This is a genomic window from Paraburkholderia dinghuensis (assembly GCF_003837865.1).
Taxonomy (GTDB): Bacteria; Pseudomonadota; Gammaproteobacteria; order Burkholderiales; family Burkholderiaceae; genus Paraburkholderia; species Paraburkholderia dinghuensis.
The window spans coordinates 488,206-545,876 of sequence record NZ_RQIS01000001.1 but is presented as its reverse complement, the minus strand read 5'-3'; the positions used below and the strand labels follow the sequence as shown (position 1 = coordinate 545,876).

General features: G+C 64.5%; 48 protein-coding genes (1 of these 48 running past the window's edge). 30 read left to right on the top strand and 18 right to left on the bottom strand.

Annotated elements, in window-relative coordinates; all coding sequences use genetic code 11:
- Positions 1-220, bottom strand: partial view of a response regulator transcription factor gene (locus tag D1Y85_RS02520; RefSeq protein WP_124149548.1) — the start only. Its footprint begins 566 nt before the window's first position; the window shows 220 of its 786 coding nt (coding positions 1-220); it begins with the start codon at positions 218-220; the stop codon falls past the left edge of the window.
- A 267-nt stretch (positions 221-487) separates the two neighbouring features.
- Between D1Y85_RS02520 and recA the strand changes: the two genes are divergently transcribed.
- From recA to D1Y85_RS02480, 8 genes are all read left to right on the top strand, one after another.
- Positions 488-1,567: a recombinase RecA gene (recA, locus tag D1Y85_RS02515; RefSeq protein ID WP_124149424.1), complete on the top strand. Its 1,080-nt coding sequence runs from the start codon at positions 488-490 to the stop codon at positions 1,565-1,567.
- A gap of 7 nt (positions 1,568-1,574) precedes the next feature.
- Entirely contained in the window at positions 1,575-2,597 is a 1,023-nt protein-coding gene (recX, locus tag D1Y85_RS27410; protein WP_246024739.1) for a recombination regulator RecX, read from the top strand.
- Positions 2,598-2,704: 107 nt separating this feature from the next.
- On the top strand, positions 2,705-3,400 hold the full coding sequence (locus D1Y85_RS02505; RefSeq protein WP_124149423.1) for a DUF2889 domain-containing protein: 696 nt from the start codon (positions 2,705-2,707) through the stop codon (positions 3,398-3,400).
- Between the two features lie 67 nt (positions 3,401-3,467).
- Positions 3,468-4,634: an ADP-forming succinate--CoA ligase subunit beta gene (sucC, locus tag D1Y85_RS02500; RefSeq protein ID WP_124149422.1), complete on the top strand. Its 1,167-nt coding sequence runs from the start codon at positions 3,468-3,470 to the stop codon at positions 4,632-4,634.
- 120 nt (positions 4,635-4,754) lie between these two features.
- Complete coding sequence (gene sucD / locus D1Y85_RS02495) at positions 4,755-5,636, top strand: succinate--CoA ligase subunit alpha (RefSeq protein WP_124149421.1); 882 nt, start codon at positions 4,755-4,757, stop codon at positions 5,634-5,636.
- A 209-nt stretch (positions 5,637-5,845) separates the two neighbouring features.
- A complete protein-coding gene (locus D1Y85_RS02490) occupies positions 5,846-6,553 on the top strand; it encodes a TerC family protein (protein ID WP_124149420.1) in 708 nt (235 codons plus the stop codon).
- Between the two features lie 163 nt (positions 6,554-6,716).
- Positions 6,717-7,358: a pilin gene (locus D1Y85_RS02485; protein WP_124149546.1), complete on the top strand. Its 642-nt coding sequence runs from the start codon at positions 6,717-6,719 to the stop codon at positions 7,356-7,358.
- A gap of 213 nt (positions 7,359-7,571) precedes the next feature.
- On the top strand, positions 7,572-9,365 hold the full coding sequence (locus tag D1Y85_RS02480) for a PglL family O-oligosaccharyltransferase (RefSeq protein ID WP_124149419.1): 1,794 nt from the start codon (positions 7,572-7,574) through the stop codon (positions 9,363-9,365).
- 163 nt (positions 9,366-9,528) lie between these two features.
- Here D1Y85_RS02480 and moaC read toward each other — a convergent pair whose 3' ends face one another.
- Positions 9,529-10,017, bottom strand: coding sequence for a cyclic pyranopterin monophosphate synthase MoaC (gene moaC, locus D1Y85_RS02475; protein WP_124149418.1), 489 nt, complete (start codon positions 10,015-10,017; stop codon positions 9,529-9,531).
- Positions 10,018-10,177: 160 nt separating this feature from the next.
- Here moaC and D1Y85_RS02470 point away from each other — a divergent pair, with 160 nt between their 5' ends.
- Positions 10,178-11,944 carry a M48 family metalloprotease gene (locus D1Y85_RS02470; RefSeq protein WP_124149417.1) on the top strand — a complete coding sequence of 589 codons (1,767 nt, stop codon included), beginning with the start codon at positions 10,178-10,180 and terminating at the stop codon, positions 11,942-11,944.
- A gap of 9 nt (positions 11,945-11,953) precedes the next feature.
- On the opposite strand, the gene D1Y85_RS02465 is transcribed toward D1Y85_RS02470, so the two are convergent.
- The 5 genes from D1Y85_RS02465 to D1Y85_RS02445 form a co-directional block, all read right to left on the bottom strand.
- A complete protein-coding gene (locus D1Y85_RS02465; protein WP_124149416.1) occupies positions 11,954-12,574 on the bottom strand; it encodes a DUF2946 family protein in 621 nt (206 codons plus the stop codon).
- Positions 12,567-13,625 carry a YheT family hydrolase gene (locus tag D1Y85_RS02460; protein WP_124149415.1) on the bottom strand — a complete coding sequence of 353 codons (1,059 nt, stop codon included), beginning with the start codon at positions 13,623-13,625 and terminating at the stop codon, positions 12,567-12,569. The genes D1Y85_RS02465 and D1Y85_RS02460 overlap by 8 nt, the downstream gene beginning before the upstream one ends.
- A gap of 154 nt (positions 13,626-13,779) precedes the next feature.
- On the bottom strand, positions 13,780-14,226 hold the full coding sequence (locus tag D1Y85_RS02455) for a nuclear transport factor 2 family protein (protein WP_124149414.1): 447 nt from the start codon (positions 14,224-14,226) through the stop codon (positions 13,780-13,782).
- 281 nt (positions 14,227-14,507) lie between these two features.
- Positions 14,508-15,533 carry a lipopolysaccharide heptosyltransferase II gene (gene waaF, locus D1Y85_RS02450; RefSeq protein ID WP_124149413.1) on the bottom strand — a complete coding sequence of 342 codons (1,026 nt, stop codon included), beginning with the start codon at positions 15,531-15,533 and terminating at the stop codon, positions 14,508-14,510.
- 198 nt (positions 15,534-15,731) lie between these two features.
- Positions 15,732-15,926: a zinc-finger domain-containing protein gene (locus D1Y85_RS02445; RefSeq protein ID WP_124149412.1), complete on the bottom strand. Its 195-nt coding sequence runs from the start codon at positions 15,924-15,926 to the stop codon at positions 15,732-15,734.
- A 545-nt stretch (positions 15,927-16,471) separates the two neighbouring features.
- Between D1Y85_RS02445 and D1Y85_RS02440 the strand changes: the two genes are divergently transcribed.
- The 7 genes from D1Y85_RS02440 (at position 16,472) to D1Y85_RS02410 (ending at position 25,075) form a co-directional block, all read left to right on the top strand.
- Positions 16,472-17,671, top strand: a complete 1,200-nt coding sequence (locus tag D1Y85_RS02440) for a phosphoglycerate kinase (protein ID WP_124149411.1) — start codon at positions 16,472-16,474, stop codon at positions 17,669-17,671.
- 477 nt (positions 17,672-18,148) lie between these two features.
- A complete protein-coding gene (gene pyk, locus D1Y85_RS02435; protein WP_124149410.1) occupies positions 18,149-19,585 on the top strand; it encodes a pyruvate kinase in 1,437 nt (478 codons plus the stop codon).
- A gap of 340 nt (positions 19,586-19,925) precedes the next feature.
- Positions 19,926-20,990, top strand: a complete 1,065-nt coding sequence (fba, locus tag D1Y85_RS02430) for a class II fructose-bisphosphate aldolase (protein ID WP_124149409.1) — start codon at positions 19,926-19,928, stop codon at positions 20,988-20,990.
- Positions 20,991-21,202: 212 nt separating this feature from the next.
- Positions 21,203-22,093 (top strand): phosphoribosylaminoimidazolesuccinocarboxamide synthase, encoded by an 891-nt coding sequence (locus D1Y85_RS02425; protein WP_124149408.1) that lies wholly within the window; start codon positions 21,203-21,205, stop codon positions 22,091-22,093.
- Positions 22,094-22,186: 93 nt separating this feature from the next.
- Positions 22,187-22,705 (top strand): 5-(carboxyamino)imidazole ribonucleotide mutase, encoded by a 519-nt coding sequence (gene purE, locus D1Y85_RS02420; protein WP_124149407.1) that lies wholly within the window; start codon positions 22,187-22,189, stop codon positions 22,703-22,705.
- Positions 22,706-22,808: 103 nt separating this feature from the next.
- A complete protein-coding gene (locus D1Y85_RS02415; protein WP_124149406.1) occupies positions 22,809-24,026 on the top strand; it encodes a 5-(carboxyamino)imidazole ribonucleotide synthase in 1,218 nt (405 codons plus the stop codon).
- A 14-nt stretch (positions 24,027-24,040) separates the two neighbouring features.
- Entirely contained in the window at positions 24,041-25,075 is a 1,035-nt protein-coding gene (locus tag D1Y85_RS02410; RefSeq protein ID WP_124149545.1) for an L-threonylcarbamoyladenylate synthase, read from the top strand.
- A 183-nt stretch (positions 25,076-25,258) separates the two neighbouring features.
- Here the strand turns inward: D1Y85_RS02410 and D1Y85_RS02405 are convergent, their stop codons facing one another.
- Both D1Y85_RS02405 and dacB read right to left on the bottom strand, forming a co-directional pair.
- Positions 25,259-26,173 (bottom strand): sterol desaturase family protein, encoded by a 915-nt coding sequence (locus tag D1Y85_RS02405; protein ID WP_124149405.1) that lies wholly within the window; start codon positions 26,171-26,173, stop codon positions 25,259-25,261.
- Positions 26,174-26,401: 228 nt separating this feature from the next.
- A complete protein-coding gene (gene dacB, locus D1Y85_RS02400; protein ID WP_185218874.1) occupies positions 26,402-27,898 on the bottom strand; it encodes a D-alanyl-D-alanine carboxypeptidase/D-alanyl-D-alanine endopeptidase in 1,497 nt (498 codons plus the stop codon).
- Here dacB and D1Y85_RS26920 point away from each other — a divergent pair.
- From D1Y85_RS26920 to D1Y85_RS02370, 7 genes are all read left to right on the top strand, one after another.
- Positions 27,849-28,118: a hypothetical protein gene (locus tag D1Y85_RS26920; RefSeq protein ID WP_185218884.1), complete on the top strand. Its 270-nt coding sequence runs from the start codon at positions 27,849-27,851 to the stop codon at positions 28,116-28,118. The genes dacB and D1Y85_RS26920 overlap by 50 nt on opposite strands.
- A 350-nt stretch (positions 28,119-28,468) precedes the next feature.
- Entirely contained in the window at positions 28,469-29,131 is a 663-nt protein-coding gene (locus D1Y85_RS02395) for a response regulator (RefSeq protein ID WP_124149403.1), read from the top strand.
- Between the two features lie 171 nt (positions 29,132-29,302).
- Positions 29,303-30,604, top strand: coding sequence for an ATP-binding protein (locus D1Y85_RS02390; protein WP_124149402.1), 1,302 nt, complete (start codon positions 29,303-29,305; stop codon positions 30,602-30,604).
- 123 nt (positions 30,605-30,727) lie between these two features.
- Positions 30,728-32,260 carry a DegQ family serine endoprotease gene (locus D1Y85_RS02385; protein WP_124149401.1) on the top strand — a complete coding sequence of 511 codons (1,533 nt, stop codon included), beginning with the start codon at positions 30,728-30,730 and terminating at the stop codon, positions 32,258-32,260.
- Between the two features lie 285 nt (positions 32,261-32,545).
- Positions 32,546-33,040 (top strand): carboxypeptidase-like regulatory domain-containing protein, encoded by a 495-nt coding sequence (locus D1Y85_RS02380; RefSeq protein ID WP_124149400.1) that lies wholly within the window; start codon positions 32,546-32,548, stop codon positions 33,038-33,040.
- 268 nt (positions 33,041-33,308) lie between these two features.
- Entirely contained in the window at positions 33,309-33,674 is a 366-nt protein-coding gene (locus D1Y85_RS02375) for a DUF427 domain-containing protein (RefSeq protein ID WP_124149399.1), read from the top strand.
- 36 nt (positions 33,675-33,710) lie between these two features.
- Positions 33,711-34,454, top strand: a complete 744-nt coding sequence (locus tag D1Y85_RS02370) for an SRPBCC family protein (RefSeq protein WP_124149398.1) — start codon at positions 33,711-33,713, stop codon at positions 34,452-34,454.
- A 200-nt stretch (positions 34,455-34,654) separates the two neighbouring features.
- On the opposite strand, the gene D1Y85_RS02365 is transcribed toward D1Y85_RS02370, so the two are convergent.
- Complete coding sequence (locus tag D1Y85_RS02365; RefSeq protein ID WP_124149397.1) at positions 34,655-35,653, bottom strand: helix-turn-helix domain-containing protein; 999 nt, start codon at positions 35,651-35,653, stop codon at positions 34,655-34,657.
- 208 nt (positions 35,654-35,861) lie between these two features.
- On the opposite strand from D1Y85_RS02365, the gene D1Y85_RS02360 reads away from it, so the two are divergent.
- Positions 35,862-36,494 (top strand): cysteine hydrolase family protein, encoded by a 633-nt coding sequence (locus tag D1Y85_RS02360; RefSeq protein WP_124149396.1) that lies wholly within the window; start codon positions 35,862-35,864, stop codon positions 36,492-36,494.
- A 168-nt stretch (positions 36,495-36,662) separates the two neighbouring features.
- On the opposite strand, the gene D1Y85_RS02355 is transcribed toward D1Y85_RS02360, so the two are convergent.
- Positions 36,663-37,313, bottom strand: coding sequence for a TetR family transcriptional regulator (locus D1Y85_RS02355; protein WP_124149395.1), 651 nt, complete (start codon positions 37,311-37,313; stop codon positions 36,663-36,665).
- 431 nt (positions 37,314-37,744) lie between these two features.
- On the opposite strand from D1Y85_RS02355, the gene D1Y85_RS02350 reads away from it, so the two are divergent.
- From D1Y85_RS02350 to D1Y85_RS02340, 3 genes are read left to right on the top strand one after another with little or no spacing between them, the layout of a single operon-like run.
- A complete protein-coding gene (locus tag D1Y85_RS02350; RefSeq protein WP_124149394.1) occupies positions 37,745-38,992 on the top strand; it encodes an efflux RND transporter periplasmic adaptor subunit in 1,248 nt (415 codons plus the stop codon).
- Between the two features lie 15 nt (positions 38,993-39,007).
- Complete coding sequence (locus tag D1Y85_RS02345; RefSeq protein ID WP_124149393.1) at positions 39,008-42,280, top strand: efflux RND transporter permease subunit; 3,273 nt, start codon at positions 39,008-39,010, stop codon at positions 42,278-42,280.
- 1 nt (position 42,281) lies between these two features.
- Positions 42,282-43,805 carry an efflux transporter outer membrane subunit gene (locus D1Y85_RS02340; RefSeq protein WP_124149392.1) on the top strand — a complete coding sequence of 508 codons (1,524 nt, stop codon included), beginning with the start codon at positions 42,282-42,284 and terminating at the stop codon, positions 43,803-43,805.
- Positions 43,806-43,924: 119 nt separating this feature from the next.
- On the opposite strand, the gene metE is transcribed toward D1Y85_RS02340, so the two are convergent.
- Positions 43,925-46,219, bottom strand: coding sequence for a 5-methyltetrahydropteroyltriglutamate--homocysteine S-methyltransferase (metE, locus tag D1Y85_RS02335; RefSeq protein WP_124149391.1), 2,295 nt, complete (start codon positions 46,217-46,219; stop codon positions 43,925-43,927).
- Positions 46,220-46,348: 129 nt separating this feature from the next.
- Here metE and D1Y85_RS02330 point away from each other — a divergent pair, with 129 nt between their 5' ends.
- Positions 46,349-47,257 (top strand): LysR family transcriptional regulator, encoded by a 909-nt coding sequence (locus tag D1Y85_RS02330; protein WP_124149390.1) that lies wholly within the window; start codon positions 46,349-46,351, stop codon positions 47,255-47,257.
- Between the two features lie 133 nt (positions 47,258-47,390).
- On the opposite strand, the gene D1Y85_RS02325 is transcribed toward D1Y85_RS02330, so the two are convergent.
- The 6 genes from D1Y85_RS02325 to D1Y85_RS02300 all read right to left on the bottom strand — a co-directional run bounded on the left by D1Y85_RS02325 (position 47,391) and on the right by D1Y85_RS02300 (position 55,571).
- Positions 47,391-48,221 carry a hypothetical protein gene (locus D1Y85_RS02325; protein ID WP_124149389.1) on the bottom strand — a complete coding sequence of 277 codons (831 nt, stop codon included), beginning with the start codon at positions 48,219-48,221 and terminating at the stop codon, positions 47,391-47,393.
- 510 nt (positions 48,222-48,731) lie between these two features.
- Positions 48,732-50,540 (bottom strand): SLC13 family permease, encoded by a 1,809-nt coding sequence (locus D1Y85_RS02320; RefSeq protein WP_124149388.1) that lies wholly within the window; start codon positions 50,538-50,540, stop codon positions 48,732-48,734.
- 127 nt (positions 50,541-50,667) lie between these two features.
- Complete coding sequence (gene ggt / locus D1Y85_RS02315; RefSeq protein ID WP_124149387.1) at positions 50,668-52,329, bottom strand: gamma-glutamyltransferase; 1,662 nt, start codon at positions 52,327-52,329, stop codon at positions 50,668-50,670.
- A 110-nt stretch (positions 52,330-52,439) separates the two neighbouring features.
- Positions 52,440-52,658, bottom strand: coding sequence for an EmrB/QacA subfamily drug resistance transporter (locus D1Y85_RS02310; protein ID WP_124149386.1), 219 nt, complete (start codon positions 52,656-52,658; stop codon positions 52,440-52,442).
- A gap of 10 nt (positions 52,659-52,668) precedes the next feature.
- Positions 52,669-54,303: an L-lactate permease gene (locus D1Y85_RS02305; protein WP_124149385.1), complete on the bottom strand. Its 1,635-nt coding sequence runs from the start codon at positions 54,301-54,303 to the stop codon at positions 52,669-52,671.
- A 296-nt stretch (positions 54,304-54,599) separates the two neighbouring features.
- The gene (locus D1Y85_RS02300; protein WP_124149384.1) at positions 54,600-55,571 is read right to left on the bottom strand and encodes a LysR family transcriptional regulator; all 972 of its coding nucleotides are present in this window, start codon (positions 55,569-55,571) and stop codon (positions 54,600-54,602) included.
- An 82-nt stretch (positions 55,572-55,653) separates the two neighbouring features.
- Between D1Y85_RS02300 and D1Y85_RS02295 the strand changes: the two genes are divergently transcribed.
- The gene (locus tag D1Y85_RS02295; RefSeq protein ID WP_246024738.1) at positions 55,654-56,580 is read left to right on the top strand and encodes an MFS transporter; all 927 of its coding nucleotides are present in this window, start codon (positions 55,654-55,656) and stop codon (positions 56,578-56,580) included.
- A 69-nt stretch (positions 56,581-56,649) separates the two neighbouring features.
- The gene (locus D1Y85_RS02290) at positions 56,650-57,153 is read left to right on the top strand and encodes a hypothetical protein (RefSeq protein ID WP_124149383.1); all 504 of its coding nucleotides are present in this window, start codon (positions 56,650-56,652) and stop codon (positions 57,151-57,153) included.
- The last annotated feature ends 518 nt before the right edge of the window (positions 57,154-57,671 follow it).

Genomic DNA, 57,671 nt, shown 5'->3' with positions numbered 1-57,671 from the left:
GCAGATTGGAGTTGCGCGCGCGCAGGCGGCGCAGCACTTCGAGGCCCGTCATTTTCGGCAGGCCCAGGTCGAGGATCAGCAGGTCGAAAGTCTGCATCGACAGCGCCGTATCGGCGTCGATGCCGCTCTTCACGTGATCAACGGCATAGCCCGATTGGCGGAGTGATCGGATGAGACCGTCCGCGAGTATGCTGTCATCTTCGGCAATGAGAATTCGCATGGTGCGTGCGGTGCGTGCGTGCATCGGGCGTTTCCAGGCTCCAGGCCCGAAGCCCCAAGCGCCAATCCCACCCTCTGGGCTCGTGCGGCGCAGGGTGGCCTCCCGAAAATTCGCGGTTTTGGTGAGCCAGGGGGCTTGCTAAAACCACTGTTTTTTTATACAGTGTCTGCGTTCGCGCGCATGAACTCCGGTATCAGGCTGAACAAGCAGACCGAACAAGCTCGCGCGCCGTCACGAGACGCCGTTCATCATAGCAAAGGACGATTCATGGAAGATAGCAAGAAAGGCTCGGCTGGGCTGACTGCGGAAAAGAGCAAGGCGCTTGCCGCCGCGCTCGCGCAGATCGAAAAGCAGTTCGGCAAGGGGTCGATCATGCGGCTCGGCGACGGTGACGTGGTCGAGGACATCCAGGTGGTCTCCACCGGTTCGCTCGGTCTCGACGTCGCACTGGGCGTGGGCGGTCTGCCGCGCGGCCGCGTGGTCGAGATCTACGGTCCGGAATCGTCGGGCAAGACCACGCTCACGCTGCAGGTGATCGCCGAAATGCAGAAGATCGGCGGCACGGCGGCGTTCATCGACGCAGAACATGCGCTCGACGTTCAATACGCGTCGAAGCTCGGCGTGAACGTGCCGGAACTGCTGATCTCGCAGCCGGACACGGGCGAACAGGCGCTCGAAATCGCTGACGCGCTGGTGCGCTCGGGCTCGATCGACATGATCGTGATCGACTCGGTCGCGGCGCTCGTGCCGAAGGCCGAAATCGAAGGTGAAATGGGCGACTCGCTGCCGGGTCTGCAGGCGCGTCTGATGTCGCAGGCGCTGCGCAAGCTCACCGGCACGATCAAGAAAACGAACTGCATGGTTATCTTCATCAACCAGATCCGCATGAAGATCGGCGTGATGTTCGGTAACCCGGAAACCACCACGGGTGGTAACGCACTGAAGTTCTACGCGTCGGTGCGTCTCGATATCCGCCGTATTGGCTCGATCAAGAAGAACGACGAAGTGATTGGCAGCGAAACGCGCGTGAAGGTCGTGAAGAACAAGGTTTCGCCCCCGTTCCGTGAAGCCGTGTTCGACATCCTGTACGGCGAGGGCATTTCGCGTCAGGGCGAAATCATCGACCTCGGCGTGCAGGCCAAGATCGTCGACAAGGCCGGCGCCTGGTACAGCTATAACGGCGAGCGCATCGGTCAGGGCAAGGACAACGCGCGCGAATTCCTGCGCGAGAATCCGGAAATCGCACGCGAGATCGAGAACCGCATTCGTGAATCGCTCGGCGTGAACGCGATGCCGGCGAACGCCAATAACTCCGGCGAAGTGGAAATCGCGGACGAAGAGGAGTAATCCACTCGTGATTCGCAAGGGCAGGTCCGCATCGGCGCAGACGGCACCGCACGATACGGGCCGCCCGCGCGACGGCAGGCGCAGTGACCAGGTCGGCCGCGACGTCCGTGAGGGCGATCGCGGCCTTGATCATTCGGGGCGCGATGCTTTCGATGCTCGCAATGATCGCGAACATGATTCGGGTGTCAGGGATCCCGGTCCACCTCAAGGGGCGCTCGAACCTTTCGAGCAGTTCGACGAATTCGAGTCTTCGTTCGGGGAGTTTGAGTCTGCCTCCGATGCGCCAGGCGTCGCTACGCCGAACGCCGATGCCCAGCGCGCAGACCGCTTCGAGCGCACTTCCACGCCTGGCGCCAATCGTTCGGCGGGTAAGCGCACCGAGCGCGGCACCCATGATCATTTCGAGCGCAGTTCCGAAATCCGGGCCGGTCGTGCCAATCGCGCCGGTCGTTCGGATCGTTCCAATAGCGGCGTTCTCGCGACAAGCGAATCCGCCGACCGTTTCCAGCGCAGTTCAGAGCTTCGCGATGAAGGCGCTCCTTCCGCGCGTTCCGCTACCACTGCCGAATCGCAGCGTCCCGCTCGTTCGCTCAAGGGCCGCGCGCTCGCCTACCTTTCGCGCCGCGAGTACAGCCGCGCGGAGCTTTCGCGCAAGCTGATACCGTTTACCGACGACGCCGACGCACTCGAAGCCCTCCTCGACTCGCTGGTCCGCGACGGCTGGCTCTCCGACGCGCGCTTCGCCGAAAGCGTGATCCACCGCCGTGCCGCGCGCCTCGGCACAACGCGCATCGTCAGTGAACTGAGGCGCCACGCGGTAGGCGATACCCTCATCGAGGAGGTCAACGCGCAGTTGCGTGAAACCGAACTTGCTCGCGCGCGCGCCGTCTGGCGGAAGAAATACGGCGAGTTGCCCACGTCGTCGGCCGAACGCGCGCGTCAGGCCCGCTTTCTTGCTGCGCGCGGGTTTTCGATGGCCATCATCGGCAAGATTCTCAAGGGCGTCGACGACGACTGGGCGGAAAACTAAGTTCGCCGACGTCCGCAAATTCCGCGCGGTGCCTGCGTGTTCGGAAGAGTCCGAAATATCCGCTATGCTAAAATTGCTAGGTTTTCCAATCCGGTCTTAGCCTTAGCATGTCGCTTTCCCCGCCCGTGTCACGCCACTTGCGCCATCAGCGTGCAATCCGGGCGGAAGCCTATGAGCGCGAAGACGGCCTGTGGGACATCGACGCGTGTCTGACGGACCACAAGCCGCGCGACGTGTCGCTCGCCACGGGCGTGCGGCCCAACGGTCTGCCGATCCATGAACTCTGGCTCCGCATCACATTCGATCGCAGGTTCAACGTCGTCGACGCCGAAGCGTCGTCCGACTGGGTGCCCTACGTCGGTCCGTGCCAGAGCGCCAATCCCGCCTATCGGGCCCTCATCGGGCTCAATCTCCTCCAGAATTTCCGCCGCGAAGCGGGCCGCCGTCTCGGCGGCACGGCAGGCTGCACGCATCTCACCGAGATGCTGGGCATACTGCCGACCGTCGCGGTGCAGGCGTTCGCCGGAGCGGTCTGGGATATCGAAGGCGGGCCGCCAGGCGATGTGTTCGGACCGGAAACAGGCAAGACCGCCGGCGGCCCTGCGGCCGATGGCGAAAAACCGCCCTTCCAGCTCGGCCGCTGCCATGCGCTGCGGTTCGATGGTGAGGCGGTCAAGCAGTTCTATCCACGCTGGTACGGTCGCGAGCCGCGTTCAATGGAGCGCGGTGCGCAAACGGCCGGCGTGCGCGATGGCGTTGACCCGGGCCAAGAGGGCAGAGTCGACGTCGTCACGCATGAATGACAATAGCTAACAAAAACAACAGCTAACAAGAAGTCCAATCCAACTCTCAGACTGAAGGGAATCACGCATGAAGATTCACGAGTACCAGGGTAAGGAAATCCTGCGGAAATTCGGCGTCGCGGTACCGCGCGGCGTGCCGGCATTTTCGGTGGATGACGCGGTCAAGGCCGCTCAAGAGCTGGGTGGCCCGGTTTGGGTCGTCAAGGCTCAGATCCACGCAGGTGGCCGCGGCAAGGGCGGTGGCGTGAAGGTTGCGAAGTCGCTGGATCAAGTTCGCGAATACGCGAGCCAGATCCTCGGTATGCAGCTCGTCACGCACCAGACCGGTCCGGAAGGCCAGAAGGTCAAGCGCCTGCTGATCGAAGAAGGCGCTGACATCAACAAGGAACTGTACGTCAGCCTCGTTGTTGACCGCGTTTCGCAGAAGATCGTCCTCATGGGCTCGAGCGAAGGCGGCATGGACATCGAAGAAGTCGCCGCGAAGACGCCGGAAGCGATCCACAAGGTCATCGTCGAGCCGTCGACGGGCCTGACGGACGCCCAGGCCGACGACCTCGCCGCGAAGATCGGCGTGCCGGCTGCTTCGATTCCGCAAGCGCGCGCGATCCTGCAAGGCCTGTACAAGGCATTCTGGGAAACCGACGCATCGCTGGCCGAAATCAATCCGCTGAACGTGTCGAGCAATGGCACGGTCACGGCGCTCGACGCGAAGTTCAACTTCGACTCGAACGCGCTGGCCCGTCATCCGGAAATCGTCGCTTACCGCGACCTGGACGAAGAAGATCCGGCTGAAATCGAAGCGTCGAAGTTCGACCTCGCGTACATCTCGCTCGACGGCAACATCGGCTGTCTCGTGAACGGCGCAGGCCTCGCGATGGCGACGATGGACACCATCAAGCTGTTCGGCGGCGAGCCGGCGAACTTCCTCGACGTCGGCGGCGGCGCCACGACCGAGAAGGTCACCGAAGCGTTCAAGCTGATGCTGACGAACCCGGACCTGAAGGCGATCCTCGTGAACATCTTCGGCGGCATCATGCGCTGCGACGTGATCGCAGAAGGCGTGATCGCTGGTTCGAAGGCCGTGAACCTGAATGTGCCGCTCGTCGTGCGCATGAAGGGCACGAACGAGGACCTCGGCAAGAAGATGCTGGCCGACTCGGGCCTGCCGATCATCTCGGCGGACAGCATGGAAGAGGCTGCGCAGAAGGTCGTCGCAGCTGCCGAAGGCAAGTAATTCTCACCGGATACGAATGGTGCGGCGAGGGCGCGAAGGCCTGCGTGAAGTCAGCAACGAGGTTTGCAGAACTCACGCGGCCGACGCGACGCGCAGCATCAGGCAAACAGAGGTCAATACATGTCGATTCTGATTAACAAAGACACCAAGGTCATCACGCAGGGCATCACCGGCAAGACCGGTCAGTTCCACACGCGTGCTTGCCGTGAATACGCCAACGGCCGCGAAGCATTCGTCGCGGGCGTGAACCCGAAGAAGGCCGGCGAGGACTTCGAGGGCATTCCCATCTACGCGAACGTGCGCGAAGCGAAGGATGCAACCGGCGCGACCGTGTCGGTGATCTACGTGCCGCCCGCAGGCGCTGCTGCTGCGATCTGGGAAGCCGTCGAGGCCGACCTCGATCTCGCGATCTGTATCACGGAAGGCATTCCGGTTCGCGACATGATCGAAGTGAAGGACCGCATGCGCCGTGAAGGCCGCAAGACGCTGCTCCTCGGCCCGAACTGCCCCGGCACGATCACGCCGGACGAGCTGAAGATCGGCATCATGCCGGGTCACATCCACCGCAAGGGCCGCATCGGCGTCGTGTCGCGTTCGGGCACGCTGACGTATGAAGCTGTTGCGCAGCTGACCGCGCTCGGCCTCGGCCAGTCGTCGGCAGTCGGTATCGGCGGCGACCCGATCAACGGTCTGAAGCACATCGATGTCATGAAGATGTTCAACGACGATCCGGATACGGACGCCGTGATCATGATCGGTGAGATCGGCGGTCCGGACGAAGCGAACGCCGCTTACTGGATCAAGGACAACATGAAGAAGCCGGTCGTCGGCTTCATCGCGGGCGTCACGGCGCCTCCGGGCAAGCGCATGGGCCACGCCGGCGCGCTGATCTCGGGCGGTGCGGATACGGCCGACGCGAAGCTGGAAATCATGGACGGCTGCGGCATCAAGGTGACGCGTAACCCGTCGGAAATGGGCCGTCTGTTGAAGGGCGTGCTGTAATACTGCCGATCGTCAGTTCCCGTTAGCGCGGGATGCTGGCGGTTTTGGTATGCTTGCGGAAGCCTTACACGAGGTTCCCGCACAAGAAGCGAGGACGCCAGTCATGGCCTCCTCGCTTTTTTATTGGCCGTGCGGGTTGTCGCGCCCTGGTGTGCCTTGCCGCGCTTTCGCGCTGACCGTCATCGTCCACTGCTCTTACCGCCGCGTTCATGCTCGAGTTTTTCACGTCGCTCCATTGGGGCGCAGTCTTTCAGATCATCGTCATCGACATCCTGCTCGGCGGCGACAATGCTGTCGTGATTGCGCTAGCGTGTCGCGATTTGCCGGCACAGCAGCGTTTGCGCGGGATCCTGTGGGGAACGGCTGGGGCGATCGCACTGCGTGTCGTGCTGATCGCGTTCGCTGTCGTGTTGCTGAACGTGCCCCTCGTGAAGTTCGCGGGCGGCCTGCTGCTTCTGTGGATCGGCGTGCGGCTGCTCGCGCCGGTGCATCTCGAGCACGCCGACGTGAAACCTGCTGACAAATTGCTCGGCGCGATCAAGACGATCATCGTCGCGGATGCGGTGATGAGCCTCGACAACGTCGTGGCGATCGCAGGCGCCGCCGAAGCCGCCGACCCGTCGCACCGCATCGCGCTCGTAATCTTCGGCCTGATGGTGAGCATTCCGCTGATCGTGTGGGGTAGCCAGATCGTGCTGCGGCTGCTTGACCGTTACCCGATCATCGTCACGCTGGGCGCCGGGCTGCTTGGCTGGATTGCGGGCGGCCTCATCGTCAACGATCCGGCGGGCGACCGCTGGCCGCTGCTCGATACCCCGGTCGCGGAGTACGGCATGTGCGTGGCGGGCATGGTGTTCGTTGTGGCGCTCGGCCACGCGCTGAAGCGCCGCAACACACGGCGCGCCGCGGCCGGCTGATTCGAGGTGAATTCGCGTTGAATCGGCGCTGAGCGCGCTGCTTTCCGGACTTCGCGGCTCCTATGCCGTTCGGTCGACTGCCCCGCCGTGGGCCCGACCGATACGATCAAGACGCCTTCTCACTTTCCGTGAGCAGGCGTTTCTTGTTTCAGGAGCCCTGATGATGATCGTCTCTGTATTTTCTGCGAGTCCGCCCGACGTTGTGCCGCGCCGGGGTTGGCTGCACCCGTCGCTTTTATCGGCTGCGTTCGCACGGCTGACCCGGCTCGCGCGATCTGCGCACCGCCTCGCAGCAAGCGGCTTCACGCTGATCGAGCTGATGATCGTGCTCGCCATCGTCGGCGTGATCGCCGCCTATGCCATACCTGCCTATCAGGACTATCTTGCGCGCAGCCGCGTCGGCGAGGGGCTGTCGCTTGCGTCGTCGGCACGGCTCGCGGTCGCGGAAAACGCCGCGAGCGGCAACGCGTTTTCAGGCGGCTACTCCACGCCACCGGCCACGCGCAACGTCGATTCGGTGCATATCGACGACGCGACGGGACAGATTACCGTTGCGTTCACCACGCGGGTCGCGCCTGCGGGAAGCAATACGCTCGTGCTCGTCCCGTCGGTACCGGACAACGCCGATCAGCCTACGGCCCGCGTCGCGCTCGCGAAGGACAGTGTGCAGGGCGGCACCATTACGTGGGAGTGTTTCTCGGTCGGCAAGACGGCGTCGTCGCTGGGCGTGCCAGGCGCGGGACCGACGCCGGTGGACGCCGCGACGTTGCCGTCGAATCTCGCGCCGGCCGAGTGCCGCAGCTGATGAGGACTAACGCGTCGATAGAGGTGACGTGGCAGTCAGGGGCGCGTGGGTAGGCGCGGCCGCAACGAATCGTGCGCAGCCGGCTACGGCCGCGCACGATCTGATCGGAGAAGGCTGCAAGAACGCGCTTCTACGTTTGCGAGATGGCCTCGGTCCGCACAGAGCGGGAAAAGTTTTGTATAGTGCGCCGGTTGCCGACGCCCCCGCTTACCCATGCCCTCCAATTTTTCGCGCTTTCTTACGTTCTTCTTGCTGGCTGTCGCGTTGACCTTGCCGTATGCCACCGTCTTCCATACCTACCCGATACCGACCTTCTATTCAGAATTCGTATCGCTGACGCTCTGGTTGCTGGTTGGCGCCGCGGTTGTCCTGCTCGCGTACGAGGCGCGGCCGATGGTCGAGTTTGCCTCGCCGTCGGTCGCGCTCGTGCCGCTAGCGTTCGGCCTTCTGCTGATCGTCCAGATCATCGTGCTGCCCGTTGCGCAGCCATCGATGAACTGGCTCGGCGCCGGCTATCTGCTCGCCGGGTTCATGGCGACTCACGCGGGTTACGGCATCGCGCGCGTGCGACAGGTACAGACCGCGATGGTCTGGGCCGCCACTGCATTGCTGATCGGTGGGCTGTTCGCGGTGTTCACACAGGTCGTGCAACTGTTCCACCTCGAAGCGAAGTTCACGCCGTTCGTCGTCGCGTACAACATCACGGTGGATCGTCGTCCGTTCGGCAACATGGCGCAGGCCAACCACCTCGCAACGTATATCGCGTTCGCGATGGCTGCGGCGCTCTTTCTCGTGCAGACCCGCAGACTGTACGTCGTGCTCTGGGCCGTGCTTTCGGTGATCTATGCGGGCGGTCTGGCGCTGACCGTGTCGCGCGGGCCGTGGCTGCAGATGGCGGTGATCGTCGTCGCGGGTTTCTGGATCGCGCTTGCGGGTGCGCCCCGTGACGGCGTGCGGGCGGTCCGGAAGGGGGGGCTGCGCAACTGGTTGCTGCCGGTCGTGCTGCTGCTGATCTTTATCGGCGTGAATGCGTTCGTGCGCTGGGCCAATGTGCGCTATCAGCTGCAACTCGATGTGTCCGCGGCCGACCGCTTCAAGGACGCGGGACAAATTGCACCGCGCCTCGCACTCTGGCGCTATGGCTGGACGATGTTCAAGTCGAGTCCGCTCCTCGGCGTTGGCTGGGGCGACTTCCCGATTCACCAGTACGCGCTCGTGCGCTCGCTCGGCGGCGTCGAGATCGCAAACAACGCGCACAACATTTTCATCGACCTGCTCGCCAAGACCGGGCTGGCAGGTCTCGCTATCGCGCTGCTCGGCCTCGTCGCGTGGTTCGTGCGTGCACTGCGCGTGCCGCATACGCCCGAGCGCGTGTTCGGCTTCATGCTGATCGGTGTGCTCGTCATGCACGCGCTCGTCGAATATCCGCAGCAGTACATGTTCTTCCTGCTGCCTGCGATGTTCGTATTCGGACTGCTTGAAACGAGGCCGCTGCGCTTCGTGCCGTCGCGCGTGTCGCTCAGCGTGTTCACGCTCATCGTGGCGGGCGGGATTGCCTGGCTTTATCCAATGGTGCGCGACTACAACCGCGCCGAGGTGCTCTACTACGGTGAACATCCCGCACAGGAGTACCCCGCGGCGCCGACGTTCCTGTTCAAGGCGTGGGGCGATTACGGCATGGCTACGCTGATGCCGATCGATGCCGCGAATCTCTCGACAAAGCTCGCGGCGCATGAGCGCGCGATCGCGCTGCTGCCTGGCGAGACGGTGTTGCGGCGTTATGCGGTCCTGCAGGCGCTGAGTGGGGACATGGCGGGCGCGCTCGATACCGTTGCGCGGCTCAAGATCTTCGCGACGGAACTGCACGACTGGCCGACGGAACTCGCGGCGATTTACGGTTTGACCGAAGGCCAGCCGACGCTCAAGGAGTTCAGGGCGGCGCTGGTGAAGAAGTACGGTGTGCCGCCGAAGCAGATCGACGAGGATGACGACGATTCCGGCAGTTGATCGATAGAGCCGGGCGATACAACCGCGGCATGCGGCGCGAGCGAGGCGCCGCGCCGCGGGACGATGATGGCGGGCCTGCGCGCGCGACCCATTGAACAGTTAGCCCGCACGAACGGCCGCACCGCTGCGCGAGCGCGCAGCGAACGTGTCACCGTCCGGCGTCTCAGCGGACGGTCTCGTCCGCGACCCAATCCCCCGACTTCCCGCCATGCTTCTCCATCACCTTCACATCGGTGATGGTCATCCCGCGATCGACGGCCTTGCACATGTCGTAGACCGTCAGCAATCCGACCTGCACGGCCGTTAGCGCTTCCATCTCGACGCCCGTGCGCCCGAAGGTTTCCACCTGCGCCGTGCAATGCACGCAAGGCACGGTTTCATCGAGCGCGAAATCCACCTTGACGCGCGTGATGGCGAGCGGGTGGCAGAGCGGAATCAGATCCGATGTGCGTTTCGCGCCCTGAATCGCGGCGATGCGCGCGACGCCGATCACGTCGCCTTTTTTCGCTTCGCCGTCGCGGATCAGCGCGTAAGTCGAGGGCAGCATGCGGATCGTCCCGCGCGCCACGGCGATGCGTTTCGTTTCGGCCTTGTCGCCGACGTCGACCATATGGGCATCACCGGCTGCATCGAAATGTGTGAGTTCAGGCATGACTGGCTCTCCATCGAGGGCGCCTATCATAGCAGCGTCGTGCGCAGGCGTTGACGGCACGGCGTCGCTGGGGGGCGCGGGCCGGGCTACAATTTGTGGGCATCGGCGCGTTTTGAGTCGCCGCGCCGGAATTCCGCCTTCTCCCCCGAACCCGTCGACAATGCATCTGAAAAAGCTGCTTGCTGCATGGTTATGCGTATCGCTCGCGGTTCCCCCGCAGGTGTATGCGCAGGCGAACACCGCTTCGGGCGCGACGGCCACGGGCGCCTCCGCGCTCGTGAATACGCATGTCGGCGCGGCGCTGTCCCTCGCACCGGACGCGCCCGCGCTCGTGAACGGCCCGCTCGACGACGATGCCGATCCGGCGATTCCCGCGTCCGTCGCCCAGGGCGTGTTCGGGACCTACGGCGGCGCGCAAAGCCTCTTTTCCCGGAATTCCGGCGCGCGCAGCAACACGAGTGTGCTCTCGAGCACCTGGATGCCGCAACTACCCGACCTCGGCGACGGCTCGGGTGGTGCCCTCACACCGCAGGCCGAGCGCAAGGTCGGCGAACGCGTGATGCGCGAGATCCGCCGCGATCCCGACTACATCGGCGACTGGCTCGTGCGCGATTACCTCAATTCCGTCGCGGCGCGGCTCGCGGCGGCGGCGAGCGCGCAGTTCATCGGCGGCTATCGGCCTGAATTCGAACTCTTTGCGATACGCGACGGCCAGATCAATGCGTTCTCGTTGCCGGGCGGTTTCATCGCCGTGAACAGCGGGCTGATCGTCGCCACGCAGACCGAATCGGAGCTCGCGTCCGTGCTCGGTCACGAAATGGGCCACGTGCTCCAGCGGCATATCGCGCGCATGCTTGCGCAGAATGAACGCACCAGCCTCGCGACGCTCGCGGGCGTGCTGTTCGGGATCCTCGCGGGCGTGCTTGCGAGGAGCGGGGACCTTGGCAGCGCGATCGCGATGGGCAGCGGAGCCTGGTCCGTCGACACCCAGTTGCGCTTCTCGCGCGCGGCCGAACACGAGGCGGACCGCGTCGGCTTCCGTTTGCTCACTGGCGCAGGCTACGACCCCTACGGCATGGTGGCGTTCTTCGAGCGGCTCGAACGTGCATCGATGGGCGACGCGGGCGTGCCGGCCTACGCGCGCACGCACCCGCTCAACACGGAGCGCATCGCCGACATGCAGGACCGTGCGCGGAACACTGACTATCGGCAGCCGCGCCAGGCGTCCGAGTACGGCTTCGTGCGCGCGCGCGTGCGTGTGCTGCAGGACCACACGCACGGCGACTGGATGGACGAGGTTTCGCGGATGCGCTCGGAGATCGAAGACCGCACAGCCTTGAACGTGGCGGCGAACTGGTACGGCATTGCATTCGCGCAGACGCTGCTTGAACGTTACGACGAAGCGTCGGCGTCGCTCGAAAAGTCGCGTGCGGCGTTCGACGCGTTCGAAGCGGCCGATGGCAGCAAGACGCGCAGCTCGCCGAGCCTCGACGTGCTCGCGGCCGAAATAGCGTTGCGCGCAGGGCGCGGCGACGAAGCCGTGCAGTTGGCGATGGCCGCGCACAAGGCGTGGCCCGTGTCGCATGCCGCGACGGACGGCTTGCTGCGCGCGCTCATTGCCGCCCGGCGCTTCAAGGAAGCGCAGACGCTTGCGCGTGCGCAGACGGTGTCCGAGCCACTTCAGGCCGCATGGTGGCAATACCTTGCGCAGGCGAGCATGGGCATTGGCGATGGGCTGGAGCAGCGGCGCGCGCTCGCGGAAAAGTTCGCGCTGGACGGCGCGTGGCCGTCGGCGATCCGTCAGTTGAAGGAGGCGCGCGACATGAAATCGGTGGGCTACTACGATCTCTCGACGATCAACGCGCGTTTGCACGACTTCGAGGCGCGCTACAAGGAAGAACTCAAAGAGGAAAAAGATAACAGCTGAGCGGGGCGCTCAGCCGGCGCTGACTGCTTTACCGTCAGCCAATGCCCGCACTTCGTCGCGCGCCGGGCTCGCGACGAAGCCAAAACGTGTGGGAACCTGTGCGCGCAGCACAGGTTTAAGCGGTAGCGAGACACCGGCGCGCCACACGAATGTGCCGTCCACTCCGTTTTCTGCAAGCGAAGCGTGGTCGGTAAAAAGATCGAGATCGTGATCGTGGAGCAGGGCGATGCGCACAGGCGCGCGACCCTCGGCGGTACTCGCGAACAGCACGCTGCCTGCGTCATCCACATAAACCGCCGACGGCACGAGCGCTTGACCGGTCTGGTCCGTGAGCGTCAGCGTGCCGGTCGCATCGCACGTGAGCCGTACGATCAACGGCGTGTATTCGAGTTCGACATAGACTCGCTGCGGGCCGTTCTGGAAATACCACTGTCCGTGCTCGTCGCAACCGTAATTCCGGTTGATGAAGCCGATCAGCGCCTCGTGCCGGACCGGCGTGCCGGCTGTGCCGGCGGCCTGGTCGGCCTCGTCGCGCAGACGCCACTGGCCGCGTGCGTCGAGCAGCAGCCAGCCGGTGCAATGCGGCACGTCGGGCCAGCGCGCGAGCGCCTGTCTGACGATCTCATCCATGCGAAACGAAACGCGAGAGGTAGCCGGTCACGTGTTGTGCGAGCCAGTCGGAGCGGCCGGGGAACGGACCTGTCATGAACCCGACGTGGCCTCCGTGCGCGGGCTGCTCCAGTTCGACGGCCGTGCTCACCTCATGGCGCGCGGGTAGCGCGCGGTCCGGCAGGAACGGATCGTTGCGGGCATTCAGGACGAGCGTCGGCACGAGGATCTCGCTGAGCTTCGGGCGAACCGTCGCCTGGGTCCAGTAATCATGGGCGTTGCGAAAGCCGTGCAGTGGCGCGGTGACCACATTGTCGAACTCGTACATCGTGCGGCTCGCGAGTACGGCCTGCGCTTCGAAAAGGCCAGGAAACTGTTCGAGCTTCTGGAGCGCCTTCGTCTTGAGCGACCTCAGAAAATTGCGCGTATAGACCATACCGAATCCGCGCGAAAGCATCTCACCACCCGCATGGACGTCGAGCGGCGCCGAGATTGCGGCGGCTGCCGTCACGATCGACGCTTCTTCGCGCCGCTCCGCGAGCCAGTGAAGCAGCACGTTCGCGCCGAGCGAGACACCCGCCGCGACGAGCGGCCCGCGATGACGCGTCGCGAAGCGGCGCAGCATCCAGTCGACTTCGTTGGCGTCGGCGAGATGATAAAAGCGCGGCAGCAGGTTGATCGGACCGCTGCAGCTGCGAAAGTGCGGGATCACGGCATGCCAGCCGAGCGTGGCCGCGGCTGTCGCCATCGTGCGTGCGTAGTGCGAGCCGGACCCCCCTTCGAGCCCGTGAAAGAGCACGAAGAGCGGGGCGTCGGGCGCGGGGCGCGGCTGACCTGGCGCCGGTTCGACCCAGTCGAGTTCGATGAAATCGCCGTCCGGCGTGTCCCAGCGTTCGCGGCGGTAGGCGGGGGTCGGCAGGCACGCGAAGAAGGCCGGCACGATGGTCTGCGCATGCGCGCCCGGCAGCCAGAACGGCGCGCGGTATGCGCCGCGGTGCGCGGCGCCCGGCAAAGTTCCGGTCGCCGCGACTGCGGAGCGCGTGGTGGCTGGCCTGTTCCCGGTGGTGCTCATGACTGCGCGTGAAGCTGGATCAAAAACGGTGTAAAGGTCCGTACGAATAACGGTAGGACAAATCGCGCGAAAAACGGAGCGAAAAACAGTCCGAAAAGCGGTACGGCAAACGCTACGTGAACGTCAGCGAGAACCCGCGCGGAAAGCGACGCGTTCAGTGCAACGCGCCTTGGCCGTGGCGCAGTTTCGCGGAAAACTGGGCAGCCGCGTCATCGGGCATGCGGCTCGCATGGATATGGGCGATGCGCCATTCGCCGCGCTCATGGACCATCACGTAGGTCGTAAAGACCAGATCGGGCACGGCGGCCGGATCCACCGGGCGATGCGCTTCCACGATCGCGTAGACCACGGTGCCGAGGCTGTCGTAGACGCGGATGTCGAGCGGCTCGATCGATACCGGGTTCGCCTCGATCTGGGTCGTGAGGCCCGCGCGGATGTTCGACAGACCGTGCAGATGGGCGCCGTTCGCACAGATGAAGCTCACGAATTCCTCGTCGATCCACAGGCCCATCAAACTGTCGATATTGACCTCCGCGACGGCCTGGTAATACGCATTGAGGGTGTCCGCGGCGGCTTCGAAGATGTGGGCAAAACGTGGCATGGCTCGTTGGTCTTGTGCGCCGGGGCGCGGGTTGGCGAATCGACACCTGATGCGGCTATTGCGAGCATGCCGCTGTCGCGAGGCATGCCTGTGAAGCTCGGCGTCGCGCGCGTGTCCCGGTCTGCGAGGCAGGGCGGGGTGCCGGAGGACGTCTGCGCGACACGCTCCGGTTTCCAGCCCGATGGGCGCTCACCGTATGCGCCAGCGCGTCGCCGCGCTTTCAAGCCACTTCCAGGTCCGTTACAGGTTCCGCTCCAAGGCCTCGTCAAGGCCCTTTCCGACTATCGCTGGCCGAGCAACATGCCGCGAAGATCGCCGAACACCTGTTCAGGGCTGAGTTCGCGCAGGCAGTTCAGATGGCCCAGCGGGCATTCACGCTGGAAACACGGGCTGCAGTCGAGATGCAGCCATTGTACCTTTGCGAGTTCCGACAAGGGCGGTGTGTGGCGCGGGTCGGTCGAACCGTACAGCGCGACGAGCGGCCTGCGCAGCGCGGCAGCGACGTGCATCAAGCCTGAATCGTTGGTGACCACGGCGTTCGCGCGCGAGATCAGCGCGCACGCTTCGCCGAGCGCGGTCTGGCCGCACAGGTTGCGCACGTTCGGTGCGCGATCGGCGATGGCCTGCGCGAGCGGTGCGTCCTTCGGCGAGCCGAGTGCGACGATCTGTGCATACGGGAACGACTGGCTCACCATCTGCGCGAGCGCCGCGAAGTGCTCGGGCGGCCAGCGCTTGGCGGGGCCATATTCCGCGCCGGGGCAGAGCACGAGGAGCGGCACGCGCGTGTCGAGGTTAAAGCGTGCCGATACGCGCGACGCCTCGTTCGGATCCGACTCGAGACGCGGCGCCGGCAGGTCGTCGGGAACGTTTGCGCCGGGGGCCCAGGCGAGCGCGGCATAGTGCTTGACCATCGGCGGACGCTCGTCTTTCGGCGGATTCGCGTGGCGCACGTTCAGGAGACCGTAGCGGCTCTCGCCCGTATAGCCGATGCGCAGCGGCACTTTCGCGAGCCACGGGATCAACGCGGACTTCAGCGAGTTCGGCAGCACGTAGGCGGCGTCATAGCGCACATCGCGCAGGTCGGCCGCGAGGTGCCAGCGACTCAGCCATTGCAGCTTGCCGTGCGCGAGGTCGGTGGCGTAGACGTCGCGAATTTCGGGCATGCGTTCGAGCACAGGCGCGACCCACGTGGGCGCGACTGCATCGATCACGATGCGCGGGTGCAGTTTCACGAGCCGCGCAAAGAGCGGCTGCGCCATCAGTGCGTCACCGATCCAGTTCGGTGCGATTACCAGCGCGCGACGCATCGGGTGTCAGTGTCCGGAAATGGCAAAGATTCCGCGCGCGTTGGGTGCGCGGAATACGGTTAGTGGGGAACGCGCCGCAGGGCGCGTCGTCGGACCGCCCGCGGCTGAATGCCGGCGGGCGATGCCTGTGGCGTTACAAAGGCAGCGCAGAGCGAACGAGCCGACATGCGCAAGCGCGCCCATCAAGCGCCGCGTGGCTCAGTGGCCGTGCACGACCTCGCCGTCGCGCAGCTTGTAACGTGTGCCGCAGTACGGGCAGCGCGCTTCGCCATGCGTCACGTCGATGAAGACGCGCGGGTGCGTGCTCCAGCGCGGCATCGACGGATTCGGGCAGTACGCGGGCAGATCCTTGGCCGACAGTTCGACCAACGGCATTTCCTTGATTTCGCTCATGAGGACAATTCTCGTGATGCTCATTGTTAAGCCCGGGTGCTGCGGCGCTTTCAGAGTCCGCAGCGGGCAAACGATCATTTTAGCCTTATTTGGTGCCCGGACGGGCACTTAACGGCGTTTATGCTGCGTCGCAGCATGCCGGTCGGGTGTCGCGCGTAAGCGCGATGCAAGCGCGGGAGACACGCACGCGAAACGAGTTGGCAAAACAACTCGCCAATAAACAGGGAAAAAAGCAAAAAAAATCTGGATGCAACCTCAGCCGTCCAAATACAGGACATTCGCCGGTGCACGTCTCTGATCGGCCTGGCAATCGGCTAAAATACCGGCTTCGCAATACGACGATGACGATGCCGGCCTGCGATGACTGATGCCGGCGGTTGCTGGCAGCGGGCCGCGACCCGGAGTACCGTCGGATCCGGATCCCGCGCCATACCGGCCATGCCATCGCGCGCTTTGCGCTGTTCGAACCGGTCGTTCGCAGCGGCAATCCGCACAATCCGCGTCGTGTTGCCACCGCCTTCCCACCATCACGTACAGTCAAGCCTATGAACAAGGTTCTGCGTCTCTCCGATCTGATCTCCGAAGGCAAGCTTACGGCCAAGCGTGTGTTCATCCGCGCCGACCTGAACGTACCGCAGGACGATCAGGGCAACATCACCGAAGACACCCGCGTGCGCGCCTCCGTGCCGGCTATCAAGGCCGCGCTCGACGCGGGCGCTGCCGTCATGGTCACGTCGCACCTCGGCCGCCCGACCGAAGGCGCATTCAAGCCGGAAGACTCGCTCGCGCCGGTCGCGAAGCGCCTGTCCGAACTGCTTGGCCGCGACGTCCCGCTCGTCGCGAACTGGGTCGAGAACGGCGTCAACGTGGCGCCGGGCAACGTCGTACTGCTTGAGAACTGCCGCGTCAACAAGGGCGAGAAGAAGAACTCCGACGAGCTTTCGCAGAAGATGGCCAAGCTCTGCGACGTCTACGTCAACGATGCATTCGGCACCGCTCACCGCGCCGAAGCCACCACGTACGGCATCGCGAAGTTCGCGCCCGTCGCCTGCGCGGGCCCGCTGCTCGCCGCCGAACTCGACGCGCTCGGCAAGGCGCTCGGCGCGCCGAAGCGTCCGCTCGTGGCGATCGTCGCGGGCTCGAAGGTTTCGACCAAGCTCACCATCCTCAAGTCGCTCGCGGAAAAGGTGGACCAGCTGATCGTCGGCGGCGGCATCGCCAACACGTTCATGCTGGCGGCCGGTCTGAAAATCGGCAAGTCGCTCGCGGAAGCCGATCTGGTCGCCGAAGCGAAGACGATCATCGACGCAGCGCGCGCGCGCGGCGCGTCGGTGCCGATCCCGAGCGACGTCGTGACCGCGAAGGAGTTCTCGCCGACCGCGAAGGCTGAAATCAAGGCCGTTGCCGACGTCGCCGACGACGACCTGATCCTCGACATCGGCCCGCAGACCGCCAAGGCACTCGCTTCGCAACTGGAGCAGGCCGGCACGATCGTGTGGAACGGTCCGGTGGGCGTGTTCGAGTTCGACCAGTTCGGCAACGGCACGAAGACACTGGCGGATGCCATCGCGAAGTCGCCGGCGTTTTCGATCGCGGGCGGTGGCGACACGCTTGCGGCCATCGCGAAGTACGGCATCCAGGACAAGGTCAGCTATATTTCGACCGGCGGCGGTGCGTTCCTCGAATTCCTCGAGGGCAAGAAGCTGCCGGCCGTCGAGGTGCTCGAAACCCGGGCGGCTGGCTAAGTGGTGTCGCGCGCCGCTGCGAAACCGGCCCGAGTGCGCGCGAAGCAGCGCACTGCGGTCGCAGCAGCGGGGCGCGTAGTACCCTCGGCACCGGCACCGGCGGCGCATGCGCTGAACGCAGCTGAATCGACCGCCGCGACCGCCACGATTGCCACACCCACCGCCGCCGCAACAGCCACGGCTGATGCGGCGCCGTCCGAAGCGCGGACATCTGCGCTCGCGGACGCAAGTTTCCCGGCGGCAGCCGCGGACGCAGCGCGCGATAGCGCGTGCGCAAACCGCGAGCATGCCGCACCGATGGCGCAGGCGCGCGAGGCCGGATCGTCCGATCCGGCTGCCGCGCCTCTCACGCCGTCAAACAAAGCGACGCCGGATCTAACCGGCGCGCGTCCCGGCGATGGCGCACGTGCGCTTGACCCGGCCAGCCCTTCTCGCAGCAGCGTTTCTTCCAGCGATCCTTTCCAGACGAGGAGACTCATGCATCGCGCCACCAAGATTGTCGCCACCATCGGTCCGGCTTCCAGTACGCCGGATGTCCTGCTGCAAATGATTCACGCGGGACTGGACGTGGTGCGCCTCAACTTCTCGCACGGCACGGCGGACGATCACCGCCAGCGTGCCGAAACCGTGCGGGAGTGCGCCCGTCAGGCCGGTAGGGAGGTCGGGATCATGGCCGACCTGCAGGGCCCGAAGATTCGTGTCGGCAAATTCGAGAACGGCAAGACCATGCTCGAGTCCGGCAAGCCGTTCATCCTCGACGCCGAGTGCGAGCTCGGCAACGACGAGCGTGTCGGCCTCGACTATAAGGACCTGCCGCGTGACCTGAAGCCGGGCGACGTGCTGCTGCTCAATGACGGCATCATCGTACTCGACGTCGTGCGCGTGATCGGCAGCGAGATCCATACGACCGTGAAAATCGGCGGCGAACTGTCGAACAACAAGGGCATCAACCGGCAAGGCGGCGGCCTTACGGCGCCGGCGCTGACCGCCAAAGACATGGAGGACATCCGCACGGCGCTCGCGCTCGGTGCGGACTACGTCGCCGTGTCGTTCCCGAAGAACGCCACCGACATGGAAATGGCGCGCCAGCTCGCGAACATCGCGGGCGCGCCCTACGGCATCAAGCCGAAGATGATCGCGAAGATCGAGCGCGCCGAGGCCATTCCGGCGCTGCAGGAGATTCTCGATTCGTCGGACGGCATCATGGTCGCGCGCGGTGATCTTGCCGTCGAAGTCGGCAACGCGGCGGTGCCCGCGCTGCAAAAGCGCATGATCCGCATGGCGCGCGAGTCGAACAAGTTCGTCATTACCGCCACGCAGATGATGGAGTCGATGATCTACGCACCGGTGCCGACGCGCGCCGAGGTGTCGGACGTTGCGAACGCGGTGCTCGACGGCACCGACGCCGTGATGCTTTCGGCGGAGTCGGCGGCCGGCAAGTACCCGGTGCAGACCATCGAGGCGATGGCGGCGATCTGTCTCGAAGCCGAGAAGTCCGAACAGTCCGAGCTCGACAAGGATTTTCTTGACCGCACCTTTGGACGCATCGATCAATCGATCGCGATGGGCGCGCTTTTCACGGCGTTCCACCTCGGCGCGAAGGCGATCGTGGCGCTCACGGATTCGGGTTCGACCGCGCTGTGGATGTCGCGTCACTGGATCCACGTGCCGATCTTCGCGCTCACGCCGCGCACGGGCAGCGAGCGCGCGATGGCGCTCTACCGCAACGTCACGCCGCTGCATCTCGACACCAGCAGCGACCGCGACACGGCGCTCCAGCAGGCGATCGAGGTGGTGGTGAGCAAGGGCTATGCGTCGCGCGGCGACGTGGTCGTGCTGACCGTCGGCGAGCCGATGGGCCAGCCGGGCGGCACGAACACGCTGAAGATCGTGCGTGTCGGAGACGTTCTGTAACGGGGCGGTCCGCTTCCTTGAAGAAACGGGAACAAGCCGGGCCGCGGTCCGCACCACAGTTCGCACCCTAGGCACCCTCGGGAGACCGCGCGGACACTCCTCCGGGCGGTCAACTTGATGTCAACGTGCTTTCAACGTTGACCGGTCACCATGACGCGGGAATTGGCCGATTTGATGCCAGTTACGTGTTTGCGCCAGGGAGCGGCGCGGCTTCGCGATAAAATCGCGCAATTGCGCCCGCGTCGACCACGCGGGCGGCGGCTGCCAGGCCGCGCTCGACCGGCCGCACGAGATGGCCGGCGGTACACGGGATTTCGTTTTAAATCAAAGGAGTAGCACAATGCCTCTCGTTTCAATGCGACAACTGCTCGATCACGCAGCCGAGAACGGCTACGGTCTGCCCGCGTTCAACGTGAACAATCTGGAGCAGGTCCAGGCCATCATGGCCGCTGCCGACCAGGTCGGTGCGCCGGTGATCATGCAGGCCTCGGCGGGTGCACGCAAATACGCAGGCGAGGCGTTCCTGCGCCACCTGATCGAAGCGGCGGTCGAAGCGTATCCGCATATTCCGGTCGTGATGCATCAGGACCACGGCCAGTCGCCGGCGGTCTGCATGGCCGCGATCAAGAGCGGCTTCACCAGCGTGATGATGGACGGCTCGCTCCAGGCCGACGGCAAGACCGTGGCGTCTTACGAGTACAACGTGGACGTGTCGAAGAAGGTCATCGAAGTGGCGCACTCGATCGGTATCACGGTGGAAGCGGAACTTGGCGTGCTCGGTTCGCTGGAAACGATGCAGGGCGACAAGGAAGACGGTCACGGCGCCGAAGGCAAGATGACGCGCGAGCAGTTGCTCACCGACCCCGAGCAGGCCGCCGACTTCGTGAAGCTCACGCAATGCGACGCACTGGCGATTGCGATCGGCACCTCGCACGGCGCGTACAAGTTCTCCAAGAAGCCCACGGGCGACATCCTGTCGATCCAGCGCATCAAGGAAATCCACGCGCGCATTCCGAACACGCACCTCGTGATGCACGGTTCGTCGTCGGTGCCGCAGGAACTGCTCGCGGAAATCCGCGAATTCGGCGGCGACATGAAGGAAACCTACGGCGTGCCGGTCGAGGAAATCCAGGAAGGCATCCGTCACGGCGTGCGTAAGATCAACATCGACACGGACCTGCGTCTCGCGATCACGGGCGCGATCCGTCGCTACATGTTCGAGAATCCGTCGAAGTTCGACCCGCGCGACTACCTGAAGCCGGCCCGCGAAGCCGCGAAGAAGGTCTGCGTTGACCGTTATCTGGCGTTCGGCTGCGAAGGCCAGGCTGGCAAGATCAAGCCGGTGTCGCTCGAAAAGATCGCCGAGAAGTACAAGTCGGGCGAACTCGCGCAGATCGTTCGCTGACGCGACGCGCCGCCGCCATGTTCCTCGTTCCGTCCTGCAGGGCGGGCCGGGCGCCACGGCAGGTGCAAAGTCTTGCGTCAGGTGTTGCTGCAGGACCGTCGCCGTCTCCGCCAGGCTGGGGAACGGCGACTGACTTTTTGATTTACCCTATCAGTCCACGTTTGGTCCGGATTTCCGCCGGTCCCGCCACGTTTTTATAGCGAATCACGACGATGTCTACCCTCTACGAATCCACGCTGCGCTCGCTGCCGCTCCTCGGCCGCGGCAAGGTCCGCGACAACTATGCCGTGGGCACCGACAAGCTGCTGATCGTCACGACCGACCGTCTGTCGGCGTTTGACGTCATCATGGGCGAGCCGATTCCGCGCAAGGGCCAGGTGCTGAACCAGATGGCGAACTTCTGGTTCGAAAAGCTCGAGCACGTCGTGCCGAACCATCTGACGGGCGTCGATCCGGAATCGGTCGTCGCCGCCGACGAAGTCGCGCAGGTGAAGGGCCGCGCGGTCGTCGTGAAGCGCCTTGAGCCGATCCTCGTCGAGGCGGTCGTGCGCGGCTATCTGGCAGGCAGCGGCTGGAAGGACTACCAGGCGACCGGCGCCGTGTGCGGTGTCGAACTGCCGCCGGGCCTGCAGAACGCGCAGAAGCTGCCCGAGCCGATCTTCACGCCGGCAGCGAAGGCCGAAATGGGCCACCACGACGAGAACATCACGTACGAAGAGATGGAGCGCCGCATCGGCACCGAACTCTCGCGCACGATCAAGGAAATCTCGATCAAGCTGTACAAGGAAGCGGCCGACTACGCCGCGACGCGCGGCATCATCATCGCCGACACGAAGTTCGAATTCGGTCTCGACAACCACGGCCAGTTGTATCTGATGGACGAGGCGCTCACCGCCGACTCGTCGCGCTTCTGGCCCGCCGACCAGTATCAGGTCGGCTCGAATCCGCCGTCGTTCGACAAGCAGTTTGTGCGCGACTGGCTCGAAACCCAGGACTGGGCGAAGGAGCCGCCGGCGCCGAAACTGCCCGACGAGGTGCTCGAGAAGACGTCCGCCAAGTATCAGGAGGCGCTCGAACGCCTCACCGGCCAGAAGCTGGTCTGATCTCTGGCTTGACTGGGTTCGATGCGCGCTGGCCGCGCATCAAGGGAACAGTGCAGTAAATAGCGCGGCAAAAATCGCGGGAAAAGGAAGGAAATGAGCGAAGTACAGACGGCTCACCAGCATGCGGCGCCGCTCGTCGGCGTGCTGATGGGCTCCAGCTCCGACTGGGAAACGATGAAGCAGGCGGTCGCGATCCTGCAGGAGTTCGGCGTCGCTTATGAAGCGAAGGTCGTCTCGGCGCACCGCATGCCCGACGAGATGTTCGAGTACGCCGAAAGGGCCCGCGAGCGCGGCCTGCGCGCGATCATCGCGGGCGCGGGCGGCGCGGCGCATCTGCCGGGCATGCTGGCCGCCAAGACCACCGTGCCGGTGCTGGGCGTGCCCGTCGCGAGCAAGTATCTGAAGGGCGTCGATTCGCTCCATTCGATTGTGCAGATGCCCAAGGGCGTGCCGGTCGCGACGTTCGCCATCGGCGAGGCGGGCGCGGCCAATGCAGCGCTCTTCGCCGTGTCGATCCTGAGCGTGACCGACAGCGACTACGCGAACAAGCTCGCGGCTTTCCGCGTGCGCCAGAACGAAGCCGCGCACGCGATGGTGTTGCCGGCGCTGTAAGCGCCATCGTCGGGGCAGGGCAGTACGCCCCGCTTCGACGTTAAACCCCGGCCTCGCCTGTGCGCCGTCTCTCGCGCTCTGGCAGCCGCGATCGATCACTGAAATGACTCCTGACAACACTCCGGTTTCACCGATCCTGCCTGGCGCCTGGCTTGGCATGGTGGGTGGCGGCCAGCTCGGCCGCATGTTCTGTTTCGCCGCCCAGGCGATGGGCTATCGCGTCGCCGTGCTCGATCCGGATCCGGCGAGCCCGGCCGGCACCGTGGCCGACCGCCATCTGCGTGCCGCCTACGACGACGAAGCCGCGCTGACCGAACTCTCGCGCCTGTGCGCGGCCGTTTCGACCGAGTTCGAGAACGTGCCCGCCGCGAGCCTCGACGCGCTCGCCAGATCGACCTTCGTGAGCCCCATGGGGCGCTGCGTGGCCGTGGCGCAGGACCGCATCGCCGAGAAGCGCTTCATCGCGGCAGCCGGTGTGCCCGTTGCTCCGCATGTGGTGATCGAGTCGTCGCAGGTGCTCGCCTCGATGGACGACGATGCGCTTGCAGCCGTGCTGCCGGGCATTCTCAAGACCGCACGGCTCGGCTATGACGGGAAGGGCCAGGTGCGCGTCGGCAACGTTGCCGAAGTGCGCGAGGCGCATGCATCGCTCGGCGGCGTGCCGTGCGTGCTGGAAAAGCGCCTGCCGCTCAAGTTCGAGGTGTCGGCGCTGATCGCGCGCGGCATCAACGGCGCGAGCGCCGTCTATCCGCTCGCGCAGAATACGCACCGTAACGGCGTGCTTTCGCACACCATCGTCCCCGCGCCCGACGCGAGCCCGGCGCTCGTTCAGCAGGCGCAGCAGGCGGCGATGCAGATCGCAGCGAAGCTCGGCTATGTCGGCGTGCTGTGCGTGGAGTTCTTCATCCTCGAGGACGGCTCGCTCGTCGCCAACGAAATGGCGCCGCGTCCGCACAACTCGGGTCACTACACGGTCGATGCCTGCGCGACGAGCCAGTTCGAGCAGCAGGTGCGCGCGATGACCGGCATGCCGCTCGGCGACACCCGCCAGCACTCGCCGGCCGTGATGCTGAACATCTTGGGCGACGTGTGGTTCCCCTGCAGCGTCGGTGAGGCGAAACCGCAGAAAGGCGCCGCGCCGGTTCCGCCGCCGTGGGACCAGGTGGCCGCGATGCCCGCTGCACGCCTGCATCTGTACGGCAAGGAAGAAGCGCGCATAGGCCGCAAGATGGGCCACGTGAATTTCACGGCGCCGACGCTCGACGAAGCGCGCGCAGCCGCGCGCGACTGCGCACGTTTGCTGCACATCGCCACGAGCTGAGATTGTCTGATTCCATGACCGTGCAGCCCGATTCCACCCACGCGACCGATGCCGCGATCGAACACGCCGCCGCGCTGCTCGATGCGGGCGAACTAGTCGCGTTCCCGACGGAGACCGTGTATGGACTCGGCGCCGATGCGTCGAATCCCGACGCCGTCGCGCGAATCTACGCGGCCAAGGGCCGGCCGGCGAATCATCCGGTGATCGTGCATCTGCCGCCGGGCGGCGATCCGCAGTACTGGGCCGCCGAGTGGCCCGAAGCGGCGCAGAAGCTCGTCGACGCGTTCTGGCCCGGCCCGCTCACGCTGATCGTCAAGCGCCATCCGCGGATCCCCGACGCGGTGAGTGGCGGTCAGGATTCGGTCGGCCTGCGCTGCCCGTCGCATCCGGTCGCGCAGAAGTTGCTCGCTGCGTTTTCGCGACTGCGCGGTGGTCACGGCGGCGTCGCGGCACCTTCCGCAAACCGCTTCGGCCATGTCAGCCCGACCACGGCGCAGCACGTTCGCGATGAGTTCGGCTCGGCCGTGCACGTGCTGGACGGTGGTGCGAGCGACGTCGGCATCGAATCGACGATTCTCGATCTCTCGCGTGGTTTTCCGGCGCTTCTGCGGCCGGGGCATGTGACGCCGCACGACATCGCGCGGGTGCTCGGCGAGGCGCCGCGCCTGCCCGACGGATCGGATGCCACGGCGCCGCGCGCTTCGGGCACGCTCAAGGCGCACTATGCGCCGCGCACACCGCTCGCGCTGCTGCCGTTCGAGGCGCTGGAGCCCATGCTGACTGCCGCGCGTGCGAACGGCGAGTCGGTGGCGCTCGTGGCCCGCACCTCGCGTTCGGGCACCTGGGCGAGTGCGCCGGACGTGCATTTCATCGCCGCGCCCGAGGATCCGCAACTCTATGCGCGCGAGCTTTATGGCTTGCTGCGCGCGCTCGATCGCGCAAACGTCGCGCGCATCCTGATCGAGAAGCTCCCCGAAACGATCGAATGGATCGCCGTGAACGACCGGCTCGGACGCGCAGCTGCGGCGTTCGAGGCGCAGCAGGACTGATCGCGTTCTGCGTTCTGTCGCGGTTCTGTCGCGTTACGCGGCGGGCATCGTCAATCTTTCCGGCTGAAACGAGCAAACGCCCCGCTGCCTGAATGGCGGACGGGGCGTTTGAGATGCGTCTGGCGCGTTGCGCCGGACGCAGACAGCATGCGCCGGAATTCCGGCGCGCCGCCTGGCTCCCTGTTAGTCGCTGCTGTTGCTTTCAGACACGCTCGCCTCGACGTACGCACCAGCCGGTGCGCGTTGTCGAGCATGCAACCGCGCAGCCCATTCAGGTGGCGCAAACAGCGCGGCGAAGCGACTGCGCCAATCGGGCATCTGCGCGAAGTCGTGCGCCATCGACAGCCACTCGTGAAACGTCGCCTTCAGCGGGTTATAGCTGTGTAGCGGTTCGACGATGCCGTACTCAGGCGGGTCGTTCGCGTCTTCTTCGACGTAGCTGCCGAACAGACGATCCCATATCGACAGTACTCCTGCGTAATTGCGATCGATGTAGCGGTCGTTGCGCGCGTGGTGGACGCGGTGGATCGATGGTGTGTTGAACACGTATTCGAGCCAGCCGAGTTCGCCGACCAGTTCGGTGTGGACGAAGAACTGAAACGCCAGATTGACGAGCACGATGGCGACGATCTGCATCGGCGTGAAGCCAATTACGGCGAGCGGAATCCAGAACACCCACATACCCGCGACGGGATACATGAGGCTCTGCCGGAATGCCGTGGAAAGATTGAGCCGCTCCGACGAATGATGAACGACATGCGCGGCCCAGAGCCACCGCACGCGATGGCTCGCGCGATGAAACACGTAGTAGAGGAAGTCCTGCGCGACGAACAGCACGAGCCACGCGACCCAGCCCGGCTGCCACGAGACGATGCGCCAGTGCCGGAAGACGTAAGCGTAGACGGGAATGGCAACGAGCCACGCGAGCTTGTCGGCGCCCTGATGCATCAAGGCAAGCGCGGCGTTGCAGAGCGTGTCGGGCCAGCTATAGAGTACGGCGCCGGGGCGCGTGCGCGCGAGATGCCAGGCCTCCCAGGCGATGCAGGCGAGAAAGACAGGGGCGAGCGCAAGCAGAAGCAATTCGGCATCGAACCGCACGTGTGTCCTCCTCTTCGTCCCGAGGACGGCGCTGCTGTGCAGCGCCGTCCTCGTTGTCTCTTGTCTGTTGTTGCGCGGCTGCGCCGCTTTTTGCGTTCCGGGGCGCATCGCGTGCGCGCCGCCGGACGATGCCCTTCAGGGTACACGTCTAATACGTGCGAGAGGCGGGGCTTTGCTAGAGGGAAACTTCGGTCTGCTGCACGAAGTGCACGAGGGCGATCCGCATTTTCAATGGGCGGCGCGGCGCTGGGGGTTTTTACGGATGTGTTTCGCGGCACGCTTCGGATGCGCCTCTACGTACACCGGAGACTCTTCGGGCATGCCCTTATAGACCCATTCGAGCAGTGCGTCGTGGGCCTCGCGTGCGGACTCCGCGTGCGGGTCGTTGATGAGGCTCACAACAATCCACGTTTCGCCGGTCTGCGCCGCAACGTAGCCCGCGATCGCGCGCACGTCGCGCAGCGTACCGGTCTTGATGTGCGCGTTGCCAAGTACATCCGCGTTCGTGAGTCGTTTGCGCATCGTTCCGTCGACGCCTGCCACCGGAAGCGAGTCAACGAACGGCTGCGCGACCGGGCTCGCATTCGCGGCCTGTAGCAGGTTCGCAAGCGAGAGGGCGCTGATGTGCTCTTCGCGCGAGAGGCCACAGCCGTTGTCGAGCACGAGCTCAGGCGCGGAGATGCCGCTCTTGCGCAGGAACGCGGTGACGGCGGCCGTGGCCTTCGCGGTTGTCGAAGGCGGCTTGCCTGCCGCGGCGCCCAGCGTGAGGAACAGATTGCGCGCCATCACGTTGTTGCTGAACTTGTTGATGTCGTGCACGACATCCGCGAGTGGCGGGCTTTGATGACTCGCGATGAGGCGTGCGCCCGGTGACACGACACCGTCGTGGACCGCGCCGCTGAAGGTGCCGCCTGTCTGCTGCCACAGGGCGAGGAAACCATCGGCGAAGAACGTGCTGTGATCGACGGGCGCAGCGATGTTGAGCGTGCGCTCGCCGCATCGCGCCGCGTAGCTGCCGCCGAAGCTCGCCGTCACGAGACCGTTCGCGCCTGGCGCGATCTGCGGTGACGGCAGCAGACCGCCGCACTTGCCGCCGCGTTCGCGGATCTGGTTGTCGATCTGCCATTGGGCAACGGGCGGCACGACATCGATCGAGACGCCTCCTTGCGACGGCGCGAACGTGAACGATACCGCCTTGAACGCATACATCAACGGATCGGGACCGACGTTGTAGGGCGCGCTGGCGTCATCGTCGAAGGGTGGCAGATCGCGCGTCGAGGCGTCGAATTCGCTCTTGTCGAGCACGAGCGTGCCGTCGATATGGGCGATGCCCGCTGCGTGGATTTTCTGCACGAGATCGATTAGCTCTTCCGGCACGAGCTTCGGATCGCCCGTGCCTTTGATGTAGAGATTGCCGTGCAGTGTTCCGGTGGCATCCACGCTGCCGTCTGTGAATGCGCTCGTTTTCCAGCGGTAGTCGGGCCCGAGCATCGCAAGGCCGGTCCAGGTCGTGACGAGCTTCATCGTCGAGGCGGGCATCATCGGCTGCCCCGCGTTGACGGCCACGCTCGGCTGGCGGTCGCCGATTTTTTCGATCACCACGCTCACCGCCGACAGCGGCACATGGGCGCGTTCGAGGCCCGCCATCACGGTGGGCGGCAGCACGGTGCTGACGTTGACCGAAGGCAAGCGCGGTTCCACGGGCTGCGCTTGCGCGGCAGGCATGGCGACGCAGGCTGTTGCAAAGGCCGCGCAGGCAATCCTGATCGCGAACGCGGTGCGCGCGGCGGCTGGCACGGCAGCGGTCGCGGCGGCGCGTCCGTGGCTCGATGCCGCGCGGCGGAGCAAAGCGCCAAGCCGGGATAGCGAAACGGGCAGCGTAGTCGGCCGCGCAATCGGCAGAAAGGCGGACAGTGAATTGGACAGTGAAGCGGGCAGCATGTAGAGCGTCTGACGAATAGGGGTGTTGCGTGCGGCGCGGCTGGTGCCTCGCGCGCGGCGTCCCGAGGGGCACGATCGACGGCTGAGGCGCCGCCGTGCGCGTGCGCAAAAACGGGCGTACGGCGCGCAGCGCGACGCCAGACGCCCATCGCAAGGCTGTCGCGCATCGCCGCGCCGCGCGCCGCAAAAGGGCACATTGTAAAGACCTGGCGTGATGCGCGCGCATATTGCGACAACAAAGCCAGCGCCGCGCCGCGAACGCCGGTTGGCGCCGTGGCGGGACCCGCGCGCTAGAATGCACGCATTGCCTGAACTCCGGAGCGAGGCGGCGCGCCGCGTTGCCAATTCATTACGATGCGAATACTGCTAGTCGAAGATGACCGCATGATCGCCGAGGGCGTGCGCAAGGCGCTGCGCGGCGAGGGATTCGCAGTCGACTGGGTCCAGGACGGCGAGTCCGCGCTCTCCGCCGTGACCGGAGAACCTTACGATCTGCTGCTGCTTGATCTGGGCCTGCCCAAACGCGATGGCCTCGAAGTGCTGCGCATGCTGCGCGCGCGCGGCCTCTCGCTGCCGGTGCTGATCCTCACGGCACGCGACGCGATCGCCGACCGCGTAAAGGGTCTCGATGCCGGCGCCGACGACTATCTCATCAAACCCTTCGATCTCGACGAACTCGGCGCGCGCATGCGCGCGCTGATACGCCGCCAGTCGGGCCGCAGCGATTCGACGATTCGCTACGGCTCCATCACGCTCGATCCGGCGTCCCACCAGGTGACGCAGAACGGTGCGCCGGTTGCGTTGTCGGCGCGCGAATTCGCGTTGCTCGAAGCGCTGCTCGCACGGCCGGGCGCGGTGCTCTCGAAGAACCAGCTTGAAGAGAAGATGTACGGCTGGGGCGAGGAGATCGGCAGCAACACGGTCGAGGTGTATATCCACGCGCTGCGCAAGAAGCTCGGCGCCGACCTGATCCGCAACGTGCGCGGACTGGGCTATATGATCGCGAAAGACGCGTGATGCGACCAGATTTGAATTGGACCAGGGTAAGTGCTCTGCATGGGGCCGGAGTAAGCGCTAAAGCGCCAACTCCGGCCGACAGCTAAAGCGCCAACTCTGATCGACAGCTTTGCATGGGATGGGGCTAAGCGCTGAAGCGCCAAGCCCCATCGACAGGAGATTCACGCGCCGATGAGTTCCATCCGACGACAACTGCTGTTCTGGCTGCTCGCGATCGTGGTCGCGGGTGTTGGGCTCGCGGGCTGGCTGATTTATCGTCAGGCGCTCGCCGAAGCCAACGAACTCTTCGATTACCAGTTACAGGAGATCGCCGCGGCACTGCCCTCCCGGTCGTTCAATGCAATTCTCAGTTCGAACGACACCGGCGACGAAGGCATCGTCCTGCAGATCTGGAACCGCAACGGCGTGCTGATGTACTACTCGCATCCGCGGGCACCGCTCGCGCCGCACGCGGAACTCGGCTTCTCGACGGAGCACACCGACCGCGGCGACTGGCGCGTGTATGGCGCGATCGTCGGCGACAATGTCGTGCAGCTCGCGCAGCCCGTCTCCGTGCGCAACCGTCTTGCCGCGAACGTCGCGTTGCGCACGCTATGGCCGCTGATCGTGCTGCTTCCGTTTCTCGGACTCGCCGTCTGGCTCGTGGTGGGCCGCGGGCTCGCGCCGCTCTCGCGCGTCGCGCGCGCGCTCGACACGCGCCATCCCGAAGCGCTCGATCCGTTGCCGGAGCAACGGCTGCCGCGCGAGGTGACCCCGCTCGTGCACGCGCTGAATGCGCTGCTCGACCGTCTCGCGAAGGCGCGTGACACGCAGAAGGCTTTCGTCGCGGATGCTGCACATGAATTGCGCACGCCGCTCGCCGCCGTGCAGATCCAGGCGCAGCTGGTTGCGCGCGCAAAGGACGACGAAACGCGCCGCGAAGCGCTAACCGATCTGCAGGCGGGCATCATGCGCGCGACGCGGCTCGCCGAACAATTGCTCGCGCTCGCGCGCTCCGAACCCGATGGCCACGCTCGCATGCAGGACGTCGATCTGCATGCGCTCGTCGCCGATTGCGTCGCGGCTTACGCGAGCGTCGCACAGCAGCGCGGCGTCGATCTGGGCATCGAAGAAAGCGCCCAGGCGTCAGTGCACGGCGACGCCGGTGCGCTGCGCGTGATGTTCAACAACCTGCTCGACAACGCCACGAAATACACGCCGGGCGGCGGTCGCGTCGATGTGGCCCTGCGCGTGGACGACGGCCATCCTGTCGTGCGCATCGCCGATAGCGGTCCGGGCATTCCAGTGGAAGAGCACGCGCGCGTGTTTGATCGTTTTTATCGCGTCGGCGAAGGGGCCTCGCGTGCGCGCGCGGACGTCGCCGGAACCGGTCTCGGCCTCGCGATCGTGCGCCGCATCGCGGATCAGCACGACGCGACGATCACGCTCGGCGACTCGCCGGCGGGCGGTCTGCAGGTCGACGTGCGTTTCTGATGCCGGCCGGAAAACGCCTTCGCGTGGTACGGCGTGCTTAAGTCTCCTTTAAGTGATGCCACGTAGTCTTCAGAGCATCTCCATCGTGTCGTCTCCATCGCGTCCCGCTTCAAGGAATCTGCTATGAACGCAAAAGTCTTTACTCGCAGTGCCGTGGCGATTGCCATTGCCGCTGCGTTGTCGGTGGGTTACGTGGCCGGACACCGCGACGTCGCCGCGCCGGAAGTCATCACGCCTGCGCAGGCAGCGATGATGCCCGCGGAGGCTGCTGCCAAGACCGGCATTCCCGACTTCTCGGGCCTCGTTGAAACGTACGGCCCCGCGGTCGTCAACATCAGCGCCAAGCACGAGGTCAAGCGGACCGCGATGCGCGGCAGCGGCGCGCAGCAACTGCCGATCGATCCGTCCGATCCGTTCTACCAGTTCTTCAAGCGCTTCTACGGCGGCGTGCCGGGCCTTGGCGGCGGTAATGGTGGTAACGGCGGTGGCGGCAACGGCGGCGACGACGACGGCGGCCAGGCCGACACGCCGAGCATGAGCCTCGGCTCGGGCTTCATCCTCAGCGGCGACGGCTACATCCTGACGAACGCGCACGTCGTGGACGGCGCAAACGTCGTGACCGTGAAGCTCACCGACAAGCGCGAATTCAAGGCGAAGGTCGTCGGTGCGGACAAGCAGTCGGATGTCGCCGTACTGAAGATCGATGCGAAGGATCTGCCGACCGTGAAGATCGGCGATCCGCACCAGAGCAAGGTCGGCCAGTGGGTCGTGGCGATCGGCTCGCCTTATGGCTTCGACAACACCGTGACGTCGGGCATCATCAGCGCGAAGTCGCGCACGCTGCCTGACGAGAACTACACGCCGTTCATCCAGACTGACGTGCCGGTGAACCCCGGCAACTCGGGCGGCCCGCTCTTCAATATGCAGGGCGAAGTGATCGGCATCAACTCGATGATCTACTCGCGCACGGGCGGCTTCCAGGGCCTGTCGTTCGCGATCCCGATCGACGAGGCGATCAAGGTCAAGGACGACCTCGTCAAGACCGGACACGTGAGCCGTGGCCGTCTCGGCGTGGCGGTGCAGTCGATGAACCAGACGCTTGCCAATTCGTTCGGTATGGACAAGCCGCGCGGCGCGCTCGTCAGCTCGGTCGACGCGGACGGTCCGGCGGCGAAGGCCGGCCTGAAGCCGGGTGACGTGATCCTCTCGGTGAATGGCCAGGCGATCGACGATTCGACCGTTCTGCCGTCGGTGATCGCGGGCATCAAGCCGGGCAGCAAGGCTGACCTCCAGGTCTGGCGCGACAAGGCGACGAAGAATGTGACGGCGACGATCGGCACGCTCAGCGACAAAAAGCTCGCTTCGGCCGATACGCCTGAAGCGCAGACGCAAGGGCGCCTCGGCGTCGCGGTGCGTCCGCTCACGCCGGACGAGAAGAGCAGCGGCTCGGTCGATCACGGCCTCGTCGTCGAGCGGGCTGGCGGCGCGGCGGCGAACGCCGGCATCCAGCAGGGCGACGTGATCCTCGCGGTGAACGGCCGTCCGGTGACGAGCGCCGAGCAGCTCAAGAAGATGATCGCGGACGCCGGCAACAGCATCGCACTCCTGATCCAGCGTGATAACGCGCAGATCTTCGTGCCGGTCGATCTCGGCTGATTCTTCCCCGTTATCTGTCCTCTACGGTCCGGCTGCGCGCCGGACCGCTCTTCGCCTCTCGCGAAACGCTGCCGCCGTTGGCCCTGGGCCCGGCGGCAGTGTCGTTTTAGGCCTCAGTTGCCAGGGCCTCGGCCTGTTGGCAGGGCGAACAGGCTTTCGCCGTGCCGTCGCACGCGTGACCGCATTCGAAGCCTCGATCTCCGTTATGCGCTGATGAATCCGATGAGTCGCGCACGCGTTTTGCTCAGTCATGTTTATCGGGTTACACCCGAAAGGAGCATGACGATGAAGACATCCCTGAATTCGCGCCACATCGCTGCGGTGCTGCTGGCCGCGGCGTCCGCGTTCGGGATCGCGGGCACGGCGGCGGCGCAGCAAAACAGTGCCAGCGGCGTCGTTGGCGGCTCGACCACCGACAACACGAGCACAGGCAATATCCACGGCACGGGCATGCCGCAGATCCAGCAGCAGGGCGGCGTGTCGTTCGTCTCGGGCGGCGTCGGCCTGGACGAGTCGCAGGCGCTGCGCAGCGCCGCGAGCGAGTGGCCGCTTTCCCTGCGCTTCACTGCAACCGGCGGCGAGTATGTTGCCGACGTCCACGTCACGATCACCGACGCCCAGGGTACGAGCGTCCTCGATACGACATCGCGAGGGCCCTACATGCTTGTGAAGGTGCCGCCGGGCCGCTATTCGGTTCATGTGAGCCATGCCGATATCTCGAAGACGAGTGCGGTCACGGTGACCGCGAGCGGTAACGCGCGCGCCTCGTTCACCTGGTAAAAACCCTGCGGCTGGGCTATCGCCGAGGAACTGCGGGTGTCTGCGGGTCCGTTCGGGTACCCACGTGCAGCACCGAAGTTTGCGCAATCCGCCGAAGTTTCGTCGATAATAAAGTCGTGAGCAGACAGCGGCGCAGGCCGTTGAATGCCCACGACGAGGAGCGCCAGGCGCGAGGCGCCGCGCGCGAACCAGGGCCCGGTGTGGTATGGACCAGCCCGCCAGGCGGGGGCGCCTTGAGGCGTTGCCACGATCAGTCAGGGAGCCGGACATGGCGGTCGATCCAGACGCCGATCATCGAATCGATATTGTTGCGAACCGTCATCGCGTGCGCGTGATTCACGGGGGCATCACCATTGCCGATACGCATGCGGCACTGACGCTTTCCGAAACCGGTTACTCCGACGTTTTCTACTTTCCGCGCGCCGATGTGAACATGGCGCGGCTCGAGCGTTCGACACGCACGTCGCGCTGCCCATACAAGGGCGAAGCGTCGTATTTCCATCTGCGCACCGAGGATGGACGTGTCGACGATGTCGCCTGGACGTATGAGGCGCCGCTCGACGGTGTGAGCAGCATCAAGGGCTATCTGGCGTTTTACGCTTCGCGCGTTGACCGGATCGATCAGACATCCTGACCGGATGTCGCGCAACGCGCCGGCAGAGGAGCCGCCATGGAACTGAACGACGCCGTACGCATTCCGCTTGCGCCGTCCGTTGTCTGGGACGCGCTGCAGGACAGCGCGCTGGTGCGCGCGAGCGTGGAGCATTGCGAGTCGTTCCGCCGTCTCGGGCCGGGCGAATACGCGCTGACGCTCACCGTACCGCTCGGACCATTGCGCGCGCGATACGAAGTGCGCGCTCACATCGCTAACGATGTCGGCGTGGTGCCGCTTGCGCCGCGCCGCGTGCTGAGCTTTCGTGCGCGCGCCGACGGTATCGGCTCGCTGCGCGGCCAGATCGACGTTGCGCTGCGTGCCGACGATCACCCTGGTGGCCCGGCGGGCATTCGCAGTTGCATGAGCACGCGTATCGACTACTCGGTTTGGGCGACGCTCACGGGTCCGCTCGCGGACCTGCCGTCTCGCCAGCTCGAAAACGCGTTGCACGAAGTCGCCGATGACTTTTTCAGCGAGTTCTGCGCCGTCGTTGAGGCGAAGCATGGCAAGGGGCCGAATCGCGCGGCGGGGAAGGAACCGCGCCGCACGCATGTGTTTCTGCGCCCGATCAGCCTCGCGGGCGTGGCACGGCGCGCGCACCTGCTGCCGCAGCATTACGGCGGCACGCTGAGCGGCCGCGCGGCGAGCACGCTACATCACGAGAGCACGCCGCACGCCATGCCGAACTGGGCGTGGGCTGCGTTGATTTTCTTCGTCGCGCTGTTGTTCTACATGGCGCGCCGATTCACCGGCGGCTGAAGCGCGGACTGTTTTCGGACTGCTTGCGGACTATTTGCGTGCTGCTGTGCGGCGGGCGTGCTGGCACAGCTGGCGTTCGCCGTTGGCGGCCTGCTTGCACGCGGCATCCAGAATGTCACCGACGTAGCTCGCGAGCGCCGCGAACCGCACGAGCGATGCGGGCCGTCACGATCCCTCCCTTTGTGCCTGACTCCCTGGCCTCATGCGCCGCGGAATTCACGCCGCCACGATGACGGTGTCGTGTTGAATGCTTCCACGAAATGGTGACGCAGCGACGCCGCAGAACCGAAGCCCGCGCGCTGCGCGATGGCGTCGATCGTCTGGTCGGTGGTTTCCAGCAATTGCTGGGCGCGTGCGAGCCGCTCGCCGAGCAGCCAGCCGCTCACTGTCGAGCCGGTCGTTAGCCTGAATTGACGCGTGAACGTCCGGCGGCTCATCAGCGCGCGTTGTGCGAGCGAGTCGAGTGTATGCGGCGCGTCGAGATGCGCGCGGACCCAGTCAAGCAGTTCCGCGAGCCGGTCGCGGCGCCCCTGTGGCGCAACCGGCTGCTGGACGAACTGAGCCTGGTTGCCCTGCCGGTGCGGCGGCACGACGAGCCGCCGCGCGACGTAGTTCGCAGCGCTCGTGCCGCACAGCCGCCGCAGCAGGTGCAGGCAGCAGTCGAGTCCCGCTGCGGTGCCCGCCGAGGTCAGCACGTCACCATCGTCGACGTAGAGCACATCCGGGTCGAAGCGCACCTGCGGGAAGCGCTGCGCGAACGTATCGGCTGCAAGCCAGTGCGTCGTGGCAGGGCGGCCGTCGAGCAGGCCCGTATCCGCAAGCACGAACGCACCGAGGCACAGCCCGACGAGAATCGCGCCGCGTGCATGGGCTTCGCGCAGCGCGTCGGCCAGCGCGACGGGTGGCGGCTCCGTGGTGTCGCGCCAGCTGGGGACGATGACCACATCGGCGTCGGAGAGCGCGTCGAGTCCGTGCGTCGTGCCGATCGTGAAGCCCGCCGTGGTCGTGAGCGGGCCCGGCTCCGCCGCGCAGACGCGCAGCTCGAACGCTGGCACGCCCGATTCGGAGCCGTCTTCGCCGAATACGATACATGGCACCGAGAGGTGGAATGGGCTCATGCGGTCGAACGCAATCACTGCGATGCGATGCGGCGAGGGCGCTTCAGCGCAGTGATCCGTGGAGCGAGGTACGGCGGGCATGGCGGGCCCCTTGTGTTTGGGCTGGACGGCGGACAGCCGGTCTGAGCGTAATGCGAATGGCCCGATTTTAGCGAAAGTTGTCGTTCGGGCCACTGTCGGGGGATGGGGCTGCACGCAACAATGGCTCCGTCGCAGCCGTGCCGTCGATAGGCCAGCCGATGCTGCACCTGATCAACTCGCTAACCACGCTTCCAGGAGGAACACCGCCATGTCTTCGAATCCGCGCCGCGCACTCGTCGTGATCGACGTCCAGAACGAGTACGTCACCGGCGAACTGCCGATCGAATTTCCCCCCGTCGAAACGTCGCTCGAAAACATCGCCCGCGCGATCGACGGCGCGCGGGCGGCCGGCGTGCCGGTCGTGGTCGTGCAGCACTTTGCGCCCGCCGGAGCGCCGATCTTCGCACGCGGCAGCGTCGGCGCAGAGCTGCATTCGGTGGTGGCGTCGCGCGAACGCGATCACTACGTCGAAAAGGCACTGGCGAGTGCCTTCGCGGGGACCGATCTCGCACAATGGCTCGCGGCGCGCGACATCAATACGATCACGGTGGCCGGCTACATGACCCACAACTGCGATGCCTCGACGGTTTTCGAAGCTGCGCACGCGGGGCTTCAGGTGGAGTTTCTGCACGATGCGACGGGCTCGTTGCCCTACGCGAACGATGCGGGATTCGCGAGCGCCGAGGAGATTCATCACGTGTTCAGCGTCGTGATGCAGTCGAACTTCGCGGCGGTGGTGACCACCGATGCGTGGCTCGCTGCCGTGAAGGCCGGCATGCCGCTGTCGCGCGACAACATCTATGCGTCGAACCAGCGGGCGCGCGCGAAGGCTGCTGCGTAATATGCAACGCGTGGCGGTGAGGCGGGGAAGGGTGGTTGCGCGCGGGTGTTTTCGGGCGCGGCATACATCGGCTACCGAAATGGCCGACGCACGCCGCCGCCCGTTCGCGTGCTAGAAAGACGCCGTCACGGTACGCCGCTGTAACGCGGCGCTAGCCGCTTAGTCCGGCTAAGGTTTCGCCGGCGTCGCGGTTCGCAGTGCCGGGCTGTAGCGCAGCGTGTCGAGCATCGCTTCGACGTGCCGCTCGGCGTTTGTTGCGACATCGAAGACACCAGGCAGGGTCGCCATGTCGCGCAGCGCGCCGGTGATGAACGAATGCAGCACACGCGCCGCGCACGCGGCGTCGAGGTCGGCGCTTAGCTGTCCCTTGGACATCGCGTTGCGCAGACCCTCCTCGATCCGCTCCAGTCCCTCACGCATCGCAGACTGATGGCGCGCCATCACCGGCCCCATTTCCTCCACGAACTCACACTTCAGGAACAGGATCTCGAACACGCGGCGGCGCCGCGCGTCAGTTGCCGTGTCGCGAAGACACAGCACGCACAGGTCGCGGATGCGTCCGAGCGGATCCGGCTCGCTGCGTGCGACCGACGCCGCCTTGATCTCTTCGAGCGGCAGCACCACGCGGTCGAACATCGCCGTGAACAGGTCGCCTTTGTTCTGGAAATGCCAGTAGATTGCGCCGCGCGTGACGCCGGCGGCCTCGGCGATGTGGGCAAGGGACGTGCGCGAGACGCCTCGCTCGAAGAAGACGAGTTCGGCGGCATCGAGGATCTTGCTGCGCGTCTCCAGCGCTTCCTCTTTCGTACGTCGGACCATGTGTGAGCGTTTCTGAATGGGTTGCGGGAGAGCGAAGCGCGGCGGCTAGCGGAATTGCGCCGTACATCTGCCGCGCCCAGGTGGCGGAACGCGCAGATTGCACTTGAAAGACCCTTCTAGGATAGTGGTTCGTTCTTTTACATGCATTCGCGAATGTATCTATAATAGCACCCCACCACACAGGTACCTCAAGTGGTGATGTCCGGTTAATATCCGTCACTGGTCCCGGGTGACCGTAGAAACCCGAGCGCACGATGCCCTCGCGGTGGCGTGGCCGATGACCCGTGAGTACGGGTGTAGTGGCCGGACTGGTACCAGAAAGAAGTCAAGATTATCCGTCAGGTATTACCAGATGCTGGCGTGCGATGCGTCCCCTGGTTTCAAGCGGGACGCCGCATGCTTTTTTGTCAGATATAGACAGAGGTCGCTCCATGCGCGTCGAACGGGTTCCATTCCGCCTAATCAGTTTCGCGACGGCTGCCGTAGTGCTCGCAGCGTGCGGGCAAAAGCAGTCGGCGCCGCAGCCGCAAACGCCCCAGGTGGGCGTCGTGACGGTCCAGCCGACCGCCGTGCCGGTCGTATCCGAATTGCCTGGTCGCACCAGTGCCTTCCTCGTCGCGCAGGTGCGTTCCCGTGTCGACGGCATCGTGCTGACGCGCGAGTTCACCGAAGGCACCAACGTGAAGGCGGGCCAGCGGCTCTACAAGATCGATCCCGCGCCGTACATCGCCGCGCTCAACAATGCCAAGGCCGCGCTCGCGAAGGCGCAGGCCAACCTCGCCACGCAGAACGCCCTTGCCGCGCGCTACAAGGTGCTGGTCGCCGCTAACGCCGTGTCGAGGCAGGACTACGACAACGCCATCGCGGCCCAGGGCCAGGCGCAGGCCGATGTCGACGCAGGCAAGGCCGCCGTCGCTACCGCGCAGATCAACCTCGGCTATACGGATGTCGTGTCGCCTATCTCCGGGCAGGTCGGCATTTCGCAGGTCACGCCGGGCGCTTTTGTGCAGGCGAGCCAGGCCACGCTGCTGTCGACCGTGCAGCAACTCGATCCGATGTATGTGGACGTCACGCAGTCGAGCAGTGAAGGCCTCAGGCTGCGCCGCGAGATCCAGGAGGGGCACCTCAGGACGAGCGGCCCGAACGCCGCGAAGGTGACGCTCATGCTGGAAGACGGTCGCGCCTATAAGGAAACGGGCACGCTGAAGTTCACCGACGTGACGGTCGACCAGACCACGGGTTCGGTGACGGTCCGCGCGGTCTTCCCGAATCCGAACCGCGTGTTGCTGCCGGGCATGTTCGTGCGTGCGCGCATCGAGGAAGGCGTGAACGACCACGCGTTCCTCGTGCCGCAGGTGGGTGTCCAGCACGACCAGAAGGGTCAGGCGACGGTGCTCGTCGTCGACAAGGACGACAAGGTTGTGCTGACGCCGATCCAGACCTCGGCCACGCACGGGCAGGACTGGGTCGTCCAGAGCGGCCTGAATGCAGGCGACCGCGTGATCGTGCAGGGCACCGAGAAGGTCCGTCCGGGCGCGAGCGTGAAGGCTGTCGCGGCGGAACTGCCGCCGCCGCCGCCGCCGGGGGCACCTTCGGCTGACATGGCAACAGGTCCCGCTCATGCTCCGGCAGGCGCGAGCCCCGCTGCGGGCGCAAAACCGGCCTCCGCCGCGCAATAACCGGGAGCCTGGTTCATGGCAAAGTTCTTTATCGATCGCCCCATTTTTGCGTGGGTGATCGCCATCATTCTGATGCTGGCGGGCGTAGCGTCGGTGTTCACGCTGCCGGTGGCGCAGTATCCGACCATTGCGCCGCCGTCTATCCAGATCAGCGCGACCTACCCGGGCGCATCCGCGAAGACCGTCGAAAACACGGTCACGCAGGTGATCGAACAGCAGATGAGCGGTCTCGACCACCTGCTGTATCTCTCGTCGACGAGTGACGACTCGGGCACGGCCACGATCACGCTGACGTTCGCCGCGGGCACCAACCCGGACATCGCGCAGGTGCAGGTGCAGAACAAGCTGCAGCTCGCCACGCCGATCCTTCCGCAGGTGGTGCAGCAGCTCGGCATCCGGGTCACGAAGTCGAGCAGCAGCTTCCTGCTCGTGCTCGCGTTCGTGTCCGAAGACGGCAGCATGTCGAAGTACGACCTCGCGAATTACGTGGCGTCGAACATCCAGGACCCGATCAGCCGGATCGACGGCGTGGGCACGGTCACGCTGTTCGGCTCGCAGTACGCGATGCGCATCTGGCTCGACCCGAACCGCCTGACCAACTTCGGCTTGACGCCGGTCGACGTCACCAGCGCGATCTCCGCACAGAACGTGCAGATCGCGGGCGGCCAGCTCGGCGGCACGCCGGCGGTGGCAGGCCAGGCGTTCCAGGCGACGATCACCGAATCGACGCTGCTGCGCACGCCGGAAGAGTTCGGCAACATCCTGCTGAAGGTGAACCAGGACGGCTCGCAGGTGCGCCTGCGCGACGTGGCGCGCATCGCGCTCGGCGGCGAAACTTATAACTTCGACACGAAGTACAACGGCTCGCCGACGGCCGGTCTCGGTATCCAGCTCGCGACGGGTGCGAACGCGCTGCAGACTGCAAGGCTCGTGCGCCAGAAGATCGATCAGCTCTCGGCGTACTTCCCGCATGGTCTCGTCGTGAAGTATCCGTACGACACGACGCCGTTCGTGCGCCTGTCGATCGAGGAAGTGATCAAGACGCTGCTGGAAGGCATCGTGCTCGTGTTCCTCGTGATGTATCTGTTCCTGCAGAACCTGCGCGCGACGCTGATTCCGACCATCGCGGTGCCGGTCGTGCTGCTGGGCACGTTCGCGATCATGGCGGCGGTGGGCTTCTCGATCAACGTGCTGTCGATGTTCGGCCTCGTGCTTGCAATCGGTCTGCTCGTCGACGACGCGATCGTGGTCGTTGAGAACGTCGAGCGCGTGATGGCCGAAGAGGGGCTATCGCCCAGGGAAGCCACCCGCAAGGCGATGGGCCAGATCACCGGCGCACTGGTCGGCGTGGCGCTCGTGCTCTCCGCGGTGTTCGTGCCGGTGGCGTTCTCGGGCGGTTCGGTCGGCGCGATTTACCGGCAGTTCTCGCTCACGATCGTGGCGGCGATGGTGCTCTCGGTGCTGGTCGCGCTGATTCTCACGCCCGCACTCTGCGCGACGATCCTCAAGCCGATCCCGAAGGGCCACCACGAAGCCAAGAAGGGCTTCTTCGGCTGGTTCAACCGCACGTTCGAGAAGAGCCGCGACAAGTATCACAGCGGCGTGTACCACGTGATCAAGCGCTCGACGCGCTGGCTCATCATCTATATCGCCGTGATCGTCGCGGTTGGCATGCTGTTCGTGCGCCTGCCGAAGTCGTTCCTGCCCGATGAGGACCAGGGCACGATGTTCGTGCTCGTGCAGACGCCGTCGGGCTCGACGCAGGAAACCACGGGGCGCACGCTCAACAACGTCCAGGACTACCTGCTCCACGACGAGAAGGAGATCGTCGAGTCGGTGTTCGCGGTGAACGGCTTCAGCTTCGCGGGCCGTGGCCAGAACTCGGGTCTGCTGTTCGTGCGCATGAAGGACTACAAGCAGCGCCAGCGCGACGACCAGAAGGTCCAGGCGCTCGTGCGCCGCATGTACGGGCATTTCCAGGGCTACAAGGACGCGATGGTGATTCCGGTGAATCCGCCGTCGATTCCTGAACTCGGCACGGCGTCGGGCTTCGACTTCGAGCTGCAGGACCGTGGTGGCGTCGGCCACGACAAGCTGATGGAAGCGCGCAACATGCTGCTCGGCATGGCGGCGAAGGATCCGACGCTCGCGCAGGTGCGCCCGAACGGCCTGAACGACACGCCGCAGTTCAAGGTCAACATCGACCGCGAGAAGGCGCAGGCGCTTGGCGTGTCGAGTTCGGCGATTGACCAGACGTTCTCGATCGCCTGGGCGTCGCAGTTCGTGAACAACTTCCTCGACATCGACGGCCGGATCAAGAAGGTCTACGTGATGTCCGACGCGCCGTTCCGCATGACGCCGGAAGACATGAACATCTGGTACGTGCGCAACGGTTCGGGCGGGATGGTGCCGTTCAGCGCGTTCGGCACGGGCAGCTGGACTTACGGCTCGCCGAAGCTCGAACGCTTCAACGGCATCTCGGCGATGGAAATCCAGGGGGCGGCCGGTCCTGGCAAGTCCACGGGCCAGGCGATGACGGCCATGGAGCAGATCGCGGCGAAGCTGCCCGCGGGCATCGGCTACGAATGGACGGGCCTCTCGTATCAGGAACGCCAGTCGGGCTCGCAGGCGCCGATTCTGTACGGCATCTCGATCCTCGTCGTGTTCCTGTGTCTTGCGGCGCTGTATGAGAGCTGGTCGATTCCGTTCGCGGTCATCATGGTGGTGCCGCTCGGCGTGCTCGGCGCGCTGCTCGCCGTCACGTTGCGCGGTCTGGAGAACGATGTGTTCTTCCAGGTGGGTCTGTTGACCACCGTCGGTCTCTCGGCGAAGAACGCGATTCTGATCGTGGAGTTCGCACGCGATCTCCAGGCCGACGGCAAGATGGGGCCGATCGAAGCGGCGCTCGAAGCGTCACGTCTGCGGTTGCGGCCGATCCTGATGACGTCGCTGGCGTTCATCCTCGGCGTGCTGCCGCTCGCGATCAGTAACGGCGCGGGCTCGGCGAGCCAGCACGCGATCGGCACGGGCGTGATCGGCGGGATGCTGACGGCGACGTTCCTCGCGATCTTCATGATCCCGATGTTCTTCGTCGTGATCCGCGCGAAGTTCGCGGGCGAGAAGGAAGACGCCGATGTCGCGCTCCAGCACTACGAAGAGCACCACGCGCACGACCACGATGAGGACAACGCGGACAATGGCGGCGACGCCGGCCCGCAGGGTGGCTCGAACGGTGGCGGCAGTGGTGGTGGGAATGGCGAGAGCGGCCCGGGCAAGGAAGGACATTGAGATGCATAAACTATCCGTAATTGCAGCGGCCGCTGCGCTCCTCGCCGGTTGCACGATGGCGCCGTGGTATCACCGTCCCGAGGCGCCCGTTTCGCAGAGCTTTCCGCAGGGCGGGGTCTACGCGACGCAACCGGGCCAGCCCGGCGTCGCTCCGAGCGGCCGCAGTGCCAACGGCGCCGCGGCGACCGACATCGGCTGGCGCGACTTCTTCGTCGATGCGCGCCTGCAGGAACTGGTCGCGATCGCGCTGAAGAACAACCGCGACCTGCGCGTGTCGGTGCTGAATGTCGAGGCCGTGCGCGCGCAGTACCAGATCACGCGCGCAGCACTGTTCCCGTCGATCAACGGCGTGGCCACGGAATCGCGCACGCGGGTTCCGACCAACCTGGTGACCTCGCCAAGCAATCCGTTCAGCGTCTATAACGTCGAATTGCAGGCGTCCTGGGAAATCGACTTCTGGGGGCGCGTTCGCAGCCTGAAGGACCAGGCGCTCGCGCAGTATCTGGCGACCGCCGAGGCGCGCAAGGCCGCGGAGATCTCGCTTGTCTCGCAGGTGGCGGACCAGTACCTGACGATGCTGGCCGAGGAGGATCTGCTCCAGGTCACGCAGAACACGCTGAAGAGCGCACAGGACTCGTACAACATCACGAAACTGCAGTTCGAGAACGGCACCGCCGGCGAACTGGATCTGCGCTCCGCTCAGACCGTGGTCGAGACCGCGCAGGCAAACCTGCAGTCGCAGGCGCGCGCGCGGGCGCAGTCCGAGAACGCACTGGTGCTGCTGATCGGCGAACCGCTGCCTCAGGACCTGCCGCAGGGGCTGACGCTCGACGCGCAGAATCTGCTGACCGATATTCCCGAGGGCCTTCCGTCCGACCTGCTGGCGCGGCGTCCGGACATCATGGAAGCGGAGCAGCAGTTGCTCGCGGCGAACGCAAACATCGGTGCGGCGCGCGCGGCCTTCTTCCCGAAGATCTCGCTGACCGCAGCGTTCGGAACGGAGAGCCTGTCGCTCGGCGGCCTGTTCAAAGCGGGTACGGCGGCGTGGAGCTTCGTGCCGCAGGTCACGTTGCCGATCTTCGAAGGCGGCGCGAACGTCGCGAATCTCAATCTTGCGAACGTCGAGAAGCGCATCGAGATCGCGAACTACGAGAAAGCGATCCAGTCGGCGTTCCGCGAGGTAGCGGACGGGCTCGCCGCGCGCGGCACCTACGATCAGCAGATCGCGGCGCTCGAGCGCAATACGTTCGCGAATCAGCGTCGTCTGGATCTTTCGGATCTGCGCTACAGGAACGGTGTGGACAGCTATCTTTCGGTGCTGCTCGCGCAAACCGACCTGTATTCGTCGCAGCAAACGCTGATCCAGACGCGCCTTGCACGGCTGACGAATCTCGTCGATCTGTATCGCGCGCTGGGCGGCGGCTGGATCGAGCATGCAGGCGAGACGCCGCGGCCGGCCGACGCGCCAGTCGACTACGGCGCGGGCAGTGCGCCGGTGGCGGCTTCGGCGGCAACGGCGGGGTGACGGCGCGCTGGTTCGCTGTCTAGCGATGCTTCAAATGAAAAACGCCACGGGAGACCGTGGCGTTTTTTTATGCCCGTGCGGCCGTGTCGCGTTGCAGGACGCGGCGGCACGGCCTGGCTTTACTGAAGCTGGCTGCGCAGCGTCTTCGCGGCGGCGACCATGTTCGTCAGCGCCGGAACGACCTCGGCCCATTGACGCGTCTTCAGCCCGCAGTCCGGGTTCACCCACAGACGCCGCGCCGGAATGCGTTCCGCCGCCTTTTGCATGAGCTGCACAATGTGCTCCTCGGTGGGAATGTTCGGCGAGTGAATGTCATAGACGCCCGGTCCAATTTCATTCGGATACCTGAAGTTATCGAATGCATCGAGCAGTTCCATATCGGAGCGCGAGGTCTCGATCGTGATGACGTCCGCATCCATATCGGCGATCGACGCGATGATGTCGTTGAACTCCGAATAGCACATATGCGTGTGAATCTGCGTCTCGTCGCGCACGCCGTTCGCGGTGATGCGGAACGATTCCACAGCCCAGCGCAGGTACTCGCCCCATTGCGCGCGGCGTAGCGGCAGCCCTTCGCGCAGCGCCGCTTCGTCGATCTGGACCACGCGTACCCCAGCCTTTTCCAGGTCGAGCACTTCTTCGCGGATCGCGAGCGCGAGCTGGTAGCACGACACCGAACGCGGCTGGTCATCGCGCACGAACGACCAGTTCAGGATCGTCACGGGGCCTGTGAGCATCCCCTTCATCGGCTTGTTCGTGAGCGACTGCGCGTAGGTGATCCACTCGACCGTCATCGCTTTGGGCCGGCTGATATCGCCGAACAGGATGGGCGGCTTCACGCAGCGCGAGCCGTACGACTGCACCCAGCCGAACCGGCTGAATGCATAGCCGTCCAGTTGCTCGCCGAAGTATTCGACCATGTCGTTGCGTTCGGCTTCGCCGTGCACGAGCACGTCGAGCCCGAGTGCTTCCTGCTCGCGCACGCTGCGCTCGATTTCCTTGCGCATCGCGTCCTGGTAGCCTGCCTGATCGAGCGCGCCGATTTTGAACTGGCTGCGTGCGTGACGGATTTCCGCGGTCTGCGGGAATGAACCGATCGTCGTGGTCGGGTATGCGGGCAGTTCGAGGATCGCGGCCTGCTTTGCGGCGCGCTCGGCGTAAGCATGCTGGCGGTTGCCGAGCTTCGCGTCGATACGCGCCAGTGCGGCCTTCACCGCCGGGTTGTTCACCCGCGGCGAGTTGCGGCGCGCGGTGACCGCGGCGGCGTTCGCGGCGAGTGCATCGGCGACCTTGCTGCGGCCTTCGTTGAGCGCCGTGGCGAGCAGTTTCACTTCATCGAGCTTCTGGAGCGCGAACGCAAGCCACGAACGGATTTCCGCATCCAGCTTTTCTTCGCTTGCGAGATCGACCGGCATGTGCAGCAGCGAGCAAGACGGGGCGATCCACAGGCGATCGCCCAGTTGTTTCGCGAGCGGTTCGAGCCAGTCGAGCGCGGCGTTCAGGTCCGTCTTCCAGATGTTGCGGCCGTTGATCGCGCCCACCGAAAGCACGCTCTGCGCGGGCAGCTTCTCTGTCACTAGCGCGATTTCGTCACGGGCGTTGATGGCGTCGATGTGAAGACCATCCACGGGCAAACCACACGCGAGATCGAGATTTTCCTGCAGCTGACCAAAGTAGGTCGTGAGCAGCAGCTTGACCCCGCGCACTTCGAAGCCCTCATAGGCCCTCACAAACGCCTCGCGCCACGCCGGGTCGAGTTCGGTCACGAGAACGGGTTCGTCGATCTGCACCCACTCGACGTCCATCACCCTGAAATAGTCGAGCAGCGCGCGATACGCCGCCATGATGCGCGGCAGCAGTGCGAGCTTGTCCGAATCGTCCTTGGCCTTGCCCAACCAGAGATAGGTGACCGGACCGACGATCACCGGCTTCGCTCGGACGCCGAGTGCCCGGGCCTCGCGCAACTGCTCGACGAGACGCGAGGTGTCGAGGTTGAACTGCGTATCGGCCGTAAACTCGGGGACGATGTAGTGGTAATTCGTATCGAACCACTTCGTCATTTCGCCAGCCGCAACGCCGCCGCAGCAAGCCGCATGTTCTTCGGCACCGGTGGCGGATCGACCGCGCGCGACGCGGAAGTAGTTGTCGAGCGGGTCGCCGTGGAAGCCCTGCACGCGTGCCGGCAGGTTGCCGAGCGTGAAGCTCATGTCGAGCACCTGATCGTAGAACGCGAAATCGCCAACGGGCGAGAGATCGAGGCCGCGCTGGTCGTTCCAGTGACGCTCGCGCAGTTGCGCGCCGAGCGCCTTCAGTTCGTCGCGCGTCGATTCGCCTTTCCAGTAGCGTTCGAGGCCGAATTTGAGTTCGCGTTTTGCGCCGATGCGCGGGAAGCCGAGATTGTGTGTCGTTACCATGGAAGCTGCCATCCGGTGAAAAATACAGGGACCGGTAGCGATGATAGGGTTTTCAATCCATGAAGAAAAATGGCATTATTTCATTCATCCATTAGTTTTCTTCATGCGCTACCCGGAGCCGGACGCATCATGCTCGAACGCTTTCATCTCACTCTGATCCGCGAAATCGACCGCCAGGGGTCGCTGACGGCGGCGGCCGGCGCGCTGCATCTGACGCAGTCGGCACTGAGCCACACGGTCAAGAAGCTCGAGATGCAACTCGGCACCCAGGTCTGGGAACGCGACGGACGCAACCTGCGGCTCACCCAGGCGGGTCAATATCTGCTCTCGCTCGCCGAACGGCTGCTGCCGCAGTTCGAGCACGCCGAAGCGCGCATGAAGCAATACGCGAACGGCGAGCGCGGCACGCTGCGCATCGGCATGGAATGCCATCCCTGCTATCAGTGGTTACTCAAGGTGGTGTCGCCTTATCTCGCGCGTTGGCCCGACGTCGATGTCGACGTGAAGCAGCGTTTTCAGTTCGGCGGCATTGGCGCGCTGTTCGGCTATGACATCGACGTGCTTGTCACACCGGACCCGCTCCAGCGTCCCGGGCTGCGCTTCGATCCGGTATTCGATTACGAGCAGGTGCTCGTGGTGGCGGAGGATCATCGGCTGGCCACGGCACGCTACGTGCAGCCCGGACAGCTTGTCGACGAGACCTTGATTACGTATCCGGTCGAAACCGATCGCCTCGATATTTACAACCAGTTTCTGCGGCCCGCGGGCGTCGCGCCGCGCCGCCACAAAACCATCGAGACCACCGACATCATGCTGCAAATGGTGGCGAGCAAGCGTGGCGTGGCGGCGCTGCCGCGCTGGCTTGCGGAGGAGTACGCGGATCGTATGCCCGTGGTCAGCGTGAAGCTCGGCAAGACGGGGATCGCCAAGCAGATCTTTCTCGGTACGCGCGAGGCGGACGCGTCGCTCGACTATCTGCATTCGTTCGTCGAGTTCGCGCGTAAATCGAACTGGAAGGGGGCGCGTGTCAGGCGCTAAGCGCTGTTATCGCGGCTTCTTCTAGCGTCCGCTTGATTCCACAACTTGCGCGCACAGTGCGCGCGTCTTACCCGAAATGCAGCCAACCGGGACGCGAGCGGTCATTTACGACGTCCGCATCCCGTCTCCCCGCTCATGCGGGTTTGTCGTGACCCGCGCCGCCGGGCCCGGATTGCGGATGTTGACCGTCCTTTTCGAACGCGCTGTATTTCCACTCCAGTTTTGCCGCTGCCGTTGCAGACGTTCGCATCACGTAAATCCCATACTCGGTGAGGTACGTTCGGCGACTCGTCGTCTGGAGAATGTTGTCTATCCTGTCCTCGCAATCCAGATCGATCGCGTCCCCCTGAAGGCCCGCAGTCACGCGGGATGCGGGGTAATAGTGTGCTGCGTGGCACGTCGACACGACGACGCGAAAGTTCACGAGTTGCACCGCAGTGCCCGACGTGAACGTCGCACTGAACGTGGTGTCTTCCTGCGGTTTGCTCATGTCGAACGGATTCTTTTCAACGCTGTGGGCCACAATGGGCATCGGCGCGACGGGCTGGAAATAGGACGTCGTTTCCGACTTCAGGTAAAACAGGTTGAGGTACGAAAGACTGAACGTCGCCGCGCTGGGTATCCCGTTCGACGACACTTCGTGGAGTTGCTGCACGAGCCCCGTATCTTTTGCGTTGACCAGCGTCGACTTGAATTCGCTCGAGACGTTATTTGCACCGACGTGGCCGGACACGACGCCCGTAATTGTCAGGAGTTTGAAGGGCAGGGGATGGGATCCGGCAGCCGGCAGCTTTTCCTTGATCGACGTGGGCAGAGAATCAATCGTGAAGTTTGCGGCGAGATAGGCGGGCTTATCCTTGGCGATATCTTTGACCGGCGTAAATTGCACACATCCGGAAAGCGACCCGGCGATCGCGAGCAGAGCGCACTTAAGCGTGAGTGTGTTGCGCGTGTGATTTTTCATTGTCCGCTACCGTTCCTTTGTATCCAGAGTTCTTCCCTGCAGGATCTCGAACTACAACCAGGCTCAACCTGAATTTATCGGCACGTGGCTGTATTTCTTGAGCCCGTGTCGCAATCAGTGAGCGAGGTTGGCGCACTTGTATCGTGGATGACCGATAGTTCGCATCCGTCGCTGGATGGCGATTTGGCGGGTCAGGCTGTCTCACGTCTGGACAGGCGGTTCTGGATGGTCAGGAGGCGGGCGGGTCGCGGCCGATTGCCGGTTACCGGATTGCGCTGATAGGCATTTTGCGAGCGCGCGGCAGACAGGTGCATGGTTTCGCCAGAAGATCCAACGGACCATGCGGCTTACGGCGCACGCATTGCGTTCACGGAGATCGTGAGTTTCGGCGCTGAGGTGCCGAAGCGGGCCAGGACGCCCGGCGCGTTGCGTTATCCCCCGAAGGCGAGGCTACGCTGCGGGTTAGTCATCGAACGCGCGGACAGTGCCTTGGCGATCCGCACGCGACCACTAGAACGGCCAGTACAACGGCGCAATGAACACAACAACCGCCAATGACCACAGGACGATCAGCGAGCCGATCTTCCAGTAGTCGCCAAATTCATAGGCACCCGGCCCGTAGGTCACGAGGTTCACTGGCGTGCTCATCGGCGTCATGTGCGCGGCGCCTGCGCCCAGTGCGACGGCGATGAGGAACGGTGTCGCGGAAACGCCAAGCTCCAGTGCTGAGGCGACCGCGATCGGCACCATGACGAGCGCTGACGAATTGTTCGCAATCACCTGGGTCAGCGCGGCGGCCACGAGAAATAGCCCCGCCATTACCGCGCGAGGGCCGCCCGAGCCAACGGCCTGAATCACGAAATCGCCGAGTAGATACGCGAGCCCGGTTTTCGACATCGCAGTCGCGAGCGGTATGAGCCCTCCAACCAGGATGCAGGTGTTCCAGTCGATGCTGTACAGCTGGTTCAGGTTGATCACGCGCGTGAGCACCATCAGCGTCACGCAGAACAGCGTCGCCACAGCGGCCGGCACCACATTGGTCGCGAGCAGCACCACGAGCAAGGCGAGGATAATGAGCGCCTGGCGGGCGCCGCGACTGAGCGCGATCGTCTGGCGGCGGACCATCTGCGGAGAATCGACCATCAGGATCTGCGGGTCGGAGAAATGCTTGTCCAGCGCTTCCCATGTTCCCCTGAAAAGCAGATGGTCGCCGGCGAGCAACTGTGTCGATGGCCCCGCGACGTCCTGGCCGCCGCGCTGCACGGCAAGCACGATCAGATCGCCTTCGTGTGTCGCCATGCCCGGGAAAACGGGTTGACCGATCAGCGCTGAGCGCGGAGGGATCACGACCTCGGCGAGACCCGACGAGCGGTTGAAGAGCGCATTGGTGACCGCCTGCGATTCCGATAGCGGCTCGCGGATCGCCAGATGCAGATCGTTCGCCAGCCGGGCGATGCCTTGAGCGTCGCCACGCACCAGAAGGTTATTTCCTTCTTTCGCTTCCTCGCCTGATAATTCGACATCCTGATCATCGACAAGGCCGAGCACGCTGACGCCCGGGTATTGCGAAAGATCGATGCCGCTCGCCGTTTTGCCGATGAACGGCGAGCCGGCGCGCACGCGCAGCCGGAACACGCCGTCCGCGATCCGGTATTGCTCGACGAGCGTATGCGCGTGCTGGCTGAAATCAGCCGGAAGCGAATCTGAACTGCGCTTCGGCAGCAACAGCGGGCCCAGGACCAGAATGATGAAGAGCGCGCCGCCGAACAGCGGAAGGCCCACGATCGACCATTCGAAAAAGCGGATCGGCGGTCCGCCGGCCGCGTCGGCCGCCGTCGACGCAATCACGTTCACAGGGCTGCCGAGCAGCGTGAGCTTCGCGCCGGTCAGGCATGCGATCGATACCGGCATCATCAGTTGGGAAGGCGCGAGTCGCGTGCGCACGCAGATGATGACCGCGATCGGCAACATGGCGACCACTGCGCCGTTCATGCCGATCAGGGCCGTCGAAATCGCGGACAGGATCAAGAGCGACGCGATCAGCCGCTTGCGGCTCGTACCGGCATGACGAATGAGCCACTGTCCCGCCCATGTGCCGACACCTGTCGTTTCGAGGCCGATCCCGATGCCGAGCAGCGCGGCGATGAACACGATCAGCGGATCGCCGAATCCGCTCAACGCTTCGCGCATCGTCAGCACGCCGGTCAGGTACAGCGCGAGCAGCGACATGACGGCGACGACCGCTGCCGGCAACTTGTTCCAGATGAACAGCACCATCGTTACGGCGAGGATCAGCGAGGTAACGATCATGGGGTTCATGTGTTTTACCCTTCGTATGGCTCTGCCGTGAGCCGCTGCCGGGCGGATCACTTGCGCCGGTCATGCCGCGCTCGCCCGCGAACGTGACGGCCTGGGTCAAACCGGCCCGTGCACGACCCAACGGGACCTAATAGCCGAGCGCGGCACCATCCCCGCGCGGATCCGCGCCGCCTTCATAGAAGCCCTGTTCCGCGTCGATCCGGATCGCGTGCGCGTGCCCCATGTTGTCGTTCCAGTCGGTGACCATCTGAACCGGCTGCCCCCGGCGCTTCAATTCGCGCACGACTTCGTCGGATATTCGTCCCTCGAGCGACATGTTGCGCGATTTGGTGCCCCACGTGCGCCCCATCAGCCAGCGCGGCGCCTCGATGGCCTGCTGCACGTCGTAGCCGAAGTCCACGATCCGGGTCACGAGCGCGGCTTGCGTTTGCGGTTGCCCCTCTCCGCCCATCGATCCGAACGCGAGGCAAGGTTTGCCGTCGCGTGTCATCAGCGCCGGAATCAGCGTATGGAAAGTCCGCTTGCCCGGCTGCAGGCAGTTCGGATGATGCTCGTCCAGCGAGAAGAACGCGCCGCGATTCTGCATGATGATGCCGGTGTCGCCCGCGATCACCGCGCTGCCGAAGTCGTGATAAATCGACTGGATCAGCGACACGATCATCCCGTCCTTGTCCGCGGCGCAGAAGTAGCAGGTATCGCCGTCCGGCGCGCGGCGGTCGTGCGGAAACTGATACGCGATGCCAGCCGGTACTGTCGCGATGTCCATCGCGCGTTTGGGGTCAATCAATTTGCGGCGTTCGTCGCAGTACGCCTTTGAGATCAGCTCGTCCACCGGAATCGCGACGAAGCGCGGGTCCGTCAACCACTCTTCGCGATCGGCGAACGCGATCTTTACCGCTTCGGCGATGTGGTGATAATAGTCGGCCGTGCCATCGCCCCACGCGACGACGTCGTAACCCTCGATCAGGTTCAGGATCTGCAATGGCGTGAAGCCTTGCGTGTTCGGCGGCAGTTCGTAAATCGTATTGCCCCGGTACGTCGTGCTGATCGGTGTAACCCATTCCGCGTGATACGCGGCAAAGTCGCTCGTCTGCAGCGGCGATCCGGCTTGCCCGATTCCGCTGCAGATCCGCGCGGCGAGATCGCCTTCGTAGAATCCTGCACGCGCGCCGTGATCGGCGAGATGTTGCAGCGATCTTCCCAGCGCTGCCTGCACGAGACGGTCGCCGTCCGCCGGCACGTGACCGCCCGGCATGAAGATCGCGGCCGTTTCCGGATGCTGCGTCAGGATCGGCTCATCGTGCACGGTCCAGTCCGCGAGCGAGCGGCTGACCGGCACACCGTCGCGTGCGTAGCCGATCGCCGGTGCGAACAGTTCCGCCCACGCGAGGCGCCCAAAGCGCTCGTGCGCGAGACGCCAGCCATCGATGGCACCCGGCACCGTTAGCGCGGCCTGCGCGCCACGTGCCGCGATTTCGTCGCTGGCCGCGCCGCTCCGATAGCGCGCCAACGTCGCGCCCTCGGCAGCAGGGCCGCTCGCATTGATTGCCTGAACCTGATCGCTTGTGCCGTCGGCGATCAGCCAGAATCCGTCGCCGCCCAATCCCGCCATGTGCGGATAAGCGACGCACAACACGGCGTTTGCCGCGATGGCGGCATCGACTGCCGTTCCACCGCGTTGAAGCATCTCGACACCGGCCTGGCTGGCGAGATAGTGCGGGGTCGACACCATTCCATGCGGCGCGCGGGTAGGTGGGCGGCCGGTACGAGGTCCGTTCGGATGACTCATGATGCGTTTCCCTGATGTTGGTCCGCCACGTTCGTTTCGCGCGCATTCCGGAAGCGGTGAACGTACAGCGGAAAAGCGACGGGGCCGAAGGAGCGACAGCGACGGCGCGATCAGGAAGCCCGATCGTCGAACTCGACGCCCGCGTCCCTCACCTTGTCATTGGAGTGATCCATGAAACGCGTGATGATGGGCAACACGCCGCCGGCAATTACGCAGAGAAACCCGATGCTCAGCAGCAGGATGTTGTCGTCGGTCGCGCCCTTGCTGGTGAGCGGAAAGGCCACGAACATCAGGATCAGCGCCAGTGTTTCCGATACGATCTTGTCCATGCGATTCGCCTCACGCGAGTATGACGAGGGCGATCGTTCCTAGCCCGGTCAGGATGGCAACGATGATCGTCCACGGAATGGCCAGCCTCATCACCGCGCCTTCTTGCCCCTTGATGCCGGTGATGCTGGTTCCAAGCACGATATTCGCGGGGCCGATCGCATTGCCGTACGCGCTGCCCGCCGCCTGCGCGGCGACGATGCTTTCCACGGGCAGCGAATGCAACTGCGCCACGTCGCTCTGCAGGCCGCCGAACAGGACATTCGATGCGGTGCTGCTCGACGTCATGAACGCACCCAGCGCGCCGATCATGCTCGCAATGCCCGCATAGATCAGCGGAGGCGCTGTATCCGCTATGCCGTGTGCGAGGACGATGGTCTGGCCGCTGTGGTCGAGGATCCGGCTCGTCACGAGGAATGCGATGACCGGCAGCGACGCGGGCACGCCATCGACGATCAGCGAGCGCCCGAGATTCTCCGTGCCGTGACGCACTCCCCACGCCGCGTAGTAGCCGTTCGCGCGATAGACGATCCAGACGACGATGGCGGCGACCATCAGCATCGTTCCCGGGTGGGTCAGCGGCGAGAACGGCGCGTAACGCTCGACGGCAGCGTTGGTTACGCCGAATCCCGTGGTCACCTCCGGAAACGGAAGGCCAATCCGGAATTGCCGCAGCGCATTATTCAGCGGATCGAAAAGCTGAACTCCCAGGGTGACGACCGTCAGCACGGCATAGGGCAGAAATGCCATGCCGATGCTCATCACCGGCTCATCCGATTCTGCTTGCGCATGCGTTGCGGTGTCGTCCATCGCGGGGCGATCCGGTACGTCGGACTGGGGAACCGGCTCGCTGAAGCGGCGCCAGCGCGACAGCGGATACAGCGCGATCATCGCGATGCAAGCGGCAAGGAACGTGGAGAGTTCCGGGCTCACGAACGCGAAGACGAGCTGGCCGAATCCAAGTATCGTGCCGAGAATCAGCACGAGCGGCCACGCGTGACGTACCGCGGCCCAGCGCCCGTACAGCCACACGATGAGCAAGCCGCCGAAGTAGGTCGGAATGAGCAGCAGCAGCGAAGATTCGAACGCGGCCCGCGGTACGTCCTGGACATCGGCGACCTGCAACGTCGCGAGCCAACCGACGCCGAGCGTGCCGAAGAATCGCGCCCATGCGTGCGCAATGATCGAGATGGCGGCAGCGTAGACGGGCCTTACGCCGATCGCGAGCAGGAGCGGGGCCACGACGGCGATTGGGGCACCGAAACCGGCAATGCCTTGAAGAAACGATGAAAACACCCAGCCGAGCCCGAGTATGACGAACAATTCATTTCGACTGAAACGGGAAATGCCGTGTCGAAGGGCGTCGTATCCGCCGGCCTGTTTGGTGATTTGATAAAGCAGAAGCGCTGGCCACATCACATACAGAATGAATATGGCGTCCCACACGCCCTTAGCGCTTGCGACCGCAAGTGTCGTGACCGGCGTGCGGAATGCAAAGAAAGCGAGCAGGCCGGCAACGAACATCGCGCCAGGACCGGCCTCGGGAGCTCGCCAGCGAAGCGGCACGAGAAAGACAAGCAGCGCAACGATGGAAAGCGTTGCCAGTATCCAGTGAACCAGATCGACTGGAATGGTTGTCTCGTCCATGACGCTACCTCATTCCGTTAAATTCTCGTCTTATGCTGAGAGGTCCGTTTCGCAAATCAGTCGAACTGATAATAGTCTCTTTTTTATATGCCGCAAGTTAACAATCCTCGAAATTGAAGGGCGCGATTTGGGATTGGGGCGATTTAATGCGGACTGTTTCGCCGTATTAGACAGAAGCGATTCGATGTTATTTAACGTGGTAATCGTGGCGTTCGAAGGCAACACGCTGAATTGATGCGGACACATTTCGGCCCACGATACGCAACCAACGCGGATAACAAAAGCTGCGCAGGAAGTTACCGCTTTTTGCGCGCTCCGGCACGCATCGCGTCATCCTGTGCGCGGGTCTTGCCGCGGCCTGGCGTGTGGCTCTTCACATGATCGATAAACGCGCGCAGCTTCGGCGTCATCTGCCTGCGGCCTGGATAGTAGAGAAACACGCCCGGTACCATCGGCGCGTACGCCTCCAGCACATGGACGAGCTTTCCAGTTTTCAACCCTTCGGCGGCCATCACCTCAGGCAGCTGCGCAAGGCCCATGCCTTGTTTCGCCGCGCCGAGCATGGTGGGAAAGTCGCTAGCGATAAGCGGGCCTGATACCGCAATCTCGATCGCGTGACCATGGTCGTTGAATGACCACAACGCGAGCGCGCCGCTGGATTGTCGCCATCGCAAGCATGCGTGCTGGCGCAGATCGTCCGTGTGCCTCGGCCGGCTGCGCCTTGCGAAATAGGCAGGGCTGCCGACGACAACGAGACGGAACGGTGGCGTCAACGGCACTGCGACCATATCGGCGTCGACGAACTGACCTAACCGGATGCCAGCGTCGAATCCTTCCGCTGCAAGATCGATCAGTTCCTTGCTGGTGGCGATCTCCACCTCGATCTCGGGATACGCCTCGCAGAAGGAGGCGAGTAGCGGCTCCAGGATGATCGGGACGATCGCGCGCGGTACGGACAGACGCAACAATCCGGTCGGTCGCTGGCCGAGTCCGCGTGCAGCTTCGCTCGCGGCGACGAGTTGCTCGAAGGCAGGCTTTGCGTGCGACAGAAACCGTTCGCCGGCCTCGGTCAGGCCAACGCTACGCGTGGTGCGCACGAAGAGCGCGGCGCCAACGCGCTCTTCGAGCACGCGCACCGTCTGGCTGATGGCCGACGGCGTCACGCCGAGATCCGCGGCTGCCTTGCGAAAACTGCGATGCCTGGCGACGCTCAGGAACGCCTCCACACCATCTAGCGCACCCTGCCTGACTGTGAAGTTCTGCTTCATAGCCCGTCAACATTGTGATGAATAGTCGCTCGCGCGGAACGATGGTACACCTACGTGCAACTCGGGAGTGCGTCGCCTCGCGATGACTGGCGCACTGGATGGCGTACGTGAACGCTTTCGCGCGACGCGCCTGACCGATCACGAAGCCACGCTTTCATCTGGAGAACCGCTGATGACCGCCGCTCACGTTCCCGCTGCTATCGTCGCGCCGCGACCTGCCGGGCGTTGCCTGCTCTGGCTCGCTCCGCTGACGGCCCTGTGGATCGGATTGATCTACTGGCAACCGATTATTCCGTCGAGCGGCTTTTCGACCACAGCTCACCAGCTCGTAGCTCGTGCGTTCATCGCGGTCGGCTTGTGGCTCGGCCTCGAACGCACGGACCTGACACTGCGCCAACGCCTGGCGACGTGGCTTGCGGTCATCATCACGGACACGCTCTGGTTCGCGCTCATCTGGAGCGCGGCGATAAGTGGCATCTTTCGCACCGACGCCTCACCTTCAGCGCCACCGTATCTGCCGTTGGCGATCTTCCTTCCGGTGATCATCGGCGCGCCGATATTGCTGCGGTCGAAGCGGGTGGGGCAGGTGCTCGATGCGATGCCGGCGGCGTGGCTCGTCGCGCTTCAGCTTTACCGGGTGTTCGGCAGTTGGGCCATCGCTGCCTGGCTGCATGGGGAACTGGCGGGCGTGGTTGGGTTGCCCGCGGGAATCGGCGATGTGCTGACGGGCCTGCTTGCCGTGCCAGCGGCAATCGCCGTGGCGAGCGGCACCGCTCAAGGACGCAGAGCGGCGATCGCCTGGAACATCCTCGGCCTCGTCGATTTAGCCATCGCGATCACATTGGGAATGATGACTGCGCCGGGCCGATTCCAGTTGATCGTGCCGGATATACCGAGCCTCAACCCCGGCACTTATCCGTATGCGCTGACCCCTGCTTTCGTAGTGCCAAGCTCGATCCTGCTGCATGCGTTGTCGCTGCGTCAGTTGATGCGGCGACGCGCTCGGTGATCGCCTTCCTTTTCGTCGGTCCTTGTCGCTACTCGTCGTTTCACCGGACACTACTTGCCAGGAGGCACCATGTCACCGGAACGCATTTTTCAGCTGCATCTCCTCTTGGGGTATGTCGCCTGGCTGCTCTGCTTCAGCACATACTTCTGGCCCAGGCTCAAGTCGCTCGACCTGTTCGAAGCACAACGCGTCATCGCGACCTTGCACAGCTTCCGCTTCTTCGGTCTCGTCTTCATCCTGCCGGGCGTCGTCGGTAGCCATCTGCCTGCCAGCTTCGCGGTGCCCACCGCATACGGCGACCTCGCCACGGGCGTGTTGGCGTTGCTGGCGCTGCTCACGGCACGCATTCGCCCACTCTTCTGGTTGTTCGTCGTAGCGTTCAACGTGGTGGGCACGATCGACCTCGTTCTTGCTTACTTCCACGCTACCCAGGCGGGTCTTGCCGCGCAGGCGGGTGAACTGGGCGCCACGTACGCGATTCCGATCATCTTCGTGCCCGTGCTGATGATTACGCATGTCGCTGCGTTCTATCTTCTGCTGCGTCCACAGCCCAAGATGGTTCCGAGTTATTGATTCTTTCGTTGGGCCATGTCGTATCGCAGGCGCAGCTTGCTGCCGGCAGGCTGCGCTTCCGGATGGCGTCGCAACAGGGTGTGGGATCGTGCCGTCCATGCCGTAGCCGGACTTACCGAAATCCAACAGGCGTTGATCGATTCAACCATCGTTCGAGCACACCAGCGTGTAACTGCGGCTCGAACGAAGCTGCAGGCAAGCACTCGGAAAGGCTACGACTCGAACGCCTGTGTGAAGAATATCCGCGCTGCGCGTGCGAAGACCGTCATCCCGCCGCGCTCGACCCGCCTGGCAAAGCGTCGCTATAGGCGTGTGCTGTATCGAAGCCGGAACATCGGCGAACGCTTTGCGGCCGTATCGACCATTTTCGTCGGGGCGCCACTCACTACGACGAGCTCGCCGGTAACTATCTCGCCTTCGCTTTCCTTGCATGTGCCTTTGGACCGTTGGTGAGAACGTGAACAGACCTTGGCGGATGCGCACGATGCGCCGGCCGCTGCCCTGATATGTCGTGCCGC

Excerpts from the sequence above, each read along its gene's own strand:
- D1Y85_RS02300 (WP_124149384.1), bottom strand. The coding sequence starts at position 55,571 with ATGAAGCAGAACTTCACAGTCAGGCAGGGTGCGCTAGATGGTGTGGAG.
- D1Y85_RS02310 (WP_124149386.1), bottom strand. The coding sequence starts at position 52,658 with ATGGACAAGATCGTATCGGAAACACTGGCGCTGATCCTGATGTTCGTG.
- D1Y85_RS02345 (WP_124149393.1), top strand. The coding sequence starts at position 39,008 with ATGGCAAAGTTCTTTATCGATCGCCCCATTTTTGCGTGGGTGATCGCC.
- D1Y85_RS02380 (WP_124149400.1), top strand. The coding sequence starts at position 32,546 with ATGAAGACATCCCTGAATTCGCGCCACATCGCTGCGGTGCTGCTGGCC.
- D1Y85_RS02370 (WP_124149398.1), top strand. The coding sequence starts at position 33,711 with ATGGAACTGAACGACGCCGTACGCATTCCGCTTGCGCCGTCCGTTGTC.
- D1Y85_RS02390 (WP_124149402.1), top strand. The coding sequence starts at position 29,303 with ATGAGTTCCATCCGACGACAACTGCTGTTCTGGCTGCTCGCGATCGTG.
- D1Y85_RS02445 (WP_124149412.1), bottom strand. The coding sequence starts at position 15,926 with ATGAGCGAAATCAAGGAAATGCCGTTGGTCGAACTGTCGGCCAAGGAT.
- D1Y85_RS02460 (WP_124149415.1), bottom strand. The coding sequence starts at position 13,625 with ATGAGCACCACCGGGAACAGGCCAGCCACCACGCGCTCCGCAGTCGCG.
- moaC (WP_124149418.1), bottom strand. The coding sequence starts at position 10,017 with ATGCCTGAACTCACACATTTCGATGCAGCCGGTGATGCCCATATGGTC.
- fba (WP_124149409.1), top strand. The coding sequence starts at position 19,926 with ATGCCTCTCGTTTCAATGCGACAACTGCTCGATCACGCAGCCGAGAAC.
- D1Y85_RS02465 (WP_124149416.1), bottom strand. The coding sequence starts at position 12,574 with ATGGATGAGATCGTCAGACAGGCGCTCGCGCGCTGGCCCGACGTGCCG.
- dacB (WP_185218874.1), bottom strand. The coding sequence starts at position 27,898 with ATGCCTGCCGCGCAAGCGCAGCCCGTGGAACCGCGCTTGCCTTCGGTC.
- D1Y85_RS02340 (WP_124149392.1), top strand. The coding sequence starts at position 42,282 with ATGCATAAACTATCCGTAATTGCAGCGGCCGCTGCGCTCCTCGCCGGT.
- D1Y85_RS02350 (WP_124149394.1), top strand. The coding sequence starts at position 37,745 with ATGCGCGTCGAACGGGTTCCATTCCGCCTAATCAGTTTCGCGACGGCT.
- metE (WP_124149391.1), bottom strand. The coding sequence starts at position 46,219 with ATGGTAACGACACACAATCTCGGCTTCCCGCGCATCGGCGCAAAACGC.
- D1Y85_RS02395 (WP_124149403.1), top strand. The coding sequence starts at position 28,469 with ATGCGAATACTGCTAGTCGAAGATGACCGCATGATCGCCGAGGGCGTG.
- D1Y85_RS02365 (WP_124149397.1), bottom strand. The coding sequence starts at position 35,653 with ATGCCCGCCGTACCTCGCTCCACGGATCACTGCGCTGAAGCGCCCTCG.
- purE (WP_124149407.1), top strand. The coding sequence starts at position 22,187 with ATGAGCGAAGTACAGACGGCTCACCAGCATGCGGCGCCGCTCGTCGGC.
- D1Y85_RS02375 (WP_124149399.1), top strand. The coding sequence starts at position 33,309 with ATGGCGGTCGATCCAGACGCCGATCATCGAATCGATATTGTTGCGAAC.
- D1Y85_RS02355 (WP_124149395.1), bottom strand. The coding sequence starts at position 37,313 with ATGGTCCGACGTACGAAAGAGGAAGCGCTGGAGACGCGCAGCAAGATC.
- D1Y85_RS02485 (WP_124149546.1), top strand. The coding sequence starts at position 6,717 with ATGATCGTCTCTGTATTTTCTGCGAGTCCGCCCGACGTTGTGCCGCGC.
- D1Y85_RS02360 (WP_124149396.1), top strand. The coding sequence starts at position 35,862 with ATGTCTTCGAATCCGCGCCGCGCACTCGTCGTGATCGACGTCCAGAAC.
- D1Y85_RS02410 (WP_124149545.1), top strand. The coding sequence starts at position 24,041 with ATGACCGTGCAGCCCGATTCCACCCACGCGACCGATGCCGCGATCGAA.
- waaF (WP_124149413.1), bottom strand. The coding sequence starts at position 15,533 with ATGCGTCGCGCGCTGGTAATCGCACCGAACTGGATCGGTGACGCACTG.
- D1Y85_RS02425 (WP_124149408.1), top strand. The coding sequence starts at position 21,203 with ATGTCTACCCTCTACGAATCCACGCTGCGCTCGCTGCCGCTCCTCGGC.
- D1Y85_RS02295 (WP_246024738.1), top strand. The coding sequence starts at position 55,654 with ATGACTGGCGCACTGGATGGCGTACGTGAACGCTTTCGCGCGACGCGC.
- D1Y85_RS02505 (WP_124149423.1), top strand. The coding sequence starts at position 2,705 with ATGTCGCTTTCCCCGCCCGTGTCACGCCACTTGCGCCATCAGCGTGCA.
- D1Y85_RS02330 (WP_124149390.1), top strand. The coding sequence starts at position 46,349 with ATGCTCGAACGCTTTCATCTCACTCTGATCCGCGAAATCGACCGCCAG.
- D1Y85_RS02440 (WP_124149411.1), top strand. The coding sequence starts at position 16,472 with ATGAACAAGGTTCTGCGTCTCTCCGATCTGATCTCCGAAGGCAAGCTT.
- D1Y85_RS02385 (WP_124149401.1), top strand. The coding sequence starts at position 30,728 with ATGAACGCAAAAGTCTTTACTCGCAGTGCCGTGGCGATTGCCATTGCC.
- D1Y85_RS02480 (WP_124149419.1), top strand. The coding sequence starts at position 7,572 with ATGCCCTCCAATTTTTCGCGCTTTCTTACGTTCTTCTTGCTGGCTGTC.
- recA (WP_124149424.1), top strand. The coding sequence starts at position 488 with ATGGAAGATAGCAAGAAAGGCTCGGCTGGGCTGACTGCGGAAAAGAGC.
- D1Y85_RS02325 (WP_124149389.1), bottom strand. The coding sequence starts at position 48,221 with ATGAAAAATCACACGCGCAACACACTCACGCTTAAGTGCGCTCTGCTC.
- D1Y85_RS02305 (WP_124149385.1), bottom strand. The coding sequence starts at position 54,303 with ATGGACGAGACAACCATTCCAGTCGATCTGGTTCACTGGATACTGGCA.
- D1Y85_RS02320 (WP_124149388.1), bottom strand. The coding sequence starts at position 50,540 with ATGAACCCCATGATCGTTACCTCGCTGATCCTCGCCGTAACGATGGTG.
- D1Y85_RS02455 (WP_124149414.1), bottom strand. The coding sequence starts at position 14,226 with ATGCCACGTTTTGCCCACATCTTCGAAGCCGCCGCGGACACCCTCAAT.
- ggt (WP_124149387.1), bottom strand. The coding sequence starts at position 52,329 with ATGAGTCATCCGAACGGACCTCGTACCGGCCGCCCACCTACCCGCGCG.
- sucD (WP_124149421.1), top strand. The coding sequence starts at position 4,755 with ATGTCGATTCTGATTAACAAAGACACCAAGGTCATCACGCAGGGCATC.
- sucC (WP_124149422.1), top strand. The coding sequence starts at position 3,468 with ATGAAGATTCACGAGTACCAGGGTAAGGAAATCCTGCGGAAATTCGGC.
- D1Y85_RS02290 (WP_124149383.1), top strand. The coding sequence starts at position 56,650 with ATGTCACCGGAACGCATTTTTCAGCTGCATCTCCTCTTGGGGTATGTC.
- D1Y85_RS02490 (WP_124149420.1), top strand. The coding sequence starts at position 5,846 with ATGCTCGAGTTTTTCACGTCGCTCCATTGGGGCGCAGTCTTTCAGATC.
- D1Y85_RS02470 (WP_124149417.1), top strand. The coding sequence starts at position 10,178 with ATGCATCTGAAAAAGCTGCTTGCTGCATGGTTATGCGTATCGCTCGCG.
- pyk (WP_124149410.1), top strand. The coding sequence starts at position 18,149 with ATGCATCGCGCCACCAAGATTGTCGCCACCATCGGTCCGGCTTCCAGT.
- D1Y85_RS02415 (WP_124149406.1), top strand. The coding sequence starts at position 22,809 with ATGACTCCTGACAACACTCCGGTTTCACCGATCCTGCCTGGCGCCTGG.